The 54818-nt window shown below is 69.2% G+C and carries 58 protein-coding genes (2 of these 58 cut by a window edge); 35 read left to right on the top strand and 23 right to left on the bottom strand.

The features are described 5' to 3' along the window. Nucleotides 1-237, top strand: partial view of an aminoglycoside phosphotransferase family protein gene (locus tag AADV74_RS09965; protein ID WP_342113606.1) — the final stretch only. 696 nt of this gene lie to the left of the window's left edge; the window shows 237 of its 933 coding nt (coding positions 697-933); its start codon lies off the left edge, out of view; the stop codon is at nt 235-237. A gap of 9 nt (nt 238-246) precedes the next feature. On the opposite strand, the gene AADV74_RS09960 is transcribed toward AADV74_RS09965, so the two are convergent. Further along, nucleotides 247-765 carry a low molecular weight protein-tyrosine-phosphatase gene (locus AADV74_RS09960; protein WP_342113604.1) on the bottom strand — a complete coding sequence of 173 codons (519 nt, stop codon included), beginning with the start codon at nt 763-765 and terminating at the stop codon, nt 247-249. A gap of 155 nt (nt 766-920) precedes the next feature. Between AADV74_RS09960 and AADV74_RS09955 the strand changes: the two genes are divergently transcribed. After that, entirely contained in the window at nt 921-1208 is a 288-nt protein-coding gene (locus AADV74_RS09955) for a hypothetical protein (protein ID WP_342113602.1), read from the top strand. Then, complete coding sequence (locus AADV74_RS09950) at nt 1205-2737, top strand: alpha/beta hydrolase family protein (protein WP_342113601.1); 1533 nt, start codon at nt 1205-1207, stop codon at nt 2735-2737. The genes AADV74_RS09955 and AADV74_RS09950 overlap by 4 nt, the downstream gene beginning before the upstream one ends. Before the next feature lie 28 nt (nt 2738-2765). Here AADV74_RS09950 and AADV74_RS09945 read toward each other — a convergent pair whose 3' ends face one another. Then, complete coding sequence (locus tag AADV74_RS09945; RefSeq protein WP_342113600.1) at nt 2766-3155, bottom strand: phage holin family protein; 390 nt, start codon at nt 3153-3155, stop codon at nt 2766-2768. 56 nt (nt 3156-3211) lie between these two features. On the opposite strand from AADV74_RS09945, the gene AADV74_RS09940 reads away from it, so the two are divergent. From AADV74_RS09940 to AADV74_RS09925, 4 genes are read left to right on the top strand one after another with little or no spacing between them, the layout of a single operon-like run. Continuing rightward, complete coding sequence (locus tag AADV74_RS09940) at nt 3212-4378, top strand: histidinol-phosphate transaminase (protein WP_425287284.1); 1167 nt, start codon at nt 3212-3214, stop codon at nt 4376-4378. Nucleotides 4379-4382: 4 nt separating this feature from the next. Continuing rightward, the gene (locus AADV74_RS09935) at nt 4383-5516 is read left to right on the top strand and encodes a thiamine pyrophosphate-dependent enzyme (protein ID WP_342113599.1); all 1134 of its coding nucleotides are present in this window, start codon (nt 4383-4385) and stop codon (nt 5514-5516) included. Continuing rightward, nucleotides 5513-6550: an alpha-ketoacid dehydrogenase subunit beta gene (locus AADV74_RS09930; protein ID WP_342113598.1), complete on the top strand. Its 1038-nt coding sequence runs from the start codon at nt 5513-5515 to the stop codon at nt 6548-6550. Before AADV74_RS09935 ends, AADV74_RS09930 begins: the two co-directional genes overlap by 4 nt. A 13-nt stretch (nt 6551-6563) precedes the next feature. Then, the gene (locus AADV74_RS09925; protein ID WP_342113597.1) at nt 6564-7952 is read left to right on the top strand and encodes a dihydrolipoamide acetyltransferase family protein; all 1389 of its coding nucleotides are present in this window, start codon (nt 6564-6566) and stop codon (nt 7950-7952) included. 107 nt (nt 7953-8059) lie between these two features. Here the strand turns inward: AADV74_RS09925 and AADV74_RS09920 are convergent, their stop codons facing one another. Together AADV74_RS09920 and AADV74_RS09915 are read right to left on the bottom strand one after the other, a co-directional pair. Further along, nucleotides 8060-8629 (bottom strand): GNAT family N-acetyltransferase, encoded by a 570-nt coding sequence (locus AADV74_RS09920; RefSeq protein ID WP_342113596.1) that lies wholly within the window; start codon nt 8627-8629, stop codon nt 8060-8062. A 280-nt stretch (nt 8630-8909) separates the two neighbouring features. Continuing rightward, nucleotides 8910-9896 (bottom strand): FKBP-type peptidyl-prolyl cis-trans isomerase, encoded by a 987-nt coding sequence (locus AADV74_RS09915; protein ID WP_342113595.1) that lies wholly within the window; start codon nt 9894-9896, stop codon nt 8910-8912. A 144-nt stretch (nt 9897-10040) separates the two neighbouring features. Between AADV74_RS09915 and AADV74_RS09910 the strand changes: the two genes are divergently transcribed. Genes AADV74_RS09910 through AADV74_RS09890 form a run of 5 tightly spaced genes read left to right on the top strand, consistent with a single transcriptional unit; the run spans nt 10041 to nt 14092 of the window. Further along, entirely contained in the window at nt 10041-11093 is a 1053-nt protein-coding gene (locus tag AADV74_RS09910; protein ID WP_342113594.1) for a metal ABC transporter substrate-binding protein, read from the top strand. Beyond that, nucleotides 11090-11944, top strand: coding sequence for a metal ABC transporter ATP-binding protein (locus tag AADV74_RS09905; RefSeq protein ID WP_342113593.1), 855 nt, complete (start codon nt 11090-11092; stop codon nt 11942-11944). Before AADV74_RS09910 ends, AADV74_RS09905 begins: the two co-directional genes overlap by 4 nt. Beyond that, nucleotides 11944-12885 carry a metal ABC transporter permease gene (locus tag AADV74_RS09900; protein ID WP_342113592.1) on the top strand — a complete coding sequence of 314 codons (942 nt, stop codon included), beginning with the start codon at nt 11944-11946 and terminating at the stop codon, nt 12883-12885. Before AADV74_RS09905 ends, AADV74_RS09900 begins: the two co-directional genes overlap by 1 nt. Continuing rightward, entirely contained in the window at nt 12885-13700 is an 816-nt protein-coding gene (locus tag AADV74_RS09895) for a metal ABC transporter permease (RefSeq protein WP_342113591.1), read from the top strand. The genes AADV74_RS09900 and AADV74_RS09895 overlap by 1 nt, the downstream gene beginning before the upstream one ends. After that, a complete protein-coding gene (locus AADV74_RS09890) occupies nt 13697-14092 on the top strand; it encodes a Fur family transcriptional regulator (RefSeq protein WP_342113590.1) in 396 nt (131 codons plus the stop codon). Before AADV74_RS09895 ends, AADV74_RS09890 begins: the two co-directional genes overlap by 4 nt. A 7-nt stretch (nt 14093-14099) precedes the next feature. On the opposite strand, the gene gad is transcribed toward AADV74_RS09890, so the two are convergent. Beyond that, entirely contained in the window at nt 14100-15440 is a 1341-nt protein-coding gene (gad, locus tag AADV74_RS09885; RefSeq protein WP_342115135.1) for a glutamate decarboxylase, read from the bottom strand. Nucleotides 15441-15795: 355 nt separating this feature from the next. Between gad and AADV74_RS09880 the strand changes: the two genes are divergently transcribed. Beyond that, entirely contained in the window at nt 15796-16425 is a 630-nt protein-coding gene (locus tag AADV74_RS09880) for a hypothetical protein (RefSeq protein WP_342113589.1), read from the top strand. Between the two features lie 16 nt (nt 16426-16441). On the opposite strand, the gene AADV74_RS09875 is transcribed toward AADV74_RS09880, so the two are convergent. Then, a complete protein-coding gene (locus tag AADV74_RS09875; RefSeq protein ID WP_342113588.1) occupies nt 16442-17395 on the bottom strand; it encodes an alpha/beta fold hydrolase in 954 nt (317 codons plus the stop codon). Nucleotides 17396-17624: 229 nt separating this feature from the next. Here AADV74_RS09875 and rpmB point away from each other — a divergent pair, with 229 nt between their 5' ends. The 5 genes from rpmB to AADV74_RS09850 all read left to right on the top strand — a co-directional run bounded on the left by rpmB (nt 17625) and on the right by AADV74_RS09850 (nt 21153). Continuing rightward, entirely contained in the window at nt 17625-17861 is a 237-nt protein-coding gene (rpmB, locus tag AADV74_RS09870; RefSeq protein ID WP_055823794.1) for a 50S ribosomal protein L28, read from the top strand. Beyond that, nucleotides 17861-18028 (top strand): 50S ribosomal protein L33, encoded by a 168-nt coding sequence (rpmG, locus tag AADV74_RS09865; RefSeq protein ID WP_021760158.1) that lies wholly within the window; start codon nt 17861-17863, stop codon nt 18026-18028. Before rpmB ends, rpmG begins: the two co-directional genes overlap by 1 nt. A 4-nt stretch (nt 18029-18032) precedes the next feature. After that, nucleotides 18033-18338: a 30S ribosomal protein S14 gene (rpsN, locus tag AADV74_RS09860; protein ID WP_342113566.1), complete on the top strand. Its 306-nt coding sequence runs from the start codon at nt 18033-18035 to the stop codon at nt 18336-18338. A 359-nt stretch (nt 18339-18697) separates the two neighbouring features. Continuing rightward, nucleotides 18698-18985 carry an HU family DNA-binding protein gene (locus tag AADV74_RS09855; protein ID WP_055823789.1) on the top strand — a complete coding sequence of 96 codons (288 nt, stop codon included), beginning with the start codon at nt 18698-18700 and terminating at the stop codon, nt 18983-18985. A gap of 185 nt (nt 18986-19170) precedes the next feature. After that, nucleotides 19171-21153, top strand: coding sequence for a bifunctional copper resistance protein CopD/cytochrome c oxidase assembly protein (locus AADV74_RS09850; RefSeq protein ID WP_342113561.1), 1983 nt, complete (start codon nt 19171-19173; stop codon nt 21151-21153). A gap of 148 nt (nt 21154-21301) precedes the next feature. Here the strand turns inward: AADV74_RS09850 and AADV74_RS09845 are convergent, their stop codons facing one another. Then, nucleotides 21302-22684, bottom strand: coding sequence for a hypothetical protein (locus AADV74_RS09845; protein WP_342113560.1), 1383 nt, complete (start codon nt 22682-22684; stop codon nt 21302-21304). Between the two features lie 89 nt (nt 22685-22773). On the opposite strand from AADV74_RS09845, the gene AADV74_RS09840 reads away from it, so the two are divergent. Beyond that, nucleotides 22774-24087, top strand: coding sequence for an ATP-dependent DNA helicase (locus tag AADV74_RS09840; protein ID WP_342113558.1), 1314 nt, complete (start codon nt 22774-22776; stop codon nt 24085-24087). 51 nt (nt 24088-24138) lie between these two features. On the opposite strand, the gene AADV74_RS09835 is transcribed toward AADV74_RS09840, so the two are convergent. Then, complete coding sequence (locus AADV74_RS09835; protein WP_342113557.1) at nt 24139-24828, bottom strand: hypothetical protein; 690 nt, start codon at nt 24826-24828, stop codon at nt 24139-24141. Nucleotides 24829-24845: 17 nt separating this feature from the next. Continuing rightward, nucleotides 24846-25259 (bottom strand): DUF4383 domain-containing protein, encoded by a 414-nt coding sequence (locus AADV74_RS09830; protein WP_342113555.1) that lies wholly within the window; start codon nt 25257-25259, stop codon nt 24846-24848. 204 nt (nt 25260-25463) lie between these two features. Here AADV74_RS09830 and AADV74_RS09825 point away from each other — a divergent pair, with 204 nt between their 5' ends. The 3 genes from AADV74_RS09825 (at nt 25464) to AADV74_RS09815 (ending at nt 30043) form a co-directional block, all read left to right on the top strand. Further along, the gene (locus AADV74_RS09825; RefSeq protein ID WP_342113553.1) at nt 25464-26729 is read left to right on the top strand and encodes a serine hydrolase domain-containing protein; all 1266 of its coding nucleotides are present in this window, start codon (nt 25464-25466) and stop codon (nt 26727-26729) included. Nucleotides 26730-26798: 69 nt separating this feature from the next. Next, the gene (locus tag AADV74_RS09820) at nt 26799-28916 is read left to right on the top strand and encodes a RecQ family ATP-dependent DNA helicase (protein WP_342113551.1); all 2118 of its coding nucleotides are present in this window, start codon (nt 26799-26801) and stop codon (nt 28914-28916) included. A gap of 359 nt (nt 28917-29275) precedes the next feature. Next, nucleotides 29276-30043, top strand: coding sequence for an HNH endonuclease family protein (locus tag AADV74_RS09815; RefSeq protein WP_342113549.1), 768 nt, complete (start codon nt 29276-29278; stop codon nt 30041-30043). A gap of 143 nt (nt 30044-30186) precedes the next feature. On the opposite strand, the gene AADV74_RS09810 is transcribed toward AADV74_RS09815, so the two are convergent. From AADV74_RS09810 to AADV74_RS09790, 5 genes are all read right to left on the bottom strand, one after another. Then, nucleotides 30187-31119 (bottom strand): ferredoxin family protein, encoded by a 933-nt coding sequence (locus AADV74_RS09810; protein WP_342113547.1) that lies wholly within the window; start codon nt 31117-31119, stop codon nt 30187-30189. Nucleotides 31120-31138: 19 nt separating this feature from the next. Next, complete coding sequence (locus tag AADV74_RS09805) at nt 31139-32395, bottom strand: cupin domain-containing protein (RefSeq protein WP_342113545.1); 1257 nt, start codon at nt 32393-32395, stop codon at nt 31139-31141. Nucleotide 32396: 1 nt separating this feature from the next. Continuing rightward, entirely contained in the window at nt 32397-32648 is a 252-nt protein-coding gene (locus AADV74_RS09800; protein WP_055823758.1) for a hypothetical protein, read from the bottom strand. Nucleotides 32649-32751: 103 nt separating this feature from the next. Beyond that, complete coding sequence (locus AADV74_RS09795; protein WP_342113539.1) at nt 32752-33465, bottom strand: hypothetical protein; 714 nt, start codon at nt 33463-33465, stop codon at nt 32752-32754. Between the two features lie 149 nt (nt 33466-33614). Then, nucleotides 33615-34736: a cation diffusion facilitator family transporter gene (locus AADV74_RS09790; protein WP_342113537.1), complete on the bottom strand. Its 1122-nt coding sequence runs from the start codon at nt 34734-34736 to the stop codon at nt 33615-33617. 99 nt (nt 34737-34835) lie between these two features. Here AADV74_RS09790 and AADV74_RS09785 point away from each other — a divergent pair, with 99 nt between their 5' ends. Beyond that, entirely contained in the window at nt 34836-35756 is a 921-nt protein-coding gene (locus tag AADV74_RS09785; protein ID WP_342113535.1) for an EamA family transporter, read from the top strand. A 55-nt stretch (nt 35757-35811) separates the two neighbouring features. Here the strand turns inward: AADV74_RS09785 and AADV74_RS09780 are convergent, their stop codons facing one another. Then, the gene (locus AADV74_RS09780; protein WP_342113533.1) at nt 35812-36471 is read right to left on the bottom strand and encodes a GAP family protein; all 660 of its coding nucleotides are present in this window, start codon (nt 36469-36471) and stop codon (nt 35812-35814) included. 119 nt (nt 36472-36590) lie between these two features. Between AADV74_RS09780 and AADV74_RS09775 the strand changes: the two genes are divergently transcribed. Both AADV74_RS09775 and AADV74_RS09770 read left to right on the top strand, forming a co-directional pair. Beyond that, on the top strand, nt 36591-37760 hold the full coding sequence (locus AADV74_RS09775) for an AI-2E family transporter (RefSeq protein WP_342113531.1): 1170 nt from the start codon (nt 36591-36593) through the stop codon (nt 37758-37760). Nucleotides 37761-37784: 24 nt separating this feature from the next. Then, the gene (locus tag AADV74_RS09770; RefSeq protein ID WP_342113529.1) at nt 37785-38495 is read left to right on the top strand and encodes a hypothetical protein; all 711 of its coding nucleotides are present in this window, start codon (nt 37785-37787) and stop codon (nt 38493-38495) included. Between the two features lie 43 nt (nt 38496-38538). Here the strand turns inward: AADV74_RS09770 and AADV74_RS09765 are convergent, their stop codons facing one another. Further along, the gene (locus tag AADV74_RS09765) at nt 38539-38892 is read right to left on the bottom strand and encodes a DUF7882 family protein (protein WP_342113528.1); all 354 of its coding nucleotides are present in this window, start codon (nt 38890-38892) and stop codon (nt 38539-38541) included. A gap of 138 nt (nt 38893-39030) precedes the next feature. Here AADV74_RS09765 and AADV74_RS09760 point away from each other — a divergent pair, with 138 nt between their 5' ends. Genes AADV74_RS09760 through AADV74_RS09745 form a run of 4 tightly spaced genes read left to right on the top strand, consistent with a single transcriptional unit; the run spans nt 39031 to nt 43343 of the window. After that, nucleotides 39031-40176, top strand: a complete 1146-nt coding sequence (locus AADV74_RS09760) for an acyl-CoA dehydrogenase (RefSeq protein ID WP_342113526.1) — start codon at nt 39031-39033, stop codon at nt 40174-40176. Next, nucleotides 40173-41627, top strand: coding sequence for a PIG-L family deacetylase (locus tag AADV74_RS09755; RefSeq protein WP_342113524.1), 1455 nt, complete (start codon nt 40173-40175; stop codon nt 41625-41627). The genes AADV74_RS09760 and AADV74_RS09755 overlap by 4 nt, the downstream gene beginning before the upstream one ends. Then, nucleotides 41624-42457, top strand: coding sequence for a glycosyltransferase (locus tag AADV74_RS09750; RefSeq protein ID WP_342113522.1), 834 nt, complete (start codon nt 41624-41626; stop codon nt 42455-42457). The genes AADV74_RS09755 and AADV74_RS09750 overlap by 4 nt, the downstream gene beginning before the upstream one ends. Continuing rightward, nucleotides 42450-43343 carry an SDR family oxidoreductase gene (locus tag AADV74_RS09745; RefSeq protein WP_342113520.1) on the top strand — a complete coding sequence of 298 codons (894 nt, stop codon included), beginning with the start codon at nt 42450-42452 and terminating at the stop codon, nt 43341-43343. Before AADV74_RS09750 ends, AADV74_RS09745 begins: the two co-directional genes overlap by 8 nt. Before the next feature lie 112 nt (nt 43344-43455). On the opposite strand, the gene AADV74_RS09740 is transcribed toward AADV74_RS09745, so the two are convergent. After that, entirely contained in the window at nt 43456-44007 is a 552-nt protein-coding gene (locus tag AADV74_RS09740; RefSeq protein ID WP_342113518.1) for a Dps family protein, read from the bottom strand. Between the two features lie 43 nt (nt 44008-44050). After that, a complete protein-coding gene (locus AADV74_RS09735) occupies nt 44051-44392 on the bottom strand; it encodes a DUF7882 family protein (protein ID WP_342113516.1) in 342 nt (113 codons plus the stop codon). A gap of 343 nt (nt 44393-44735) precedes the next feature. Here AADV74_RS09735 and AADV74_RS09730 point away from each other — a divergent pair, with 343 nt between their 5' ends. Continuing rightward, nucleotides 44736-45791 (top strand): serine/threonine-protein kinase, encoded by a 1056-nt coding sequence (locus tag AADV74_RS09730; protein WP_342113514.1) that lies wholly within the window; start codon nt 44736-44738, stop codon nt 45789-45791. A gap of 9 nt (nt 45792-45800) precedes the next feature. Here the strand turns inward: AADV74_RS09730 and AADV74_RS09725 are convergent, their stop codons facing one another. Together AADV74_RS09725 and glgX are read right to left on the bottom strand one after the other, a co-directional pair. Further along, nucleotides 45801-46025, bottom strand: a complete 225-nt coding sequence (locus AADV74_RS09725; RefSeq protein WP_342113512.1) for a hypothetical protein — start codon at nt 46023-46025, stop codon at nt 45801-45803. A 33-nt stretch (nt 46026-46058) separates the two neighbouring features. Next, nucleotides 46059-48098 (bottom strand): glycogen debranching protein GlgX, encoded by a 2040-nt coding sequence (gene glgX, locus AADV74_RS09720; RefSeq protein ID WP_342113511.1) that lies wholly within the window; start codon nt 48096-48098, stop codon nt 46059-46061. Between the two features lie 133 nt (nt 48099-48231). Between glgX and AADV74_RS09715 the strand changes: the two genes are divergently transcribed. From AADV74_RS09715 to AADV74_RS09700, 4 genes are read left to right on the top strand one after another with little or no spacing between them, the layout of a single operon-like run. After that, nucleotides 48232-48432 (top strand): hypothetical protein, encoded by a 201-nt coding sequence (locus AADV74_RS09715; protein ID WP_342113509.1) that lies wholly within the window; start codon nt 48232-48234, stop codon nt 48430-48432. A gap of 3 nt (nt 48433-48435) precedes the next feature. After that, entirely contained in the window at nt 48436-48588 is a 153-nt protein-coding gene (locus AADV74_RS09710) for a hypothetical protein (protein WP_342113507.1), read from the top strand. Between the two features lie 43 nt (nt 48589-48631). After that, nucleotides 48632-49468: a potassium channel family protein gene (locus tag AADV74_RS09705; RefSeq protein WP_342113504.1), complete on the top strand. Its 837-nt coding sequence runs from the start codon at nt 48632-48634 to the stop codon at nt 49466-49468. Then, a complete protein-coding gene (locus tag AADV74_RS09700; protein ID WP_342113501.1) occupies nt 49465-49947 on the top strand; it encodes a MarR family winged helix-turn-helix transcriptional regulator in 483 nt (160 codons plus the stop codon). The genes AADV74_RS09705 and AADV74_RS09700 overlap by 4 nt, the downstream gene beginning before the upstream one ends. Before the next feature lie 122 nt (nt 49948-50069). Here the strand turns inward: AADV74_RS09700 and AADV74_RS09695 are convergent, their stop codons facing one another. Beyond that, entirely contained in the window at nt 50070-52352 is a 2283-nt protein-coding gene (locus AADV74_RS09695; RefSeq protein WP_342113499.1) for an LLM class flavin-dependent oxidoreductase, read from the bottom strand. 235 nt (nt 52353-52587) lie between these two features. On the opposite strand from AADV74_RS09695, the gene AADV74_RS09690 reads away from it, so the two are divergent. Continuing rightward, entirely contained in the window at nt 52588-53541 is a 954-nt protein-coding gene (locus AADV74_RS09690; protein WP_342113497.1) for an aldo/keto reductase, read from the top strand. A gap of 131 nt (nt 53542-53672) precedes the next feature. On the opposite strand, the gene AADV74_RS09685 is transcribed toward AADV74_RS09690, so the two are convergent. Both AADV74_RS09685 and AADV74_RS09680 read right to left on the bottom strand, forming a co-directional pair. Beyond that, the gene (locus tag AADV74_RS09685) at nt 53673-54524 is read right to left on the bottom strand and encodes a transposase (RefSeq protein ID WP_342113495.1); all 852 of its coding nucleotides are present in this window, start codon (nt 54522-54524) and stop codon (nt 53673-53675) included. A gap of 57 nt (nt 54525-54581) precedes the next feature. Next, a protein-coding gene (locus AADV74_RS09680) for a DUF1801 domain-containing protein (RefSeq protein WP_342113493.1) crosses the window boundary here: on the bottom strand, nt 54582-54818 show its 3' portion. It continues 153 nt past the right edge of the window; only the last 237 of its 390 coding nucleotides appear in the window; its start codon lies off the right edge, out of view; it ends in the stop codon at nt 54582-54584.

Below are 54818 nucleotides of genomic sequence, written 5' to 3'. Positions count from 1 at the left end.
ACTGCGGGCGATCCGGCGACGGACCTCGCCGTGGCCTGGCTGGCCTTCGACGCCGTCGGGCGGGCGGCGTTCCGGGCGCGGATCGACGAGCTCGGGCCACGAGATGAGGCGACGTGGCAGCGGGCCCGGGCCTGGGCGCTGGTGTGGGCGACGGCCGTGGCCGAATCCACCGATGGCGACGGACCGATCGCGGCGATCGGCAGGCACGCCGTGACCGAGGTGCTGCTGGAGGAGTGAGGTGCTGGGTCAGCCGCGCTGCCGCAGTGCCGGCGCGAGCTGCCGGAACAGGGCGGCGGTGGCGCGCTCGATCATGACGAGCACGGCGTCGAACATGGCCCGGTCCGAGTAGTACGGGTCGGGCACGTCGCGCAGGGCGGCCTGCTCGGGGTCGAAGCTCAACAGCATGCGCACCTTGTCGCGCTGGTCGTCGTTCTGCGCCCAGTTGCGCAGGATCCTCTCCTGCGATCCGTCGAACACGACGATGAGGTCGTAGTCGTCGAAAGCGAGCGGATCGAACTGCCTGGCGCGATGCTGGGAGCCGTCGAGGCCGTGCTCGCTCAGCGCGGCGATGGTGCGCTCGTCAGCCTGCTCCCCCACATGCCAGTCGCCGGTGCCGGCCGACGACACCTGGATCTGGGCCGTGAGCCCCGCGCGCGCCACCTGTTCGCGCATGGCGACCTCGGCCATGGGCGAACGGCAGATGTTGCCGGTGCACACGAACGAGATGCGGAACGGCGTCGAGTCGTCCGTGGAACCAGCGGGCATGGCACCATTCTGGCCGACTGCGGCACTTCTGCACAGGGTCGGAGTACGGCCGGTCGCCCCCCGATCGGGATGATCGGCCCTGGGGAAGCCGCCGTCGAGGCACGATCGAAGCGGTGCGCGGTGCGCGGTGCGCTCACGAGCCGGGATGGTGACCAATGCTGATGGGTGGCACGGATGCTCTCCTCACGCCGGCCGAGCGCGCCGATCTCGAGACGCAGGCCACCGTGCTGGCGAGGCTGCGGGCCGAGGTCGACGAGGCGATCGTGCGCGCGGTCCTCGAACCCGGCGTCTGGAACTCCCCCGCACGGGAGGCGTGCGCGGTCAGGGTCGACGAGCTCCGCGCCGGTCTCCGCATCCTGCTGGCAACGCTCGATGACGCGGGTGAGCAAGTGCGTGCTCGGCTGGCCGGCATCGATGCCCTTGATAGGTACGGAGCGGGATGAGCTCGCAGCCTGACGGACCGGCCCCTCTGTCGGGCGGACCACTGGTCATCTCCGGTGCCGGGTCGACGGCGGTGGCGACCGACGAGCTGTTCGCCCTGTCTGCGCGGTTGCGTTCCGTCGCGGCATCAGGAGAGCAGTGGGTCGATGCGCTCGGTACCCTCGGCTGGCTGAGCGGATCCGACCGACTCACGGGGGTGTTGGAGGAGGCCAGGGAGGCCGCCGGCCTCGTGGCCGCCGACGCGAGCGACATCGCGGACGCCCTGGACCGCTCGGCCGAGGGCTACGGCGAGATGGAGCGCCGCGGCGCAGCCATGCAGCAGACGCTCGGCGGACTGCTCGGCTGGGTGGGCGGCTTCCTCGCCGTCGGCATGCTGCCTGCGCTGGCCTGGGGCGCGGGCCTGCTCGCCGTAGACATCGTGCTGGCGTGGTTCTTCGTGCAGGGCGTGAACCGCCTGCTGGGTCGGCCGATCGACGACCCGTCGGAGTGGCTGGAGCGCAACAGCGGGGTGCTCAACTCCCCCCAGAGCGTCGCGCTGGTGCGCATGCTGGTCTCCTCCGTCGACGATGCGGCCGGTGGTGTCGCCCGGCTGCCCTATCCGCTCGCTCGGGCGCTCGGGGATGCCGGCCTCGACGTGCTCGGGGTCGGCTCGTCGGCGTTCGGCATCACCGTGCTCGGCGGACTGTTCGGTGTCGTGCGCGAGACGCCGGTGCGGGTCGGCCAGGTCGGAGCCGACGGCTCACGGCTCCCGACCCGCACTCGTCGAGGAGCGATGATCGGCCCGACGGCCGGGGCTGTCGTCGCCGCTCCCGCCAGCGTCACCGAGCTGCTCGAGCGGGTTCCACGCGCGGAGCCCGATGTTCCCCAGGTGCGCGTCGAGCGCTACGGCACCGATGACGCCCCGCAGTGGGTGGCGTACATCGGCGGCACGGTCTCCTGGGCGGTGGCGGGATCCACCGAGCCCTGGGACCTCACCTCCAACGTGCACGCCGTGGCCGGCACCGATTCCGGCTCCTACCGCGCCGTGCTCGACGCGCTAGAGCAGGCCGGCGTTCGCGAGGGAGATCGCATCGTGGCCGTCGGGCATTCGCAGGGCGGCCTGCTAGCGGCGCAACTGGTCTCGGATGACAGGTACACGGCCTCCGGGCTGGTGACGGCCGGCGCTCCGATCGCGCAGCTCGCCGTGCCTGCTGACGTGCCGACGCTGCAGCTCGAGCACAGCGACGACATCGTGCCGGCGCTCGGCGGCTACGGCGACGCCGACCGGTCGCCCGAGCACCTCGTGGCCCGCCGCGAGTACCTCGCGCACCGAGTCGATCCCGTCGATGGCATGGTGCCCGCTCACGCCCTCGACTCCTATCGGGAGACTGCAGCCGTGGTCGACTCCTCCGACGAGCCGCGCCTCGTCGCCCTGCGCGAGCATCTGGCCGGCGTCATCACGGGAGTGGGCGGGGGCGCTGCCGGATCGAACACAGGGCCCGACTCTGCGGCATCCGGAACCGCCACGTGGTGGCGGGGCGAACGGCGCTGAGGCGGGCCCTGGGATCAGAGGATCGAGGTCATTCGGCGTGACGCGGGCGGATGAAGATGCCCAGGATGCTGGCGATGATCGAGAGCACGAGTGCTCCCAGCACGGCCCACCAGAAGTTGTCGACGGTGAGGCCGAAGCCCATGAGGCTGCTGATCCAGGAGACGAGCAGCAGGAGCAGGGCGTTGACGACGAGCGAGATCAGGCCGAGCGTGAGGATGTAGAGGGGGAACGCGACGATGCGGATGGCCGTGCCGATGATTCCGTTCACCAGGCCGAAGATCAGCCCGATGATCAGGTAGGTGAGCACGGTTCCCACCGCGGTGTCCTCGTAGGGCGTCATGTGCACGCCGCCGTAGACGATCAGCGTGGTCAGCCAGAGGGCCAGAGCGTTGACGATGAGACGCAGGAGGAATGCCATGGCACAACTATGGCATCGAACATCCGCGGGCCACGGGCATTTCCTGCGCGAATCGCATGCCCACCGCGGAATCGGCCGTGTCTAGACTCGACTGCGTGACCGCTGCAACGCCCCCCTCGAACGCCGCGCCGTCCGCCGGCATCCGCCTGCGTCCGGAGATCGCCGCGCTTCCCGCCTACAGGCAGGGCCGCGCGGCCGCGCCCGACGGGTTCAAGCTGTCGAGCAATGAGAATCCCTACGACCCGCTGCCTGGCGTCGCCGACGCCGTCGCCGCGGCGTCGGACTTCAACCGCTACCCCGATGCCAGCGCTCTCGCCCTGCGCGAGAAGCTCGCCGAGCGTTTCGGTCGCACGGCAGACGAGGTGCACATCGGTGCCGGGTCGGTGGCGCTGCTCTCCCAGCTCATCCTGGCGACATCAGGTCCGGGTGACGAGGTCGTCTACTCCTGGCGTTCCTTCGAGGCCTACCCCGGCCTCGTCACCGTCGCCGGAGCCACGAGCGTGCAGGTCCCCAACCGTGCCGATCACTCCCACGACCTGGTCGCGATGGCTGCTGCGGTGACGGATGCCACCCGCCTCGTCATCGTCTGCTCACCCAACAACCCCACCGGAACCATCGTCTCGGCCGAGGAGTTCTCGGCCTTCATCTCCGACATCCCCGAAGACGTGCTCGTCGTGCTGGACGAGGCCTACGCCGAGTTCGTCACCGAACCGCGTGCAGTCGACGGTGTCCCCCTGCTGGCACGGCATCAGAACCTCGTGGTGCTGAGAACGTTCTCGAAGGCCTACGGCCTGGCCGGCCTGCGCATCGGCTACGCCCTCGGTCCGGTGGCCGTGCTCGACGCGGCCCGCGCTACGGCGATCCCGCTCTCGGTGACCGGGCAGGCCTCGGCCGCGGCGATCGCGTCGCTCGACGCCGAAGACGAGCTGCTGGAGCGCGTGCGCCACATCGTCGCCCGCCGCGACGCCGTCTACGGAGGTCTTCTCGAACAGGGCTGGGACGCCCCGAAGCCGTCGGGCAACTTCATCTGGTTGCCGACTGGCGAGCACACGACCGCGGCGGCCGAGCGCCTGTTCGAGGCGGGGCTCGTGGTGCGCGCCTTCGCCCCTGAAGGCATCCGCGTGTCTATCGGAGAGGAAGAATCGGTGGAGAAACTCCTACAGATCTCCGAAGAGATTGTGCGCTCTCTACCAGAAGGGCACTCCGCGCGGCGGATAGCGTAGAGAAATGGCAGCCAACTCGAACGACTTCAGCGTGCCGACTGTGCAGCTGCTCGCGCCGGATGGAACCTTCGCCCCGAACGAGGCGGCCGAGGAGTTCGTGCCCTACTTCGAACGTCTCACAGACGCCGACCATGAGCGCCTGTACCGCGAGATGGTGGTCATCCGGCGCTTCGACCGCGAGGCGGCGAACCTGCAGCGCCAGGGACAGCTCGCCCTCTGGGTTCCGAGTCACGGACAGGAGGCCGCCCAGGTGGGGTCGGCCCTCGCCACCCGCCCGCAGGACCACATCTTCCCGTCCTACCGCGAGCACGTCGTGGGCAAGATGCGTGGGCTCGACGTCGTCGACATCCTGCGGATGCTGAAGGGTCTCACCCTCGGAGGCTGGGTTCCCGAGGAGAACGGCAACTTCCATCTCTACACGCTCGTGCTCGCATCCCAGACGCTGCACGCGACCGGCTACGCCATGGGCATGCAGTTCGACGGCGCCACGGCGACGGGCGACCCCGAGCGCGACGAGGCGGTGATCGTCTACTTCGGTGATGGCGCGTCATCGCAGGGCGACGCCAATGAGGCGCTGGTCTTCGCCGCGAGCTACCAGACCCCGCAGGTGTTCTTCCTGCAGAACAACGGCTGGGCCATCTCGGTGCCGGCGAGCCGCCAGTCGCGCACGCCGTTCGCGCTGCGCGGCCACGGCTTCGGCATGCGTTCGAACCGCATCGACGGCAACGACGTGTTCGCCAGCTACGCCGTCACGGCGAAGCACCTCGATGACGCGAGGGCCGGACACGGCCCCGCACTGATCGAGGCGATGACGTACCGCGTCGGCGCGCACACGACGGCCGACGACCCCACCAAGTACAGGCTCGACGCCGAGCTCGCCGACTGGGTCGCGAAGGACCCGATCGTTCGTCTCAAGGCCTACCTCGAGAATCGCGGCGTCGCGCAGTCCTTCCTCGACGATGTCGAGCAGGAGGCGGCCGACTTCGCCTCCGACGCGCGTAAGCGGGCGCTCGAGGTCGTGGCCCCTGACCAGGACGTCATCTTCGACAACGTCTACGCCGAGGCGAACGCGACTCTCGTCGAGGAGCGAGCGTGGTTCGAGGCGTACGAAGCATCCTTCGAGGAGGCGCAGTCATGACAGACACCGACACCAGGCCCGCGGCATCCGTGACCGAGTCCGGCGCCCGCCGCACCGGATCCGACAACCTGCCCCTCGGCAAGGCCATCACCGCCGGCCTCCGCCAGGCGATGCTCGACGACCCCAAGGTCCTCATGATGGGCGAGGACATCGGCCCACTCGGCGGCGTCTTCAGGGTGACGGAGGGGCTGATCCAGGAGTTCGGCGACAAGCGCGTGCTCGACACCCCTCTCGCGGAGTCCGGCATCGTCGGAACCGCAATCGGGCTCGCCATGCGCGGCTACAGGCCGGTCATCGAGATCCAGTTCGACGGCTTCATCTTCCCGGCGTTCGACCAGATCACCACGCAGCTGGCGCGCATGCGCAACAGGCACGAGGGCGGCGTGACCATGCCGGTCGTCATCAGGGTGCCCTACGGCGGGCACATCGGCTCGATCGAGCACCACCAGGAGAGCCCGGAGGCGTACTTCGCGCACACTCCCGGCCTGCGCGTGGTCAGCCCGTCGACGCCGAACGATGCCTACTGGATGATCCAGCAGGCCATCCGAAGCGACGACCCCGTGTTGTTCTTCGAGCCGAAGAGTCGCTACTGGCCCAAGGGCGCAGTCGACTTCGACAGCGAGCCCACTCCCCTGCACGCCACCCGCGTCGTGCGCCAGGGATCCGACGTCACCGTCGTCGGTCATGGGGCGATGGTCACCACGCTGCTCGAAGCCGCGGACATCGCCGCCGAGGAGGGCACGAGCCTCGAGGTCATCGACATCCGTTCGATCTCCCCGCTCGACTACGGCCCCATCCTCTCCTCGGTAGAGAAGACCGGGCGTCTCGTCGTCGCGCAGGAGGCCTCGGGCTTCGTGAGCGTCGGATCCGAGATCGCCGCCACTGTCGCCGAGCGTGCCTTCTACCTGCTGCAGGCCCCGGTTCTGCGGGTGTCCAGCTACGACACCCCATTCCCGCCTGCTGCGGTCGAGACGCAGTTCCTGCCGAGCCCCGACCGGGTGCTCGAGGCCGTCGACCGCGCCCTGGCGTACTGAGAGGCTGCACCTGATGAGCGACCTGACCTTCCGCCTGCCGGATGTCGGCGAAGGACTGACCGAGGCCGAGATCGTGCAGTGGCGCGTCTCCCCCGGCGACACCGTGGCCGTCAACGACGTGCTCGTCGAGATCGAGACGGCGAAGTCGCTGGTCGAGCTGCCGTCGCCGTATGCCGGCGTCGTCGGGGCGCTGCTCGTGGCCGAGGGCCAGACAGTCGACGTCGGCACTGCGATCATCACGGTGGGGACGGATGCCGCAGGCGGGGGCGCGTCGCCCGCTGGCGCGCCTGCTCCCGCCGCCGCTGCGCCCGCTGCGACACCGGTCGATGCGGTTACCGGCTACACGCTCCCCTTCTCGGCCTCCGCATCCGAGGCCGAGAAGCCCGAACCGATGCTCGTCGGTCACGGCAGCTCAGCGGGCGGCGGCACGCGTCGCCGGCGCACCCGCACGGCCCCGACCCCGCACGAGCACCTGGCGCCCGCGCCCGTCCACCAGACGACCGCGACCCCGCTGGAGCGTCCCCTGCATGCGGCATCCGTCGGCCCGGTGCTGGCGAAGCCGCCGATCCGCAAGCTCGCGAAGGACCTCGGCGTGGATCTCTCGATCGTCACGCCCACTGGGCCCGTCGGCGATGTGACCCGCGACGACGTCATCCGCGAGGCCAGCCAGGTGAGTGTCTTCCGCAACATCCAGACACCCGAGTGGCCCGACATCCGCGAGGAGCGCATCCCGGTCAAGGGCGTGCGCAAGATGATCGCCCAGACCATGGTCAAGAGTGCGTACAGCGCGCCGCACGTGAGTCTGTTCGTCGACGTCGACGCCACCCGCACCATGGAGTACGTGAAGCGGCTGAAGGCGGGCACCGACTACGCCGGCATCCGCATCTCCCCGTTGCTCGTCATGGCGAAGGCCATCATCTGGGCCGTGCGTCGCAATCCCACGGTGAACGCGCAGTGGACCGACGAGGAGATCATCGTCAAGCACTACGTCAACCTGGGCATCGCAGCGGCTACCCCGCGCGGACTCATCGTGCCCAACGTCAAGGACGCCCAGTCCATGAGCATGGTGCAGCTGGCCTCAGCGCTCGAGCAGCTCACCATCACGGCACGCGAGGGCAAGACCAGCCCGGCGCAGATGGCCGGCGGCACGATCACGATCACGAACATCGGCGTCTTCGGCATGGACACGGGCACGCCCATCCTGAACTCCGACGAGGTCGGCATCGTGGCCCTCGGCACCATCAAGCCCAAGCCGTGGGTCGTCGACGGCGAGGTGCGCGTGCGCCAGGTCACCACGATCGGTGCGTCGTTCGATCACCGAGTGGTCGACGGTGATGTCGCCAGCCGCTTCCTCGCCGACGTCGCGTCGATCATCGAGGAGCCGGCGCTCCTGCTCGAGTAGCATGTGCGTGTTCCGTCCGCGCGGCGTTGCTGCGCTGCTGGAACTCTCGCGCGCTGCGCTTTTTTCAGGCGCGCCGCTCAGAAACGACAGCGCGAGGAGCCTGCGGGCTACTCCTCGTGCGCCTGCAGACGCCTCTCGTAGACGACGGATGCCGCCGACCGGGCGACCTCCGTCATGCCGGCCTTCACCATCACACGCTGCGATGCGATGTTGTCGGGGGTGGTGTCGGCGCGGGCTACGAGCGCTCCCAGTGCGGCTGCCATGTGCAGCGCTGCGATGACGGCCTCGGTCGCCAGCCCGGCGCCGCGGGCGCCCGGGATCAGGCCGTAACCGAACTCGACGGTGCCGCCGAGAGTACCGCCGGGAGTGTCGCCGCCGTCTGCGTCGAGGGTGGCGTCCTCGCCCGTGCCATCGGCGGCGGCATCCGGTGGCCCGAAGAAGCCCAGTCCGCCGATGGCCTCACCCGTCGCGCGCAGCCGTACGACGTAGGGCCCGAAGGGTGCGGGGTCGCCGTGCTCGGCGCTGATGCGCAGGTACAGGCGGGCGACGTCGAGCTCGTCGGCGAACGGGTAGCCGTCGGCCCAGAGGTCGGAAGCGGCGGGTACGCCGGCCAGCAGTCGCTCGGCGATGTCGACGGTGTACGGCTCGAGGATGAGGCGCGCGGTGAGGATGGGCATCGCCTTCCAGCGTACGCACGCGACCGGCCGGTGGCGCTGCTGCGCTGTTGGAACTCGGGCGCGCCGTCGATATTCGAGGCGCGCCGCTCAGAAACAGCAGCGCGGCGAGCCTGGGGTGGGATGCGGCGAGCCCGGGGAGGCTCGCGGCGAGCCCGGGGACTCGCGGCGAGCCCGGGGAAGAGTGCGGCGGAGGCGGGCCGGCGGCCGGGACGACGAAGCCCCCGCCGTTCTTGGGAACGACGGGGGCTGACGTCTGGCCGCGACGTGGCCGACTGGCCGACTAGCTCGTCGCGAGGATGTCGATCACGAAGACGAGGGTCTCACCGGCGAGCTCGGCCGTGTTGCCGTCGCTCTTCTCGCCGTAGCCGAGTGCCGGTGGGATGACGACGACGACCTGCGAGCCGACGGTCTGGCCGGCGATGGCCTGGGCGAAGCCGGGAACGACGCCGGAGAGGGCGAACGAGCTCGCGCCGCGGCCCCAGCTCTGGTCGAAGATGGAGCCGTCCGACCACTTGGTGCCCTGGTACTGCACGGTGACCGTGGCGTCGTCGGCGACGACGGCGCCGTCGCCCTTCTTGAGCACGCCGATCTTCAGCTCGGTGGGGGCGTCACCCTCGGGCAACGTCACGGCGGGGGTGCCGTCGTCGGCGAGCTTCACCGTCGGGAGACCCTCGGGTGCGGGCTGGTCGGCGCCCCACGCCTTGCTCGGCACGACGTCCTTGACGTCGACGACAACGACGAGCGAGTCGTCGGCCGTGATCTCGAGGTCGGCGTTGCCCGTGGTGCCGAAGGCGTCGGCCGGCGGGATGACCGAGACGACGCGCGAGCCCTCCGTGACGCATCCGATCGACTTGGCGAGACCGGCCATGAGCGAGTCGACGCTCGCGGTGAAGGTGGGAACCACTCCCCCGTCGTACCCGGCGGCGTCGATGCGCTCGCCGGTGGTGCCGTTGAACACCACGTACGAGACTGAGGCGCTGCCGCCGGCCTCGAGCTCGTCACCATCGCCCTTGACGACGACTGTGCGCTCCGTCTGCGAGGAGGTGAGGCCCTTGTCGAAGGTGGCGGTGGGCTCGGCCTTCAAGTCGGTCGAGACCTTCACGGCGTCGGATGCCTTGCCGGAAGGAGTCGCGCAGACGTCGACGTCTGCGGCAGCGGCTGCTGTGGATGACGACGGGGTCGGCGAGTCGTTCGAGCAGGCCGCAAGGGTGGCGACGAGCGCAACGGCGGCGAATGAGGCGAGAACGGGCGCAGTGCGACGACGCATGAGTCACTTTCGATAGAGGGCGTGAGCAGCGACAGGCTATCGGGCGCAGCGGTGAGGCGGCTGGCAGGTGGCTGGCAGACCGCTATGGCAGCTCCGCCCTGATGGTTTTGACAATCATTATCAATAGCGGCTACGGTCGATGATGTGAAGAGACGCAGCAGAGTGACAGTGGCCATCGCGACCGCGATCGGCGCGACCCTGATGCTCTCCGGATGCATCGGGGACGACAACGGACTCGGCGGAGTGGGAGCGCAACTCGGCACGCTCAAGGTCGTAGCCACGACCACCCAGGTGGCCGACTTCACCCGGGAGGTCGCGGGGGATGGGGCATCCGTCACCCAGCTCATCCAACCGAACCAGAGCGCTCACAGCTACGACCCGTCGGCGGCAGACCTGATGGCGCTGTCGAAGGCCGACATCCTGGTGCAGAACGGTGCCGGCCTCGAGGAGTGGCTCGACGACGCCGTCGAGGCGTCGGGCTTCAGCGGTGTCACCGTCGACTCGAGCACCGGCATCGAGCTCGACGAGACGGATGCAGACCACGACGAACACGCAGGCGAGACCGAGGCCGAGCACGCCGAGCACACCGACGAGGCCGACGACCACGGTCACGACCACGCCGCAGGCAACCCGCACATCTGGACCGACCCGAAGAACGCCGAGCAGATGGTGGAGACCATCATGACGGCCCTCAGCACCTCGTACCCGGCCAAGGCCGCCGACTTCCGCGCCAACGCCGACGCCTACATCGCCAAGTTGACGGCCCTCGACGACTGGTCGCGCACCAACATCGACACGGTGCCAGAGGCCGAGCGCCTGTTCGTGAGCAACCACGACGCCTTCAGCTACTTCGTCGACGCCTACGACATCGAGTACGTCGGCAGCGTCATCCCGAGCTTCGACGACAGCGCCGAACCCAGTGCGGCCGAGATCGACGAGCTCGTCGCCGACATCAAGGCCACGGGAACGAAGGCCGTGTTCTCCGAGACCTCGCTCTCGCCCAAGACCGCGAACACCATCGCCAGGGAAGCCGGCGTCGAGGTCTACTCCGGCGACGATGCCCTCTACGGAGATTCGCTGGGCCCGGCCGGCAGCGACGGCGCCACCTACATCGCCGCGCAGTTGCACAACGTGCGCATGCTCCTGCGGTCGTGGGGCGTGGAACCCACCGCGCTTCCGGCATCATTGCAGGAATGACCGACGTGACGGGTGGCGAGCAGGCGGCGATGGCCGGGGGAGCGACGGATGCGTCGGCTCCGGTGCTGTCGTTGCACGACGCCGCGTTCTCCTACGGCGGCACGCCAGCCATCCACGGCGTCAGCGTCGACGTGCACGCGGGCGAGGCCGTCGCCCTCATCGGCCCGAACGGCTCGGGCAAGTCGACCCTGCTGAAGGGCCTGCTCGGCCTGATCCCCGTGACCGCTGGTCGCTTCGAGGCCTTCGGTGCCGTGCGCAGCGGACTGACCAGTGGTCAGGCGGAGGCCGCAGCCCGCCGCTCGCGGCGCGATATCGGCTACCTGCCGCAGAGCGACGAACTCGACCCCGAGTTCCCCATCTCGCTCGAGCAGGTCGTGATGATGGGCCGCTACCGCGCTCTCGGCTACTTCCGCTGGCCAGGACGCGCCGATCGTGCCGCCGTGACCGACGCCCTCGTCACCGTCGGGCTGTCGCATCGCGCGAAGGCCCGCTTCGGCGAGCTGTCCGGCGGACAGCAGCAGCGTGGTCTGCTCGCTCGCGCGCTCGCATCTGGACCCCGTCTCCTCCTCCTCGACGAGCCGTTCAACGGACTCGACCAGGCCAACCGCGATGCCCTCGTCGAGACGCTGCGACTGCTGAAGACGCGAGGCGTCGCCGTGATCGTCTCGACGCACGACCTCGAGCTCGCCCGCGACGTCTGCGACATCGTGCTGCTGCTGAACGCCGAGCAGGTGGCGTGCGGACGAACCGCCGACGTGCTCACCCTGCCCAACGTGCAGGCCGCCTTCGGCGAAGTGGGCGTGGAGGTCGACGAGCACACCCTCGTCGTTCCCGGCCACGAAGGTCACTGATGGGCGACATCCTCGTCTCCTGGTTCGTGGAACCGTTCTCGCTCCCGTTCATGGCGCGCGCCCTCGGCATGTTGCTGGCGCTCGCCGTCGTGGCGGGCGTCGTCGGCGTGATCGTGAACCTGCGCGGCCTCGAGTTCATCAGCGACGGCCTCACCCACGCGGTGTTCCCGGGCATCGCGATCGGCTTCGTCGCCGGCGGCCGTGACGGTCTGTTCCTCGGAGCCATCGTCACGGCTGTGGTCGCCGCCGTCGTGCTGACCCTGCTCACTCGCAGTGGCGTCGCCTCCGACGCCGCCATCGCGATCGTGCTCACGGGCTTCTTCTCCGTGGGCGTGCTGGTGGTCTCGCGCCAGACCGACTACGCCGGCCAGCTCGATGCCCTGCTGTTCGGCCGTCTCCTGACGGTGACGGATGCCGACCTCTGGCGAACCGTGGCGCTCTGCGTCGTCGCGCTCCTTGCCGTGCTGGCAACGCTGCCTGGCCAGCTGTACCGCGCCTTCGATGGGCGGGGGAGTGAGGCGTCGGGATTCCGCCCGCTGCTGAACGACCTCATCCTCACCTGTTCGATCGCGCTCGTGGTGGTCGCGGCGTCGAGCGCCGTCGGCAACCTCCTGGTGCTCGCCGTGCTCGTGGTGCCCGGCGCCGTCGGCCGACTGCTCACCCGTCGGCTCTGGCGGCTGTTCCCCCTCGGTGCGGCGGTGACGGCGCTCGCCGCCTGGATCGGACTCGGCATCGGCTTCGGCGTCTCGGTCGACGGTGGCATCAGCCTTCCGGCCGGAGCCACCGTCGTCGTGACGCTCGTGTGCCTCTACGCCATCGTGCTGCTCGGCCGGCTGGGCGTGGACAGGATCCGGGGCGTGACGGTAGTGCGAGATGGGCGTGACGGCGTACGCGACGAGGACCGGGGCGGCATCCGCGGATCCGCAGAGGTGAACGCCTGATGGGTTACTTCGAGCAGGCCCTGATCGCCGCGGTGGTCATCGGCGCCTCCAGCGGACTCGTCGGCACCATCGTGGTGCTGCGCAAGAGAGTCTTCTTCGCGCAGGCGCTCACGCACGCCACCTTCCCCGGTGCCGTGGCCGCCGCGCTCATCGGCATCAGCATTCCCCTCGGCGCCGCCCTCGCGAGCATCGTGATCGTCGGCATCATGGCGCTCATCAGTCGGGTGCGCAGGCAGGGCACGCAGGTGGCTGCAGGCATCGTGCTCACCGCGGGCTTCGCTCTCGGTGCCGTGCTGCAGGCGCTCAACCCCGGGGTACCGATCGAGATCGAGTCGTTCCTCGTCGGCTCCATCCTCTCGGTGAGCAGCTCCGACGTGATGCTGGCGACGACCGTGCTGCTCGTCACCGTGCTGGCGCTGCTCGTCTTCGGCAAGGAGTTGGTGTTCCAGACTTTCGACCGGCGGGGCTTCGCCGCAGCCGGCTACCGCGAGTGGCCGATGGAGCTGCTCGCCCTCGTGCTGATCACAGCCACCGTCGTCACCGCCATGCCGGCGGTCGGTGCGATCCTCGCGATCGCCCTGATCGCTGCGCCGGCGGCCGCCGCGCGCATCGTCGCACCGTCGCCGCGCTGGATGTTCGTGATGGCGCCTCTCATCGGGGCGGCATCCGGAATCATCGGCGTCGTGCTCTCACGGGTCGCTGACGTGGCCGCCGGCCCCACCATCGCGCTCGTGGCGGCCGGGTTCTTCCTGCTGGCCCTGCTGGTGAAGCGGATGCCGCGGCTAGGCTGGAGAACCGGAGTGGAGACAGTATGAAGCGCAACACCTGGCAGCGCGAGGCCGTGCGCGAGGCTCTGGACACCTCCGGCGGATTCATCAGCGCCCAAGGCCTGCATTCGGCCCTCCACGCCGGCGGATCGCCGATCGGACTGGCGACCGTGTACCGCGCCCTCTCGGATCTCGCCGATCAGGGCGAGGCCGACTCGCTGCAGTCGCCGGACGGCGAGAGCCTGTACCGCGCGTGCTCGACGACTGGCCACCATCACCACCTCATCTGCCGCAACTGCGGGCTCACGGTGGAGATCGGCGCCGACGAGGTCGAAGCGTGGGCCAAGCGGGTGGCGGGTGAGCACGGCTTCACCGAGGCCGCCCACGTCGTCGACGTGTTCGGGCTGTGCGCGAGCTGCTCCGCCCGCGACATCCCCTGACGGGCGGCTAGTGAGTGAACGAGGAGACCAGACCCTCGGTCGGCATGGGGGATTCGAGGCGGTCGAGGTAGCTGACGGCCTCCCTGATGTCGAGCATCAGCGACTCCGCGAGGTTGCGGCTCAACCCGTTGCGCACGACGATGCGCTGCACGACGAGATCCGAGATGTCATCGGGCATCGGATAGGCGGGGATGAGCCAGCCCTTCAGCCGCAGGCGCTCCGACAGGTGATAGAGATTCCAGTTCTCGGTGTAGCCCTTCTTCAACTGCCAGGCGAACACCGGGATGTCCGTCCCGTCGTTCCAGAGCTCGAACGCGTCGATCGTGGCGATCTCTCCGGAGAGGTAGACAGCCACGTCCTGTGATGCCTGCTGCACCTTGCGGTACCCGTCCCATCCGAGGCGGAGGAAGAGGTAGTACTGCAGAAGCACCTGAGCGCCGGGACGCGAGAAGTTGAGCGCGAACGACGGCATGTGGCCGCCGAGGTAGGTGACGTCGAAGACGAGGTCGCTCGGCAGGTCGTCGATGGTGCGCCACACGACCCAACCGAGACCGGGGAAGACGAGACCGTACTTGTGGGCCGACGTGCTGATGGAGACGACGCGTTCGACCCTGAAGTCCCACTCGAGGTCGGGCTGCAGGAACGGCGCGATCATGCCGCCCGATGCGCCGTCGACGTGGATCTTCACGTCGAGGCCCGTCTTCTCCTGAATGGCATCGAGCGCCTTCGCGATCTCGGCGACAGGCTCGTACATGCCGGTGTAGGTCACGCCCATGATGGCGACGACACCGATGGTGTTCTCGTCGACGTATTTGTCGAGGTCGTGGCCGTCGAGCACCTTGTGGTCGTCGGAGATGGGCACGTACCGCGCCTCGACGTCCCAGTAGTTGCAGAACTTCTCCCAGCACACCTGCACGGCGCTCGAGAGAACGAGGTTCGGCTTCTCGGTCGACTTGCCCTGCGCTTTCCTGCCCTGTTGCCAGCGACGCTTCATCGCCAGGCCGCCCAGCATGCACGCCTCGGATGAACCGATCGTCGACGTGCCGATCGCCCCCTCGGAACTCGGCGCATTCCAGAGGCTGGCGATCATCTTCCAGCAGCGCGTCTCTATGGCGGCCGTCTGCGGGTACTCGTCCTTGTCGACCATGTTCTTGTCGGCGGACTCGGAGTACAGCTTGGCGGCGTAGGGATCCATCCAGGTGCCGACGAACGTCGCCAGGTTCAGGCGGGCGTTTCCGTCGAGCATGGCCTCGTCGTGAACGATCTGGTAGGCGGTCTCGGGGAAGGATTCCGAGGCGGGGAGCCGGTTGAGCGGGAAATCGGTCGCCTCACCCTCTCTGGCGAACATCGGGTTCAGCTGGTTGCGCCCGCTGATCCCTGTGAAGGCGTGCGTCGAGTCGTCCGGATGCACCTTGGCGTCGCCGGGTACACGTGCCGCGCTCTTCGAGTCGAGATCGTCCATTGCCGGTTCCCCCTAGGGATCGTCCGCGCGTAGTTGCGACGGCCAGCCATCGGCAGCCAGGCGAGGTGAGTGGGTGGAGCATGCTGGGTGGTGCACTTCTGAGTGAATCTCAGCCGTACCGTCTCGTTCTACTCTCCTCGGAGGAGATGAGTCAACACTCGCGCGATGAACGTCGAATCATCAGGCCGAAGCGGATTTTCCCGTTGGCCGCAGGTTTCAGTGAGGGCTATGGTCGGGAGCCATGACGGGTCCACCAGTTCGCAGCCGACGTCTGCGCCGTGAGGCGTGGGGCTTCGCGATCGGCTCGCTCGGCTTCCTCGTCGGCTCATTGCCGTCCTACGCCGAGGCCGTGGGAACAGTGACCACGAATGCCACGTTCTTCGTGGGCTCGATCTTCTTCACCCTGGCTGCTTTCGTGCAGCTCAGCCTCAGCGGGCGCAAGGTGTTGCCGCGGAACATGAGTCGAGTGGACCGCTACGATTGGTGGGCGGCCGCCTCGCAGTTCCTCGGAACGCTGTTCTTCAACCTGAGCACGGCGGAGGCCCTGCGCAGCGCACTGGCCGACCCGGACCAGGTCGGCGCCGGCTGGCGGCCCGACGCGTTCGGTTCGATCCTGTTCCTGATCTCGAGCGCGCTCGCCATCGTCGCCACACGCGGGCGCGGTCGCCTCTGGGACCCCGACGCCCGGCCATGGCACGGCCTGTGGCTGAATGCGGTCGGCTCCGTCGCGTTCGCCATCTCGGCGGTGGGCGCGTGGGTGATTCCTGAGACCGGCTCCTACCTCAGCCTGTTCTGGGCGAACCTCGGAACCCTGATCGGTGCCGTGTGCTTCCTGGTGGCCGCGTTGCTGTCTCGCCGTGGGGCGGACTGACTGCGGCGTGCAGTCGTCAGCGGGATGAGGCAGCCGGGGCCAACACGTCCAGCACTGCGAACGGGCGCTCGACGTGAGCGAAGTGCCCGGTGTCATCGATGGTGCGGGCCTTCAGCTGCGGCACGACAGCCGCGAGCCGCGCGAGGTCGTCGCGCGCGAGGAACACGTCGTGCCGGCCCTTGATCGCCGTGACGGGGCAGGTCACGCGCGGCCAGAGGCTCTGCGCCGGGTACATGCCTGCGGCATCCGAGGCCAGTGTGAAGGCGTGCGGACGCACCTCCTCGGCGATGGCGTCGTAGACGGAGCCGTCAATGAATCCCGGATGCCGGAACAGAGGCGAGGCGAGCCCCCGCATGAACCCCACCCGGCCGAGCCCGCGCACGACGGCGCGGCCGGCGCGCTCGTGCCAGTCGAGCATCTGCATCGCCTGACGCATGCCCACGAAGGCGGGGAGAGTGGTCAAGGCCGCCGATGGATGGCGCACGGCATCGAACACGCCGAACGTCGTCGGTGACACCAGGGTGAGGCCCACGGTCGCCCGGGGCTCGATGGCTGCGAGGTGCAGGGCGAGGGTGGCTCCGAAGGAGTGCCCGACCACACGCCAGCGTTCGTAGCCGAGCCCGCGCAGCGCCGCGGCGATGGCGCGCGTCACGTGATCGACCGTGAAGTGTGCGGCATCCGTCGGGAACGGGCTGGCGCCCCACCCCGGGATGTCGGGGATCACGAGGTTGTCGAGGGTGGAGTCGCCGCGGAGCTCGACTGCCTGAAGCAGCGGCGTGAAGGTCGTCCACGATCCGGCCGCGCCGTGCAGCATGAGCGTGGCCGTCTCGTCGGTGCGATCGCGTCGCCCGGTCTGCACCCTCAGCTCTCCGATGGCCGTGTGCACCGTGTGCGTCTCGAGATCGAGCTCGGCGGCTCGCGTGACGAGGCCGAACGGGGCGTACGCCGTCGAGGTCTGCTCTGCGATCATGGGAGGAGTTCGGAGCTGAAGGCGGAACGGATGCCGCGCCCCTCTACTCGTATGTCGACGTCGTTTTGCGCGACACGCCGTCGGTAGCGTAGACTCTCCCTTTGGCTAGGCGTGATCTCAGCGCCTGGATTCGCATGCCGCCTCCCCGACTCGCAAGAACCCGGGGTGAACGCATGCCGACAAGAGATCTTGGGAGGGGCATCTGCCCCTCGGTATTGGAGGAATCACAATGGCAGCAGTGTGCCAGGTGACAGGAGCCGTTCCCGGCTTCGGTCACAACATCTCGCACTCGCACCGACGCACCAAGCGTCGTTTCGACCCGAACGTGCAGCGTAAGACGTACTACGTCCCGTCGCTTCGCCGTAGCGTCACCCTGAACGTCAGCGCCAAGGGAATCAAGGTCATCGACGCCCGTGGCATCGAGTCCGTCGTCAAGGACATTCTCGCTCGTGGGGTGAAGATCTAATGGCCAAGCAGCAGGACATCCGTCCCATCATCAAGCTCCGTTCGACGGCTGGCACCGGGTACACCTACGTGACCCGCAAGAACCGTCGCAACAACCCCGATCGTCTCGTGCTGAAGAAGTACGACCCCGTAGTGCGCAAGCACGTCGACTTCCGCGAGGAGCGCTAAACATATGGCTAAGAAGAGCAAGATCGCCCGCAACGAGCAGCGCAAGGTCATCGTGGCGCGCTATGCCACGAAGCGCCTCGAGCTGAAGAAGGCTCTCGTCGACCCCAACGGAACCGACGAGTCCCGCGAGGAGGCCCGCAAGGGTCTGCAGAAGCTCCCCCGCAACGCATCCCCGATCCGCGTCCGCAGCCGCGACGCGATCGACGGCCGCCCCCGTGGTGTCCTCACGAAGTTCGGCGTCTCGCGCGTCCGCTTCCGTGACATGGCGCACCGCGGCGAGCTGCCCGGCATCACCAAGTCGAGCTGGTAGCAATCATCTCGGCCTGATGGCCTGAAACATCCTGAACGGGATGCCGACTTCGCGTCGGCATCCCGTTCAGTGCGTTAACCGGGGGAACGGAGGCCGGCGCCCGCACGCGCGCTGAAATGTACCCCGATGTGCCGCATCCGGGGGCGACTGACGTGACGAATGTGGCGAATGCGACCGATTCCGCGTGTCGCGAACGCTCATAAGGGCCTGAAATCCGCGGAATCTCGCGGATCTCTGTTACATTCGAGGCGGTCATCCGACCAAGAGGGGCAGGCGGAAACGCCCACCCCGCCATCTCGAAAAGCTGTACGGCTCGAAATCGAGTCGGCACGCAGATGTACGTCCGAGGAGGACACTCAATGGCTGACAAGTCGCTTAATAAGACCGAGCTCGTCGCAAAGATCGCAGCGTCCACGGGTCAGAGCCAGGCCACGGTCGACGGCGTTCTCGGCGGTTTCTTCGACGCTCTCGCCGAGTCCGTGGGCAACGACGTCAAGGTCTCGATCCCGGGATGGCTCGCTGTCGAGCGCACCCACCGCGCTGCACGCACCGGCCGCAACCCGCAGACCGGCGCCACCATCGAGATCGCTGCCGGCTACTCGGTCAAGGTCTCGGCTGGTTCGAAGCTCAAGGCTGCTGCCAAGTAGTCTTCGCTCCACCGCCCGCGAGGGGCTCGGCTTCGGCCGGGCCCCTCGCGTCGTTTACCTCCTCGCTCGCTGAGGCCCGGGCGAAGCCCGCGGTCGAAGCGCGTCGACTGCGCTTCGACCGCCGGCTGCGCGGGGGCCTCAGCGACCGGGAGGATAGGTGCGGAGCTGGAACGTAGACTTGACTGGTGAAGCGATCCGCCCGTGTGCTCGGCCCCGCCGTGCTCGTGGCGGCGGCGCTGGTCGCACTCATCGCAGCCCTCTCCTACGGCGGGGGAGCGGCACCGCAGGCCCTCGAGGACCCGGGCGCCCTCGTGCGCTGGGGTCTCCCCACGGCCAAACTGCTCGTGAACCTCGGGGCCGCCGGCATGATCGGCGCCCTCGTACTGGTGTGCTGGGCGCTCAGCCCCGACGAGGACGAGTTCGACGGAGCGCTCGACGTGGCAGCGGCATCCGCCGGCGTCTTCACGGTCGCGGCCGGAGCCACTGGATTCCTCACCTTCCTCTCGGTCACCAACACGCCGGTGACCCTCGACGATCGCTTCGGAGCCACCCTCAGCCAGTTCCTCACGGCGATCCCGCTCGGCCAGGCCTGGCTCGCGACCACCCTCATCGGTGCCCTCGTGACCGTGCTGTGCTTTGCCGTGCGCAACCATACGGCGCTGGTCTTCGTCACGGTGGTGGCGGTCGCCGCGCTCGTGCCGATGGCGCAGCAGGGTCACGCCGCCGGCACCGCCGGCCACAACGCCGCCATCATCGCGCTCGGCCTGCACCTGGTGTTCGCGGCGGTCTGGCTCGGCGGGCTGCTCACCATCGTGCTGCTGCGCTCGAAGCTCCAGCCCGGCCGTCTCGTCGCCGTGCTCGGTCGGTACTCGACCGTCGCCCTCATCTGCTTCATCGTCGTGGCGGCATCCGGCTATGTGAGTGCGGCACTGCGCATCGGCACCCTCGACAACCTGCTGACTCCGTACGGAGTGCTGGTGTTCGGCAAGATCGCCGCACTGCTGGCTCTCGGATGCTTCGGGGCCGTGCAGCGTCGCTACGCGATCGGACGCATCGCCCGCTCGGCCGAGCAGGGCCGGGGCAGTGCCCGCGGCTGGTTCTGGGGCATCGTGGTCGTGGAACTGGCATTCATGGGCGTGGCCGCGGGCCTTGCCGCGGCCCTCGCGCGAACGGCCACACCCATCGCCGAGACAGCGCCGGGCGCCGGCTCCCCGGCCGAGCTGCTCACCGGGGAACCGCTACCGCCAGTGTTGACCGCCGCACGCTACCTCTCGGAGTGGAACTGGGACCTGCTCTGGGTGCTGGCCTGCGCCTTCGGTGCGTTCTTCTACCTCGCCGGTGTCCGGCGCCTGCACCGCCGGGGCGACAGGTGGCCCGTCTTCCGCACCGTCTCGTGGCTGGCCGGCCTCGTCGTGCTGTTCTACGTCACCAACGGAGCCGTGAACCTGTACGGCCAGTACCTCTTCTCGACACACATGCTCGCGCACATGGTGCTCACCATGGGCGTGCCGGTGCTGCTGGTTCCCGGAGCCCCCGTCACCCTGGCCCTCCGCAGCATCCGCCCGCGCAAGGACGGCAGCCGAGGCGGGCGCGAGTGGATCATGCTCGCCGTGCACTCGCGCTTCGCCGGCACCATCGCCAACCCGATCGTCGCGGCCGTCCTGTTCGCCTCGAGCCTCTGGATCTTCTACTACACGACGTTGTTCAGCTGGGCGACCACCGACCATCTCGGCCACGAGTGGATGACGGTGCATTTCCTGCTCACCGGCTACCTGTTCGTGCAGTCCATCATCGGCATCGATCCGGTGCCCTACAGGCTGCCGTACCCCTTCCGCCTGCTGCTGCTGCTTCTCACCATGGCGTTCCACGCCTTCTTCGGCCTGGCGATCATGACCGGAACCGGCCTGCTGCTCGCCGACTGGTACGGCGCGATGGGTTGGGGAACGGATGCGCTGGCCGACCAGCAACTCGGCGGCGGCATCGCGTGGAGTGTCGGCGAGATCCCGACCGTGGCGCTGGCCATCGCCGTGGCCATCCAGTGGAGTCGAGCCGACGAGCGCGAGACCAAGCGTCGCGACCGCAACGCCGACCGCACCAACGAGGCCGAGCTCGAGGCCTACAACGCCCGCCTCGAGGCGATGGCGCAGCGGGACACCTCGGTTCGCTGAGGGCTGCTCGCCCCGACGCACCTTCCGCTCGCAGAGGGCCGAGCGAAGCGACCGCCCGACGCGCCATGAAGGGCGCGGAACGCCGGGACGCTTCGGGCGCGGAGTCCGTCCGGCCCTCAGCGAGCGGAGAGTGCCGGCACGGAACGGATCAGTGCAGCTGGATGTTCAGGTTGCCGTCTGGCCCGATCACGACCGTCGCGCCCATCGAGTAACCCTCGTCACGCTCGACCGTCGACTCCTCGCCGTCGTAGAGCGACTGCACCCCGACCGACACGTGAGCCACCCCCGGAGTCGATGGCATCTGGAAGGCCGTGTCATCCGGAACCAGCGTCACCTCGGGGTAGCTCACGATGCTCCACACGGGATCACTGATGACGCGATCGTCGATGACGGTACCGAAGGGGCAGCCCGTGGGCTGCAACACCTTCTGGGTGGCGCACTGGTCGAGGAACCCGTTGATCTCGGTCTGCACCTCATCGACGAACGCCTTCGTCGGCTGCACGTCGATGGAGACATCCCGCGTCCCGACCTTCGTGACGGGAACGGCCTGCGGCGGAGCCTCGAGCTGCAGCGATGACCGGCTGAACTCGTAGAGCGCCGGGGCGAGCACGAGGTAGTCGGCGGAGTTGTTGAAACTCGGGGCCGCGTCCGGTGCGGCGTGGGCGCGGGCGTCGAGGGTCAGTCCGTTGACGGTGAAGGTGTCGTCGTGCAGCACGGTGACAGCCAGTGCGGCGATGGGGCTCGTGGCGAAGCGCCAGGAGTGGAAGACCCCGCCCCAGGTTCCGTCGCGCTCGACGTCGAAGGTCATCGTCTCGGTCGTGCCGCCGAGCTTCACCCGATAGGTCACAGTGTGGTGGCCCTCGTCGTCGTTGGTGTCGCTCATCAACTCGACCGAGCTCGGTCCGCGCAGAACCGAGCTGCGCAACAGGGTGTCGACGGACTTGGGTGGAAGGCCGGCCGAGGCGAGGTCTTCGGGGGCGATGCGCACCCCGGGCATGTCCAGCGCGGCGCCGGCGTCGCCGTCCTCGACGGCCGAGAGGTACTGCTCCACGAAGCCGGCAGCGCTGTAGATGCCGCGGTTGAGGGATCCAACGGTCGCGAGGAGGGCGGCGACAAGCAAGAGGGCGATGGTGAGCCAGAGAAGCACAGCGGCCGCCGGATTCGTGACCCGGCTCGGAGCCGTCGTGGGTGCCGGAGAGGGCAGTGCGGCGGTTCCCGCGACGTAGGCGCCGAGTCGCGGGGTGGGGTCGCCGGCGGCGTGAGCGCCGTGGTGCCCGATGCCGAGCTCTCGATCCGAGACGATGGGCACGGGAACGGTGATGCCGAACGGGCTCGTCGCCGGAACCGACGTCGGCTCGATGTCGGGATCGTCGGCCGGATGCACGAGGGCCGGCTCCTGCTCGGGATCATCTCCGAGGGTCGGCAGCGACTCGGGGTCGGAGGCGGGGGTGGGCTCTGGTGCGATCTCGGGTTCGGGAGGCGGCGCGGATGCAGGCACGCCGTCGCGCTCCTCGTCCCTCCCCGGTTCCACGTGGTCATTCTATGGTGGGGCTCCGCACCGAACCCCGACGCGGCCCGGACAGTACAGTGGGATGACCGTCTCCGTCGTGAAAGGCCGCTGTGTCAGTCCCCGCTCTGTCGGCCGAGCAGGCCGCGGTCTTCGAGGCCATCGAGGCCACCCGCGATCACGTCTTCGTGACGGGTCGCGCAGGCACGGGCAAGTCGACGCTGCTCAATCATCTGAACTGGCACACCGAGAAGCAGATCGTCATCGCTGCACCCACGGGGGTGGCTGCCCTCAACGTGGGCGGCCAGACGATCCACTCGCTGTTCAGGCTGCCGATCGGGCTCATCGCCGACCATGACATCGACCAGAACGACGCCACCCGCAAGCTGCTGAACACCATCGACACCCTCGTGATCGACGAGGTGAGCATGGTGAGCGCCGACCTGATCGACGCCATGGACCGCAGCCTCCGCCAGGCTCGCAAGAAGCCGTTCACGGCGTTCGGCGGCGTGCAGGTGGTGCTGTTCGGCGACCCCTACCAGTTGGCTCCGGTGCCGGGGGATGCCGACGAGCGGGCGTACTTCACCGACCACTACCGCTCCATGTGGTTCTTCGACGCGAAGGTGTGGCAGGAGGCCGACCTGCGCATCTTCGAGCTCGGGCACATCCATCGTCAGAACGACGCCGAGTTCAGGCACATGCTGAACGCCGTGCGGCATGGCCAGGTCACCGCCGAGGTGGGCGGGCGTCTCAACTACATGGGAGCGCGCAGGCCGCTGCCCGAGGAGGGTGCCATCACCCTCGCGACGCGCAACGATGCCGTCAACCGCATCAACGCGTCAGCCCTGGCTCGCTTGACGGGGAGGTCTCAGGCCAACGAGGCCGACATCTCGGGGGACTTCGCCGGGCGCGCTTATCCGGCCGATCTCAAGCTCGAGCTCAAGGTGGGCGCCCAGGTCATGTTCCTGCGCAACGACTCGGCGATCGACGGCGGGCCGCGTTGGGTGAACGGCACCATCGGCGTGGTGACCGGCATCACCGACACTGTGCAGGTCGAGGTCGATGGCGAGGTGCACCACGTGGAGCCGGCGACGTGGGAGAAGTTCAAGTACACCTACAACGCCGCAACGAAGAAGCTGTCGAAGGACATCGTCGCCGAGTTCACGCAGTTCCCGCTTCGGCTGGCGTGGGCGGTCACCATCCACAAGTCGCAGGGGGCGAGCTACGACACCGCCATCGTCGATCTCGGTCCGCGGGCGTTCAGCCCCGGCCAGACCTACGTGGCGCTCAGCCGGCTGACGCGCCTCGAGGGGCTCTACCTCACGCGTCCGCTGCGGCCCAGCGACATCATCGTCGACGACGACGTGCGGCGCTTCATGGACTCGGCGGCGCAGATCCCGGCGATCGAGGCCGACGCAGCTCTCTGAGTGCCCGTTCGGCGACTGCGGCTCTGTCCTCTGCGAGCGGGAGGGCGGGGCCTAGTGCTCGTGCCCCGGCACGACGAGCTCGACGCCGTGCTCACCGTGCGGGTGGGCGTACTGCCCGGCCTCGGTGGCTGCGAGGGCGGGGGTCGCGATGGCCGACACCAGGGCGGCACTCGCCGCGAACGCGCCGACGAAGCGCCAGCCGCCGCCGGCCGCCGAAGGGGCGTGGGGCGAGGCGTGGACTGCGGACGAACCGGTTGATGCGGTTACGGCGGCGGAGGCATCCGCCCGCCGCAGCGATCGCGCGCAGACGGCCGCGACGGACAGGGTGAACATCGTCGCAGCGAGGAGAGGAAGAAGGGGGACGGATGCCGCGGGTTCGGCGGCTCCGACGGCCACGAGCGAGAACGCCACGGCCGCCCAGAGCGCCGACGACGCCGAGGACACGACGAGTGCGATTCGCACGAGAACAGGCCGCCCGGCACGCAGGACGGCGATGCCCCAGGTGACCTCGGCGATGCCGAGCACGGCGAGCAGCACCGCGAGGACGGCGGGGGCGCTCGCCGCGACGGCGAGGTGGATGAGACCCGCGCCCAGGGCCGCGAGCGGTGGCCAGGCCCGCCCCACCGACGACGCCGACGGGAACGGCGACGTCGTCGGTGGAACTGCGGCCCGGGTCGTCGCGGCCGGCTCGGTCGGCGCGGCCGGGGGGACCTGGCCGATCGAGGGGCGCGGGCGGCTCATCCGAGCGCTCATGGCAGTTACGCCACAGCCGCGTTCGAGCGAACGCTGCGCTCGGCTCCCAGACCGACGCCGAGCAGCAGGATCGCGCTGGCGAGGTGCAGGAAGTGGTCAGGCGTATTCAGCGCCAGGATGTTGGCCGAGGTGCCGGCCAGGAAGAATCCGACGATGCCGAGCAGCAGGTAGGCGGCACCGATGACGGTGTTGACGCCCTTCGCGGCCTTCACGCTCGACAGGCCGCCGATCAGCAGCACAGCGCCGATGAGCAGGTGGGCGATGTTGTGGAACGGGTTCACCTCGAAGATGCCGAGGAGGAGTCCGCCGCGAGTGGCCACGAAGTCGACTCCGCTGGTCACGAAGAAGCCGAGCACGCCCACGAGGAGGTAGACGGCGCCGAAGATGACGCCGACGATGCGGTTGGGTGAGGAATTCATGGCTTTCGCCTCCAGATTCTTGTCGGCGAGGCATCAGCCACGCAGATCGTGCGTGACTTCTGTCGCGCTCAGAGGGTTCGCCGCGGAAGGTGATATCGGATTGGGAGACGTTCGTTACCGGCGGCGGATGGGGCGCGCTCATGCGCGCCGTTAGGATCTAGTGAGCGGAACTCGAGGGGGATCGAAGTGACCGGCAGGACCAGAATGCGCAGCCTTGCCAGTGCGGCGATCCTTGCTGTCGTCGCACTGGCCGTGTCCGCGTGTTCGAGCACCGGAGCCGCCCGCGCAGCTCTCCCCGAGCAGGTCGACACGCCGTTCGGCAAGAGCGTCGAGGAATCTCTCAGCGACGCACTGAAGACGGCGATCGCGCTCTCCGATTCCACCGGTGGTGTCGCCGGTGTGTGGGCTCCGTGGGGCGGACAGTGGCTCGCCGCCAGTGGCAAGCTCGGCCTCACGGACAAGAGGCCGGTCACCACGGACACCCACTTCCGCATCGGCGAGTTGACGCAGGGCATGACCTGCACCGTGCTGATGCGGCTCGTCGACGAGAAGGTCGTCACCCTCGACGACTTCGTCTCGCACGTCCTCCCGTCCATCCCGGGCACGGCGGGTATCACCCTCGGACAGCTCTGCCAGGGCACCTCGGGGATCGCCGACACGAGGGGAACGCTCGGCGCGCAGTTCGCGAAGAACCCCGAACGCCCGTGGCCGCCCATCGAGATCGTCTCCAACGCGCTCGCCCTGCCGCGCACGGGTGCTCCGGGCGAGAAGTGGGCGCCATCCGACGGAGGCTACATGCTGCTCGGCCTCGCCCTCGAGGCGGCCACCGGCCGCAGCTGGAGCGATCTCGAGCAGGAGTACGTGCTCGACCCCCTCGGCCTCGACGAGACGACGATTCCCGGGGAATCGACCGTAGAGGTTCCCGGTGAGCACCCGGCAGGCTACGTCACCCCCACCGCCGACGGCGTGCCCCAGTGCGACGCCATCCGCGCCGTCTCGACGCTCTCGCCGTCGATGGCCGGCACCTCGGGCGGCGCCGTCTCGACAGTGCCGGAGCTCAAGGTCCTCGTGCAGTCGCTCGCATCGGGCACGACTCTCACCGAGAAGACCCACAAGCTCCAATGGGAGACCGTTCCGCTCGGAGGCGATGCGCCGCAGTGGGAGCAACAGGGCTACGGCGGCACCCAGATCGGCCCGCTGCGCGGTGGGTCGGGCAGCTTCGGCGGGTACATCAGCGCCGCGTACTCCGATCCGGCCAGCGGGCTCACCGTCGTGGTCATGCTCAACAACGCCACGGCAGGCAAGACGTTCGCCCAGAACTTCGCCCTGCAGCTCGCTTCCCTCGGAGCCAGAACCGATGCCGCGGCCGAGTCGAGCCTCGACAAGCCGGTGATCGAGCTCCCGTGGTCGGCCGAGCAGATGGCCGACAAGTTGACGGGCTCCGCGATCTGCCCGCCGAAGGGCGAGTGACCGGCAGGATCGCCCGCAGAGGCCCGGTCTCCGTCCGGCCTCGGCCACCATATCTGCGAGCATGGGCGGGTGACCGATTCGACGAAGGATGCCGCACTCTCCGTTCTCCGCCGACTGGTCGGCAACGACGAGGCTGAGTTCCACGACGGCCAGTTCGAGGCCATCGAGACCCTCGTCGACTCCCGCCGGCGGGCCCTCGTGGTGCAGCGCACGGGGTGGGGCAAGTCCGCCGTCTACTTCGTCGCCACCCTTCTGCTGCGCCAGCGCGGCGCCGGTCCCACGATCCTGGTCTCGCCTTTGCTCGCCCTCATGCGCGACCAGATCTCGGCGGCCGCCCGGGCCGGAGTGCGCGCCGTCGCCATCAACTCGACGAACGCGCACGAATGGGACGAGGTGCTGGCCCGACTGGCCGCCGACGAGGTCGACGTGCTCCTGGTCTCGCCTGAGCGGTTGAACAACCCGTCCTTCCGTGAGCAGCAGCTGCCTGCCCTCGTGCAGCGCGTCGGACTGCTGGTGGTCGACGAGGCGCACTGCATCAGCGACTGGGGCCACGACTTCCGCCCCGACTACAGGCGTCTGCGCGACCTGATCGCCCGGATGCCGGCATCGGTTCCCGTGCTCGCCACGACGGCCACGGCAAACAGCCGCGTCGTCGCCGACGTGGCCGAGCAGCTCGGCGCCGGTGCCGACGGCACGGCCGTCGACGTCGTGACGATCCGCGGACCGCTGGCCAGGGCATCGCTGCGCCTCGGCGTGCTGCGCCTGCCCGACGCCCAGGCACGCCTGGCCTGGCTGCTCAGTCATCTGGGTGAGCTTCCGGCATCCGGCATCATCTACACGCTCACCGTCGCCGCCGCCGAAGACACCGCCAGACTGCTGCGGCAGGCCGGCCACGACGTGCGCGCCTACACCGGTCAGACCGATCCGGGCGAACGCGAGGAGTCCGAGGGCATGCTCAAGCGCAACGAGGTGAAGGCCCTCATCGCCACGAGCGCGCTCGGCATGGGGTTCGACAAGCCCGACCTCGGCTTCGTGCTGCACCTGGGGGCACCGTCATCGCCGGTCGCCTACTACCAGCAGGTCGGCCGCGCCGGCCGCGCCACGGACAACGCCGACGTGCTGCTGCTCCCGGGCCGCGAGGATCCCGACATCTGGCACTACTTCGCCACGGCGTCGATGCCCAACCAGATCAGGGCCGAGCGTGTGATCGCGGAGCTGGCCGCCTCGTCGACGCCGACGTCGACCCCGGCACTCGAGGCTCTGGTCGACATCCGGCGCACCCCGCTCGAACTGCTGCTCAAAGTGCTCGACGTCGACGGGGCGGTCAAGCGTGTGCAGGGCGGCTGGATCGCCACGGGGCAGCCGTGGACCTACGACGCCGAGCGCTACACCCGCATCGCCGCGGAACGCACGGCCGAGCAACAGCACATGCTCGAGTACGAGACGACAGACGGATGCCGCATGGAGTTCCTGCAGCGCGCCCTCGACGACGAGACAGCGGCCCCCTGCGGCCGCTGCGACAACTGCGCAGGCGTCTGGTATCCGAAGGACCTCGCCGAGGGTGCCGCAGCGACGGCGTCATCGGCCCTCGGCCGCGTCGGTGTCCCCATCGATCCGCGGGCGCAGTGGCCGACCGGCGCCGACAAGCTCGGCGTCCCGGTGAAGGGACGCATCGCCGTCGACGAACGGATGCTGGAGGGACGCGCTCTGGCCCGGCTCACCGACCTCGGCTGGGGCGGGACCCTGCGCACTGTCTTCGCGGCCGGGGAACCGGATGCCGCGGTCTCGCGGTCAGTGCTCGACGCCTGCGTCCGGGTGCTCGCGGAGTGGGGCTGGGAGACGCGACCCGTCGGCGTGGTGGCGGTGCCGTCGAGGCGGCATCCGCTGCTGGTCGACTCGCTCGCCCACGGGCTCGCTGCCGTCGGGCGCCTGCCGTACCTCGGCGAGCTCGGCACCCGCAATGGCGGGCCGACCGGAGAACCCGGCGGCAACAGCGTCTACAGGCTCGGTGGCCTCTGGGACCGCTTCGACACGTCGACCCTCGACCTGGCGACAGCGGCATCGGGACCGGTGCTGCTGGTCGACGACCTCGTCGACAGCCGTTGGACCATCACCGTGGCGGCCCGGGAGCTGCGGCGGGCGGGCGTGCCTGCCGTGCTGCCGTTCGCGCTGGCTCTGCGCGGGTGACGCAGAGCTCCGTCCCGGACCGACGTGCGAGTCAGCGGAGTCTGGAAGCGGATACGCCCAGAACAGGCCGATTCGGCCTGTTCTGGTGCTCGACTCCGCTGACTCGTCCGGCGGCCGCGCCGACGGCACCCCCACAACGAGCCTGATCGCCGTGCCGACGGGCGTTTACCCAGCCGACGCTTGATAGCGTCTCGGGGGCGATCCGCCCGCACGACGACCGACAGCTTGCCGAGGCTCCGTAGATGAATCCCCCGCCAGCGCGGCCGCATTCGGCACGAGCCCGCGTCGCCGCGGTCGCCTCGGTGATCGCCGCCTGCGTGATTGCTCTCGTCTGTGTCGGCGTCAGCGGCGGCCCTGGAGTGGGGAATTCGACCGGAGCCGGATCGAGCGCGACGGATGTCACCCCGTCGGCGACCGCGAGCTCGTCCAGATCGGCGACCTCGGCCCCGACACCGACCGCCACGTCCATACCGACCGCCACACCGACACCGACCGCCACACCGACCGCCACGCCCGAATCGTCGTCGCCACCGGCTCCTGTCGGCACTGCGCTGGCCGCCCTCGCGACCCTGCAGATCAAGGGGCGAGCCCCCAAGACCGGCTACGACAGGGAGGGTGGATTCGGCAACGCCTGGAAGGACGTCGATCGCAACGGCTGCGACACTCGCAACGACGTTCTCGCCCGAGACCTCACCGAGATCGCGAAGTCGGGACCCTGCAAGGTCATGACGGGAATGCTGGTCTCGCCGTACACGGGCGCGACCATCGACTTCGTGCGCGGGCAGGACACGAGCGCGCTCGTGCAGATCGACCACCTCGTCGCGCTGTCGAATGCGTGGCAGACCGGAGCCCAGCAATTGACGCAGGCGCAGCGCGAGGCCCTGGCGAATGATCCGCTCAACCTGATGGCCGTCGACGGCCGCTCGAACATGCAGAAGGGCGACGGCGACGCCGCCACCTGGCTGCCGGCGCAGAAGTCCATCCGCTGCAGCTACGTCGCCCGTCAGGTGTCGGTCAAGTCGGTCTACGGCCTGTGGGTCACGCAGGCCGAGCACGACGCGATCGAGCGCATCCTCGACACCTGCCCGACGCAGAAGGCGTATCCGGCGACTATCTCCGCTCGTTGAGGCGCGGGCGAAGCCCGCGGTCGGAGCGGGCCGCCGACCGGATGCGCTTCGGGCGGTCGCTGCGCTCGGCCCTCAGCGAGCGACAGAACCGGCCGCTGCGCCGGATCTCAGCGAGCGACAGAACCGGCCGCTGCGCTCGGCCCTCAGCGAGCGGGAATCGCCGTGGGCCCAGTCAGCCCGGCCAGCTCGTACTGGCGCACGCGCAGCTGACGAGTGGCCGAGCAGGTCGAGAGCAGGGGCTCGGATGCCGATTCCGCGAGCTCGACGGTGACGGGACCGGCAGCGGATCCCAGCGACACAGTCCAACCCGAGCCTCCGTCTGACGTCGTCGTCGCACGCTCGCCCAGTGGCGGGTAGGCCTCGATGCCCTCGTCACCCAGTGCCAGTCGTGCGTAGTGCTGCGCGGCCTGCACGGGATGCGACAGGGAACTGCGGCCGCGGTAGTGCTCCTCGACGACGCGGCCGTCGAGGTAGGCCTCGGCGATGCGCACGGCATCTCCATCGTCGGCGTTGCCGTAGTAGAGCCCGTGCGGCAGCATCACGAGGGTGCCGGCGAAGCGGTCCCCGCCCAGGTGAGAGCACTCCCAGGTCTCCTCCGGGAAGGCTCGAGCGAGTGTCGTCACGACCTGGCGACCGCGCACGGCGCAGCACTGGTCGTGGCGCGCGTGGGCGCAGACGGCGAAGATCGGTCGATCGGATGGCTCACCCGTCGAGCCGTCGAGCGGAACGTCGAGCAGCTCCTCCGGCTTGTCGACCGAACCCCAGCGCACGGACTCGTGTCCCGGCCTGGAGTCGACGCTCGCCCACGACCACGAGGTCTGCTCGCGCCGACGGCCGGTGCGACGGATGGCGAGAGGGCGCATGCCTGCGCCTTCGATGCGATGGATCATTGCCCGACCGAGTGTCGTGTCGAAGGGCGGATCCAGGAAGGCACGCGATCCCCACGGCCCCGAGATCTCGATGAGGAACCACTGCATGCCGCGCGAGCCCGTGCCGGTGAGGGGGTCGCCGCGTTGCCTGGAGCGGTCACTGCACGGTTGCCAGCCGCCGTCGCCGAACGGGCCGTCCACGCTCACGCCGCTGCCGGCCGTGTAGTCACTCGAGCGCCACGAGGAAGCCCTCGCGCAGCAGGCGGCGCACCACGACGACGGCATCCGATTCGTCCAACCCCGGAACCTCGGCCACGACGGTCTCGACGCCGGTGATCAGGTGGCGAAGGGCCTCCGTCGCCTCACCGGGCAGCGTCAGTGTCGTGAGCCGGGAGACCAGACGCGCCTTGTCGCCCGACTGCTCCACGCGTGCGCCCAGTGAGCCGCGCCAGCGCACCCGGGTCGTTCCGTCGAGGCGGGCGATGGCGTCGACAGTGGCGAGCGGGGCGATCGGCTCGGGGCGGGTCGCGTCGGTGAGTCGTGCCGATAGCCGGCGGGCGACGCGGTCGGTCGACGCGGCGGCCTCATCGGCGCTCGCCGCCGTCAGCACGGCGATGAGCTGCTCCGCCGTCTGCTCGACGATGGCACGCACGGCTGCGTCATCCGTCAGGTCGATGCCCAGCGGCAGCGACGCGCGCAGTGCCGGAGAGTCGCCAGCCACGGCGACGAGGGTCTGCACGACATCGGCGCGCGTGTAGGCGGCCATGCCGATCGTCAGGTGAACGGAGGTGTCGCCGAGGGCCTCGGCCGAGTGGATCCAGCCGCGCGGCAGGTACAGGGCGTCGCCGGGGCGCAGGACGGCGTCGATGACGGGGGCGTGGGTCGCCGCCTCTGCGACGGCGGCGCCGTGGTCGCTCCACGGTTGGTCACGCAGGGGGTCGACGTGAACGGGCGCGTGGATGCGCCAGTGCTTCTCGCCGCTGATCTGCAGCACGAACACGTCGTGCACGTCGTAGTGCGGATCGAAGCCGCGTGACGACGCCGGGGTCACGTAGGCGTTCACCTGGGCGGGATGACCGATGTCATCGATGAGGCGCCTGGTGAAATCGATGAGCGGCGGCCAGAGCCTGTGCAGGCCCTGCAGCACGATCGTGGCGCCACCGGCGAACTCCGCCAGCACCTTGTCGGAGCTGACCTGGTCGCCGACCTCGGCGCCGAATCCGCCCGGTGCGGTGTAGGACGCAGGCTTCAGGACCGTGCCCTCGTGCGCCATGCGGATGAATGGGGTCCGGAGGCCGCGCTCGGTCACCAACTCGTCGACCGCTTCGGTGGAGAACAGGTCGTCGAAGGCTCCGGCCAGGGTCGCGGCCTCGGAGAGCAGTGGTCGCCTGCCCCAGTACTCCCGGGCGAACTCGTCGGCCGGAATGCGGATGCAGCGCGAAAGCGCGGGCCGGTCGCCCGGCCCGCGTTCCGTGTCGTTCATCTCAGGCAGAGCCGTCGGCGCCGCCGTCGTGGCCGTCGGGGTTCGCTCCTCCGTCGGCAGTTCCCTCGCCGGCAGAGCCGTCGGCTCCACCGTCGTGGCCACCGGGGTTCGCTCCTCCGTCGGCAGGACCCTCGCCGCCCGATGCCGAGCCGTCGGCTCCGCCATCGTGACCGCCCGGGTTCGCTCCGCCGTCTGCGACGCCTTCGCCGCCGCCTGCGGCCTCGTTCGTGATGTCCTCGTCGTTGATCGCCATAGTCATCCTTCCCACCAATGCGGCGTGGTCGCCGCGCTCTTCACAGTACGCCCGCCTCACACAGGATTCACCCCCTTGCGTCACCGCGCGAGAACCAGAGTCATCAGTTGGAGGCCTCCATCGACGAGGTGCCGTCCGGATGCCACGTGAACTCGAAGTCACTCACGTTCGGCTGCCCGGGGAGGTCGCGATAGGGCGTCATGCTCTGCCAGCGCAGCTGCAGTCCGCTGGCGTCGAGGTCGCGCTCCGGGGTGCAGGTGGCCGCGAAGTCCTGGGTCTGGATGACGACGATCAGGCAGATGTCGTCGTCGACATCGCGCGCGAGGTACAGGGTGTCGAGTCCGGCCTCCAGCAGCTGGCGGAAGGAGGAGGCGACGAACCTGTCGCCGAGCGGTATGTCGGGGATGTCGACGGGCGCCTGCGGTCTGGCGAAGGCGATCGCAGCCGCCGACGGCTCCGGGGCGGGCGCCCCGCCGAGGACGCCTGAGACGACGCCGGTGATAGTGCCGGACGACGTGACGCCGATGACCACGCCGATGACGAGGGCTGCAGCGGCGCCGACTGCGGCCAGCACGATGCCACGCCGGCCGCTGTCGCGTGCGGGATGACCAGCGACGACGGTGTCGGATGCGGCGGTTTCGGGCGCGGGCCCGCGAGCAGCGTCGGTCGTCGGCGCCGTGTCGACGGCGGCCTGCTCGGCCTCGAGGCCTCGCAGCTCGTCGAGCGCGTCGTCGCGGGCGGCATCCGTCACCGCATCGGCCGAGTACAGCGAACGCTGCAGGTGACGGATGCGCTCCTCGCGCTCAGCCGGTTGCATCGCTCACCCGCTGTGGGCGGCTGCGCAGGTCTGCGTCGTGGCCGCGATCCCCACGGTCTTCAGGACTGTCAGCCCGGCGTGCGAGCGAAGCAGTCGACCGTGGCGCGGCGACTGGCGTGAAGCGCGTGGTTCGGGTCCATCCGAGACTGTCATCGGCCGTTCCCCTCCTCACTCGTCGCTGAGTTCATGCTGCCATGGGTATGTTTCGGCAACGTCGACTCCGACACCCCCAGAGATGGTTCGTCAGCGGCCGACACGGTGAGCACGACACGGGCCAGGTGTGGGTCGCGCTCGAGGTCCTTCTCGATGCCCCTGAGCTCGAGCGCGAGGGCGTCCTCCCGCACGTTGCCCGCCAGGTCGATGGCGGCGATGAGGAAGAGCTGTCCGGGGCCGATGAACTCGACGTGCAGGCTGGTCACCCGGTCGATGTCCGGTCGCTGCAGCAGCCTGCCGAGCACCTCCTGCTCGTCCTCGGCTCCGATGGCCTCCCCGAGCAGGAACGCGCGATTGCGGCTGATGAGCACGATGGCCACGACGCCGAGCAGCAGGCCGACGCCCATGGATCCGATCGCGTCGAACACCGGCGACCCCGTGAGCTGGTGCAGGAGGATGCCGAGGAAGGCGATGACGAGTCCGATCAGGGCGGCGGCATCTTCGGCGAACACTGCCCGCAGGGTCGGGTTGGAACTCGCGATGACGTGGTTGAGCGTGCCGCGGTTGGCCTCGTGCGCACTCTCGCGGGCCTCGCGCAGCGCACGGACGAACGAGATGCCCTCGAGCACGAACGAGACCGCGAGCACGATGTACGCGATGGTGTAGTCGGTGGCGGGCTCCGGATCGAGGAGTGCCTGGATGCCGTGCTGGATCGACACCACGGCGCCGGCGGTGAACAGGCCGAACGCCGCGAACATCGACCAGATGTAGGCGTCCTTTCCATAGCCCAGCGGATGCCGCGAGTCGGCCGGGCGCTGCGAGCGCCTCTCGGCGATCAGCAGCAGCACCTCGTTGCCGGCATCCGCCCACGAGTGTGCGGCCTCTGCCACCATCGACGCCGACCCCGTGATGACGGCGGCGACGCTCTTGGCGACGGCGATGAGGACGTTCGCCGCGAAGGCGACGAGCACCGTGACGAGCGTGTCGCCCGTCCGGGGCGGGGCGTCGGCGACATCGCCGGCGGCGACGGTGGCCCCGGTTCGCGCCGGAACGTCGATCCTGATGTCGGGATGCGGCTGCTGATCGCGCGGAGCGACGCCGGACTGCTCGGCACCCATGGCGACCCCCTGCAGAGAATGTTGCGTCGACCTGTCGAGTCTGGCACTGCCGCATCCGTCGGTCGAGGCCAGACGCTCGGCCCAGCCTAGGATCGAGAGGTGACGGACGAGGCGACTGCGGCGGATCCCGGAGCCGCACCCGATTCACGCCGCGCGACGGTGGGGGCACTCACCCAGGTGGGCACCGAGGTGAGCATCAACCTCGGGTCGTCATTGGCCGGCGTCGTCATTCCTGTCGTCGGATCCTTCGTGGTGGTGGCCGTGCGGCAGCTGGTCATGGCGATCGTGGTGCTTCCGCTCTACCGTCCGAAGCGTGCCGAGCTCACCTGGGCGCGGCTGTGGCCGGCCCTGGCGCTCGGCGTGGTCCTGGCCGTCATGAACCTCGCCTTCTACGAGTCCGTGCACCTCCTCGGGCTCGGGGTCGCCGCCACGATCGAGTTCCTCGGTCCACTCCTGTTGGCCCTGACCACGTCGCGCAGACTTCTCGACGTGATCTGCGTCATCGCGGCCGGCGTCGGCGTGGTGATGCTCACGGGGCTCGATGGCACCATCAACGCGTGGGGCGTGGTGCTGGCCCTCACGGCCGCGGCCAGCTGGGCCGCGTACATCCTGTTGACCCGCCGCGTGGCGCTGAGGCTCCCCGGCCTCGAGGGCCTCACAGTGGCGAGCATAGTGAGCCTGGTGCTGCTGGTACCTGCCGCGCTGTTCACGCTCGACGTCTCGGTGATCGACTGGCGGGTGCTCGGCCTGCTGCTCGCCATCGGCGTGCTGTCGTCGGCCCTGCCCTACAGTCTCGACACCTTCATCCTGCGGCGCATCACGGCCAGGGTGTACGCCATCATCACGTCGTTCGGACCCGTGATCGCCGCGATCTTCGGATGGCTCATCCTGGCTGAGCAGTTCACGCTCGTGCAGGTTCTCGCCATCGCCCTGGTCTGCGGTGCTGCCGGTACGGCTCTCGCGACGCAGCGCGACGCTCCGGCCTCCGACCTCGAGATGACCGCAGAGGGGCAGCATTAGCCCTGCCGGCTGGCGCTTCGGGCGGTCGCTGCGCTCGGCCCTCGGCGAGCGGCGTTCAGAGGTTGGTCAGCCCGGCGCCGAGGATGACGACGCCCACCATGAGGAGCACGATGAAGGTGATCACGCCGCTCTTGGCGAGGATGTAGTCGCGCATGCGCACCAGTCGGTCCGCCATCTTCTCCTGGCGGGCGAGGGTCATGATCACCGGCACGCTCACGGTCACCGAGCTCAACAGCGTGTAGAGCAAAAGACAAGCGAGTCCCTCGCTCGGGCTGAGATGGGCCGTGCCGATGGCGATTCCCGCGGCCGTGGCGAGCAGCAGAGCCTTCGGACGCACATTGAGCAGCAGTGCGAAGCCCACGGCCGGCCAGACTCCGAACGTCGCCACCCTGTCGAGCATGGCGTTGGACGACGCGGGCTCGCGACCACGCGTTCGGATCAACTCCACGACAGCGAGGGCGATGAGAAGCAGTCCGAGCACGATCTCGATCACGCCGAGGCTCGTTCCCACACGGACGCGACGGGGAAGCGAGGCGAGCCCGAAGCTGAGGACGGCGGCCACTGCGAACATACCGACGACATAGACGAGGAGGTAGGGAAGAGCCGTGCTGTTGCGTTTCGGCGAGAGCAGCAGGATGACGGTGGTGAGGAAGGGCACGGAGCTCAGGGCCATGGCGAGGGAGATGGGGAGGAGAGCACCGACGACCTGAAGCATCCGTGAACCTCATCTCATGCCCAGACACGTTCGTGAGTCGTGCTCAGGAGAGCACAGTGGTCACGCTATCGTGGCCCCGTACGGCGCGCGCGCCTGTTCGCGCCGGGTTGGAGGCGGGCATGTTCTGGTTCGGCAAGCAGAAGGCGCCCGTCGAAGCGCCGGTCGACCTCGATACGGCCGTCGACGGTCATCCTGCCGCCAACCGCAACGCGATGATCCTCATGGGCCTCGGCGGGGCCACCATCACGGCGTTCGGCCTCGCGGCGACGCAGGGCGTCGTGGCGCCCATCTTCCTCGCCCTGGTGCTGACCATCTGCGTCCACCCCCTGCGCATCGCCCTCGAGCGACGCGGCGTCCCGCGCGGGCTCGCCACAGTCTCGGTCGTACTGGCGGTGTTCATCCTCTTGGCGGCATTCGTGACGGCGCTCGTCGTCGCCTTCGCGCAGTTCGCCGCTCTGCTGCCGCAGTTCGCCCCCCAGATCCAGGACATCGGCGCGGCGATCGGAACCTGGCTGACCAAGATCGGGTTCGGGCCGGACCAGGTGCAGACCATCGTGCAGGGCTTCGACCCCAGCAACCTCGTGGGCTTCGTCTCCGGCCTGCTCGGCAGCCTCACCAGCATCACCGCCGGCCTGGTCATCATCCTGACGCTTCTGCTGCTGATGGCCATGGACGCCGGTTACCTCGAGACGCTCTTCCGCCAACTCCGCCCGCGCCGACCCTACATGGTGTCTTCGCTCGAGCGTTTCGCTCACGGCGTGCGCAAGTACATGGTCGTCACCACGGGACTGGGCGTCGCACAGGGAGTGCTGAACTGGGTGGCCCTGCTCATCCTGCAGGTGCCGGGCGCCCTCCTCTGGGGACTGCTGTCGTTCATCTGCAGCTTCATCCCGAACATCGGCTACTTCATCGCCATCATCCCGCCGGTCGTCTTCGGCTTCCTGGTGGGGGGATGGCAGACGGCCGTCATCATCATCCTCATCTACGGCGTGATCAACGCCGTCGTGCAGTCCGTCGTCCAGCCGCGCATCGTCGGCAACGCCGTGGCTCTCAGTCAGACCATCACCTTCGCCTCCGTGCTGATCTGGCTGGTCATCCTCGGTCCGATCGGAGCGATCCTCGCCGTGCCCCTCACACTCATGGTGCGCATGATCCTCATCGACTCGAACCCCAACGCGCAGTGGTGGCGGCCCGTGCTCGGCGACCTCGACGAGACGAAGGGGATCATGAAGGCGGAGGACGCCCAGGCCAAACAGCTGAAGGACGCGCGCAAGGCCGCGAAGAAGTAGGGCGCTCGGCCTAGTCTGGGGTCGATGCCCCACGACTACGCCCTGCACACCGAGCTCGAGGCACGCTGCCTCTGCTGCGGCTCGCTGCAGCCATTCACGTTCACGTCGCACTCGGACCAGGTGGTCTGCACGCACTGCCGCTCCCACCTCGGACCCGAGAAGGCCGAGCGCCGCGACCTGGCTCACATCGCGCTGTGGAGCGGCATCTCGGAGGCCCAGGCGCTCGCCGGCTCGGCTGCAGCCTCGCAGTCGGAGGCCGACGCCGCGGAGGCGGCCACGCGCATCGCCGAACTCGAGGCGAAGGTGGCCGAGCTCTCGGCGACCGTCATCGGCCAGTTCGACTCTGCTCCGGCATCCGGAGTGCGGGAAGAACTGCAGAGCGATCTCGTGCGGCGGGCCGAGCGGGCCACGGAGTTGGCCAACCGGCGCACCGACCGCATGATGGCCGTGCTCTGGAGGCTGGGGGTGCTGCATCACGCGGCGGGCGGTGCCACCGTCTGCAGGTGCGGGAAGCCGGTGACAGCCTGTCCTGAGCTGCGCATCCTGAACTCCGAGCAGCAGGCGCTGCGCGAGTGGGAGACGAAGAACGTGGCGCTCGCCGCATCGGGAGCACGGCACGGGCTGCCGCAGGAGCATCCCGCGGTGACGGATGCCGCCGGCTCAGCGGGCGGCGCGACAGCGCACTCCGCCCGGCCGGGGCGCCAGGAACGCTCGGGTCGCTTCGACCGACGCTGACCCGTGCGACCCGTGGGACCGGCGCTGACCGGTGCGAATCCCGCTACGGCGAACCGGGGCCGGCCGCAGCGCGTTCGGCCTCGAGCTGCAGGTAGGACGCTGCGTCGCTCTCGCGCATCACGAGCATGCCGCCCTCGCTGAAGGCGCTGGCGTCGAGCGCCTGGAGCCACTGGCGGTTGAGCTCGGGCGGACGAGAACCCGAGAAATGGAACTGCAGCGGGATCGAGGGCGATGCCCAGATGCTGATGCGGCCCGAGCCCTGGTTCGAGGGGATGGCCCACGAGACGTAGAACGACTCCTGACGGCGCAGCCGCAGTCCCGTCGCCACCTTGATGTGCGCCAGCGTGCGGTCATCCATCTCGTATGACGTGCCGGCTCCGTAGATCAGTTCTCCCACCGCGCAAGCATCTCACTTTCCGGGTTCGCGATTCCGCCGTTCGGTGCACATTTCCAGCGGATTGACGACAGTGAAGATGACGGATGCCGCCGCGTCAACCCCTGCGCATCGAAAGAGCCTCCGGCGTAGTCTCCTCGGATGCTGCCCCAGACTCTGTCCATCGCCGATCCGGCCCCGAGTGCGGTCGACACCGCCGGGCGGACGGCGCCGACGCCGCAGTCGCCGCGGCCGGTCTCGCTGGGCGCCTTGGACTGGCAGGAGAACTCGTCCGTCCTCGAGAGCGCCCTCGCTTCGATGCCCGAGCACTCGGCCGGTGTGAGTGCATCGTTGGCCTGGTGCGCGGGGATCGGCGCCGGGACACCCCGGCCGGGCTTCGGCGATACCGCCCTGGTGTGGGAGCTGCTCGCCTCGGTGGCCGCCGTCGACCTGAGCCTCGCGCGCATGCTCGAGCCCCACCTCGACGCCCTCGCCATCCTCGATCAGGCCGGCTTCGGCGACGTCGCAGCGTCACTGGGTGCCCTCGGTGCGAGCGCCGACAGCACGTGGGGTGTCTTCGCCGCCGAGGGTTCGGGTCAGAAGGTCACCGCCCAGCAGTCCGCGGCCGGATGGCGACTCAGCGGCGCGAAGCCGTGGTGCTCGCTGGCAGGGACGCTCTCTCACGCTCTCGTCACGGCCCACACCGAGGGCGGCAGACGGCTGTTCGCCGTCGACCTGCGTGATCGGGGAGTGATGGCATCCGCCGGACCCTGGGTCTCGCGCGGACTCTCTGACATCGTGAGCGCTCCGGTGACCTTCACGGCCGTGCCGGCGATCCCGATCGGCGACGACGGCTGGTACCTGCAGCGCCCGGGGTTCGCCTGGGGCGGCGTGGGAGTGGCCGCCTGCTGGTGGGGCGGCACCGTCGGACTCGCTCGCACCCTGTATGCGGCATCCGAGGCGCGGGAGCCCGATCAGATCGGTCTCGTCCATCTCGGTGCCGTCGACATCGCCGTCGAGAGCGCCCGCCTCGCCCTGGCCGCGACGGCCATGATCGTGGACGGCGCCGCGCTGCCGGCGGATCGTCCGAGCGTGACCGCCAAGCGGGTGCGGTCCATCGTGGTCGCCGCCGCCGAGACCACTCTCGAGCACGTGAACCACGGCATGGGTCCTCTTCCGCTCGTTGCCGACGATGCCCACGCGAGACGGGTGGCCGACCTGCAGATCTATCTGAGACAACACCATGCAGAACGCGACGAGGCGGCCCTCGGCCGCACGTTGCTCGAGGCTGGAGGTGCACCGTGGTGACGTTCGACAGTTCCGACACCGGCACGCTGGAATCCGAGTGGGCGGACGCCGATCGGTGGCAGCGTCTGCCGCGTTTCGCCGGGCCCATCGAGCACCTCGTGGTGCTGGCCGCCCATCCCGACGACGAGACCCTGGGTGCCGGCGGACTGATCGAGAACGTCGCCCGCGACGGTGCCCGCATCACCATCGTGGTGGCGACCGACGGAGAGGGCTCGCACCCGGCGTCGCCGACGCACACGCCCTGGCAGCTCAGCCGTATCCGTCGTCGCGAGATGCGCAAGGCGATCGATCATCTGGCCCCGGATGCCGTCATCCACCACTGCGAGATCGCCGACGGGCAGCTCCTCGACCATGTCGACGAGGCTGCGGCCTGCGTGGTGAAGCTCATCACCGAAGCCGGGCTGCCGGCGACGATCGTGTCGCCGTGGAGTGGCGACGGCCATAAGGACCACCGCGCCGCAGCAGCCGCGGCGCGGAGCGCTGCGGAGACGACGGGCAGCGAGCTGCTCGAGTACCCCATCTGGATGTGGCACTGGGGGCGGCCGGACGACGACAGCCTGCCGTGGGGCGACATGGTGGCCGTCGACCTGGACTCCGAGACCCGCATGGCCAAGAGTTCAGCACTGATCGAGCACCTCAGCCAGACCGCGCCGCTCTCGGAACAGGCCGGTGACGAGGCCGTGATCGGCGTCGAGATGCGCCGGCATTTCGAGAGGCCGTTCGAGGTGTTCTTCGTCGACGGATCGGGGCAGGCGTCGGCCGAAGCCCGGACCGCCGTGCCGGAGGATGCCGCCGCGACGGGGGCGGATGCCGCTGGGACTGCCGAGGCGCCGACGGATGCCGCATCCGGGACACTCGACCGCGACTTCTTCGATGACTTCTACGCCGGGCGCGACGATCCGTGGGGCTTCGAGACCCGCTGGTACGAGAAGCGAAAGCGCGCCGTGGTGCTCGCGTCGCTTCCGCGGGAGCAGTACGGACGCACCCTCGAGGTCGGATGCTCGACGGGGAAGCTCACCGAGGCTCTGGCCGCGCGCAGCGGGTCCCTGCTCGGCGTCGACATCTCGGCGGCGCCCCTGCGTGTGGCCGGTGAGCGTCTGGCAGACAGCAGGCACGTCGAGCTGCGCCAGCTGCGCGTTCCCGAGGAGTGGCCGGAGGGGGAGTTCGACCTCATCGTGCTCTCCGAGGTGGGCTACTACTGGAGCCGCGCCGACCTCGACACGGCCATCGACCGCGCGATCGGCGCGCTGAGCGACGACGGAACCCTGGTGGCGTGCCATTGGCGGCATCCGGTGGCGGAGTATCCGCTGTCGGGTGACGACGTGCACGCGGCCATCTCCGGCCGGTCCGAGCTCGTCGGCACCGTGCTGCACCGCGAGGAGGACTTCGTGCTCGAGGTCTTCCGCCGCCCGCCGGGGGACTCCGTCGCCCGCGAGACGGGCCTGCTGTGATCGGGCTCTGGCGGGACGTCGTCGACGCGATCGGCGTGGTGATCCCCGTCAACGACGAGGAGGCACTGCTGCCGCGCTGCCTGGCAGCCCTGCGGGAAGCCCTCGACGAACTGGCCGTGCAGCACCGGCATCCGCCTGCCGTCTACGTCGTGCTGGTTCTCGACGCCTGCACCGATGACTCGGCGGCGATCGCTGCTGCCTCGGGCTTCGAGGTGCTCACCACGTCGACGCGCAACGTGGGCATGGCGCGAGCCGCGGGGGTGGCTGCAGTCTTCCGGCGCATCGCCGACGCTGGAACCCGCAACCGTGCGCTGACGGATCCTGCGCACGTCTGGATCGCGAACACCGACGCCGACTCCGCCGTGCCACGCACGTGGCTCACGACCCAGCTCGCCCTGGCCGAGAACGGCGCTGACCTGATGGTCGGAACCGTGCGCCCGGACTTCACCGACCTCACCGCCGAGCAGACCGCCGTGTGGATGTCGACTCACGTTCTCGGTCACGCCGGCGGCCACGTGCACGGCGCCAACCTCGGCGTGCGCGGTGCAAGCTACCTGGCAGCCGGCGGCTTCGCCTCGCTCGCCGAGCATGAGGACGTGCTGCTGGTCGAGAGCCTGCGCGCGAACCCCGAGACGCGCGAGGTCGACACCGACGAGTGCTGGGTGCTCACCTCCGGCCGGCTGGTCGGCCGGTCGCCCGGCGGCTACGCGCACCACCTGATGTCCACCCTTCCGCCTGTCGCCGACCACGCCGTCGCCGATCTCGTCGCCGATTCCGGTGCCGACCCCGAAGCCGAATCCACGATCGAGGAGAGCATCACCCGTGTCTGAAAACCCCTACGCCCCGCGCAATCCGCTCGACGCCTACCCGCAGCCTCCGTTCCCGGAGCAGAAGCAGCCGGAGCCCGGCCTCACCTTCGAGATGGACCCCGTTCCCGATCACGGTGAGGCGTCGTACATCGGTCACGGTCGGTTGCAGGGTCGGCGGGCACTCATCACGGGTGCAGACTCCGGCATCGGCCGGGCCGTCGCCATAGCCTTCGCCCGAGAGGGCGCCGACATCGCCCTCGTCTACCTGTCCGAGGAGCAGACCGACGCCGAGAGCACCGCAGCACTCGTGACCGAGGCCGGTCGCACTGCCGTGCTGCTTCCCGGGGACATCAGCGACGAGTCGTTCTGCGGAACCGCGGTGACGGATGCCGCATCACAGCTCGGCGGCCTCGACCTGCTCATCATGGTCGCCGGCGACATGCAGACGGTCGATGGCATCGGGGACTTCACCACAGAAGTGCTCGACAAGACCCTGCGCACCAACGTGCACTCGCTGTTCTGGCTGACGAAAGCGGCGCTCGAGCACTTCGAGCCCGGAGCCGCGATCATCACCACGTCGTCGATCCAGGGGTTCCAGCCATCGCCGGAGCTCGTGGAGTATGCGGTCTCGAAGGCGGGAATCGTGAACTTCACGCGTGCGATGGCCGAGCAGTTGGCCGAGCGCGGTATCCGGGTCAACGGTGTGGCACCGGGACCGTTCTGGACGCCGTTGCAGCCGTCATCGGTTCCGCTCGACAAGCTGACGTCATTCGGCGAGCAGACCCCGTTCAAGCGCCCGGGCCAGCCGGCCGAGCTCGCGTCGACCTACGTCTACCTCGCCTCGCAGGAGGCGAGCTACACGAGTGGCGAGACGATCATCGTGAATGGCGGGCAGGCGGGGCACTAGGGCCAGCCAGCTGTTCGCTGAGGGCCGGACGAAGTCCGCGACCGAAGCGCGCCGGAAAAGCGGGTGCGCTTCGGGCGGTCGCTTCGCTCGGCCCTCAGCGAGCAGGATTCAGCTAGCGCTTCTTCGCCGGGGTGCGGTTCTCGGCACTGACCATCCAGGCGTACTGCTCCAGCTTCTCGATGATCGCGTGGAGCACGTCGGCGCTGGTCGGGTCCTCCTCGTCGACGTCGTCGTGCACGCGGCGGATGGTGCCGACCGCCGCCTCGAGGCGCTGGGTGATCAGGTCGACCGTGTCGCTGGTGAGCACCTCGCCGTGCGGGTACTCGGGCAGCGTGGTCGTGGCGGCCACGGTGTCGCTGCGTCCGTCGGGCAGTCCGTGAAGAGCCCGCATCCGCTCGGCGACGACATCGCTGAATTCGCGGGCATCGTCGATGATCTCATCGAGCTGGAGGTGCAGGTCGCGGAAGTTCTTGCCCACGACGTTCCAGTGAGCCTGCTTGCCCTGGAGGTGCAACTCGATGAGGTCGACGAGGACCTCCTGCAGCGCGTCTGTCAGTTTCTTCGAGGCTGTGAAGCCCTTCTCGGCGTTCTGACGCCGGGTGAGCTTAGCGCCGGCTCCGGCGGGGGCCGTCGTGGTGGTGGGGCGTTCTGCTGTCGTAGTCATGTCTCGACGCTACTCCCGCACGACGACGGATCGCAGGGGGTTGCTATTCGGAGACGGCTGCTGCCTGTGCGGCCGTTGGCGGAGCCGTCGGATCCTCGCCCACGATGACCATGCCGCCAGTGGTGCTGGCCGCGCGCAGCAGCCGTTCGATCCACTCGGTATTGATCTCCGGGGTGGTACCGGTCTCGAACTCCCACCGGATGAAGCTCGCGGGGTCGATCCAGAGGGAGGTGCGGCCGCCCTCGCGTCCGGGAGGGTGCACCCAGGACAGGGTGAACGATTCGCCGCGTCGCAGCTTCTGGGTCATCGCGACCTTCAGGTGCGCGAGCAGCCTGTCGTCGAATTCGAGGGGCGATGACATCTCGCCGTAGTAGAGGAGGCCCACGAGAGTGAGAGTACGCCTAACCCGGCTGGATCGCCGAACAACCGCTCGCGACAACTGAGCGGGGAGGGAAAAGAAAAGGAAGCGCGGCCCCTCGCCTGAGGTGAGGGGCCGCGGCTGACTCGGCGATTCGCACGAGCCCGCGCGATCGGGAATCCACCCAGAACCCGATCAGGGCATCACTTTACGGAACACGCAACTCGTCTGCAGACCCTTGACAACAGGCATCAGTCCATGCAGAGCTATGAAACGACACCTGTGTTCTGCGCTCGGTCCCAGACCACGTCAGCTACGAAGTCGTCGGCCACTCGGCCGGGCCGACCGGGTGCTTTTTCAGGAGACGAAGTTGCTCGATTCGATCGACAGGCCGAGTGGCGAGCCGACGCGACAGTCCACTTCGCGTTACGAGTTCCTCGAGCACCTCGGCAGCGGCGGTATGGCCGAGGTCTACAGGGCGCGCGACAAGGAGCTCGGTCGCGAGCTGGCCATCAAGCTGTTCCGCGAAGGAGCTGACAGCCCGTTCGACGAGCTGCGCCGCGAGCGCGAGATCCAACTGCTCGCGGCGCTTCATCACCCCGGCCTGGTGGAGATCTACGACGCGGGCACCTTCGACGACCGCGGTCGTTCGCGTCGCTACATCGCCATGGAGTTCGTTGCAGGGCGCTCGCTCGCGGCCCGCATCCGTTCCGGCATCCTGACACACCGTCAGGTGGCCGACATCGGCGCCCAGGTGGCGGATGCCCTCGCCTACGTCCACAGCCGCGACATCGTGCACCGCGACGTGAAGCCCGACAACATCCTGGTCACCGATGACCCGGCCTACGGCTACACCCTCATCGCCAAGCTCGCTGACTTCGGCATCGCCCAGTTCGTCGACGGCTCGCGCTTCACGAACCACGACTCGGTGCTCGGCACCGCCTCGTACATCTCCCCGGAGCAGGCGCGCGGCGAGGACGTGGGAACGCCGAGCGACATCTACTCGCTGGGTCTCGTGCTGCTCGAGGCGATCACCGGCGAGCGGGAGTACCGCGGCGCGCCGCTCGAGGCGGCCCTGGAGCGCCTGCACCGCTCGCCCGTCGTCCCCGAGAGCCTGCCCGAGGAGTGGGTGCAGCTACTCGCTGCCATGACGCTGGACGACCCGGCGGCGCGACCGACGGCCCACGACGTCGCTGCCACCATGCGCGACTTCATCCGGGCGTCGATCATCGCTTCACGGAGTGCCGGCAGCGGACGCCGGGCACGGCGTTCACGGGGCACCGAGTCGCTGCCCCATTCCGTCGGCCTAACGGATGTCGCCGGCCAGCGCCCCGGCTCGATGCGTTTCATCGCCCTCGTGGCCGTCGGCAACGCCCTGATCGGGTTGGTGATCGGGTTGCTGCTCGGCCTGCACGTCTGGGGCTGACCCGCCGACCTACTCCGCCGTGATGTCGGCGAGCACCTTCGCGAACTCGTCATCGGAGAGCTCGATCCCGGAGTCGCCGAGGCGTCGGTTCAGGTCCTCCCGGGGGTCCGGGCTCACTCCGCTGTGGAAGTCGTGTCGGATCTGGGCCACGAGGCCGCGCAGCTTCTCGTCCTGGCCTGCCTCGTCGCTGCCGTCCTGGATGGGGCTGTCCTGGGTGCCGTTGCTGTCAGTCATGTCGCCAGACTAGGCAGCACGGCTGGGAACCCGTCAGGGGGTTGACGTCGATCGCAGCAGGGTGAAGGAGACGTCACGCACGATGATGGTCTCGCTCTCGGCCGTCATCGCCTGGTCCGGATCGCTGCTCGCGACGAGTTCCCACGCCTCGCCGGGAGGTGCGGGAATGGTGAACTCGACGCCGTTCTCGGCCGAGTTGAGTGCCAGCGCGAAGGTGTCGGCGCCGGAGTGCTGCAGCAGGAACAGGATGGAGCGGGCGTCGGGGTTGTCCCAGTCGCCGTCGGAGAAGGGTGCTGCGTCGGATCGGAGCACCACGACCGTGTCGATGCCGCCGTGCTCCGGCGCCTGGCGGAACCAGGGCGGGCGCAGCGCCGGGTTGTCGCGGCGCAGCGCGATGAGGCTCCGGGTGAACGCCAGCAGATCGGCATCCGTCGCCGACCAGTCGAACCACGAGATCTCGTCGTCCTGGCAGTAGGCGTTGTTGTTGCCGCCCTGGGTGCGGCCGAGTTCGTCGCCGCCGAGCAGCATCGGAACGCCGGCGGAGAGAAGCAGCGTCGCGAGGAAATTGCGGCGCTGGCGTGCCCGGCGCTCGTTCACGGCCTCGTTGTCGGTGGGGCCCTCAGCGCCGTTGTTCGAAGAGCGGTTGTCGTCCTCGCCGTCGTTGTTGTCCTCCCCGTTCGCCGCGTTGTGCTTCTTGGCGTATGAGGTGAGGTCGGCCAGCGTGAAGCCGTCGTGCGCCGTGATGAAGTTCACGCTCGACAGGGGCGACCGTCGGGACTCCTCATAGACGTCGGGGCTGCCGAGCACGCGCTGTGCGAGGGTGCCGAGCACGCCATCGGCTCCGTGCCAGAAGTCTCGAACGTCGTCACGGTACTTGCCGTTCCACTCCGACCAGGTCGCCGGGAAGCCGCCGACCTGGTAGCCCGCGGTGTCCCACGGCTCGGCGATCATCTTCACGCCTGCGAGGGTCGGGTCCTGCTCGATGAGGGTGAGGAAGGCGCTGTGCAGATCGGCGTCGCCGTCCTGGCGGGTGAGGGTGGTCGCGAGGTCGAAGCGGAAGCCGTCGACGTGCATCTCGGTGACCCAGTAGCGCAGCGAGTCCATGATGAGGCCGAGGGCTGCCGGATGGCCCACGTTCAGGCTGTTGCCGGTTCCCGTGGTGTCGAAGTAGTTCCCCCGGTCGCCTTCGACGAGGCGGTAGTAGGCCGCGTTGTCGATGCCCTTGAAGCTCAGGGTGGGGCCGAGGTGGTTCCCCTCCGCCGTGTGGTTGTAGACGACGTCGAGGATGACCTCGAGCCCGGCGGCGTGCAGTGACTTCACCATGTACTTGAACTCGCTCACCTGGCTGCCGTCGTCGCCGGCCGCGGAGTACTCGCCGTGCGGGGCGAAGAACCCGATGGAGTTGTAGCCCCAGTAGTTGCGCAGGCCCTTCTCGATGAGGTGGCTGTCCTGCACGAACTGGTGCACGGGCATGAGCTCGACGGCCGTGACGCCGAGGGACGTGAGGTGCTCGATGGCCGCAGGGTGCGCGAGGCCGGCGTAGGTGCCTTGGATGTTCTCCGGCACGTCGGGGTGCAGCTTGGTGAAACCCTTCACGTGCGTCTCGTAGACCACGGTGTCGGCCAAGGGGATGGCAGGCGGCGCGTCGTCGCCCCAGTCGAACGACGGATCGACGATGACGCAGCGAGGGACGCAGGCGGCGTCGTCCGACTCGTCCATGAGGAGCGGGTCTGCGTGGTTGTGGCCGAACACCTCCTGGCCCCAGGTGTACTCGCCCTCGACGGCGCGTGCGTGCGGGTCGAGCAGCAGCTTGTGCACGTTGTGGCGCAGGCCGTTCGCGGGATCCCACGGGCCGTCGACCCGCAGGCCGTACCGGGCACCGACGCCGACGCCCTCCACGAGGCCGTGGAAGACGTGTCCTGTTCGCTCCGAGAGTTCGGTGCGCTGCTCGCCGTCGTCGCCGAAGACGCAGAAGTAGACGGCATCCGCTGTCTCGGAGTAGACGGCAACGCCCACCCCGCCCTCGACGAGGGTCACACCGAGCGGGTAGGGAAGCGATCGTGCGGGATTCATGGCCCCAGTATGCAGCGGTCGGATGACGCGTGTGTGACGAAGGGGGACCGCCGATCGGCACGAGATTGTCAAGCCCCCTGCCGGCGTCTCGGCGGCGGCCTTACGCTCGCTGGAACCAACAGGAAGTGATCTCATGACGGATGCAGACAACGACCGCGACGACGTTCAGCAGGGTCAGGCCTCCAACGCCGCCGACGCCGCTGACAACGCGCGGAACCAGGCTGAGAAGTCTGGGGGCCACGCGCCTGACACCGATGGGACGAAGACCGGAGCCGAGACCGGCGGCGGCGAGGACGTCGATGTGCACGGCGAGCCCGAGAACCCCGCGGGCTAGATCGTGAGCGGCACCGACAGCACGCGCCCGCCCCTGCCCGACGACCCCGAGGTGGCCAACGGCGCCAACCCCGGCTCCGATGCCGAGCCCGAGGCCGACATCGCGGTCGAGGAGGACACCATCGCGGCGACCGAGCCGGGCGGCGAGTCGGGCTAGATCCTCCTTTCCGGTTGGCGGTCGACCGTCTACCGTGATGGGCATGACGGAATCCGTTGCACCCTCGGATGACCTCGCCCGTGGCATTGAACGCCGCAAGCGCTGGGAAGCCTTCACCACCGTGCCGCTCGTGGTGCTCGGCGTCGGGTTCATCCTGTTCTACTCGATCTACGTTCTGGTGCCGGATGCAGCCCCGTGGCTGCGGACGGTCATCGGCGTCGAGCTGATCGCCACCTGGGCTGTCTTCGTCATCGACTACCTCGTTCGCCTGATGCTCACCCCTCGCACTCGGCGGTGGGCGTTCGTGCGGCGGAACCCGATCGACCTGCTCTCGACGGTCCTGCCGCTGTTCCGGGCGCTGCGCGTGCTCGCGCTGCTCCGTGAAGTGCCGTACTTCCGGAGGCACACCGGGGCGTCGATCCGGGCGGAGGTGATCACCTATGCGAGTGCCTTCACGGTCACGTTCGTCTATTTCATCGCTCTCGCCACCCTGCATGTCGAGCGGGATGCGCCGGGGGCGACGATTACCTCCTTCGGGGAGTCCGTGTGGTGGGCTTGCGTGACGCTGGCGACGGTTGGCTACGGCGATGCCTATCCGATCACTTTCATCGGGCGCTGTTACGCGGTGCTGCTCATGGTCGGCGGTGTCGCCATCGTGGGTACCGCATCCGCGATCGTCATCTCCTACCTGAGCGAGCGGATGGCGAAGTTGCACCCGCACCCGCAGCCGCACGCGCCGCTGCCCGACGCCGCGTCTCCCATGACCGGCGCGGATCCTGAAGCCAAGGCCGAGCCGTCGGAGGGTTCGGAGTTTCCCGGGCGCCAGGCTGCCGCCCAACGACTGGATGATGGCGTCAACCAGTTTAGAATCAAGGAGTGAGTACCAAGGAGACCGCGGCAGCCGGCGTCGACGAGGCGTGGACATCGTTCCAGCGTCTGCGCACGCAGCTCACTGGGCGCATCAACCGCGAGCTCACGCAGTCGACCGGACTCTCCGAGGCCGACTTCGACATCCTCTTCGCCCTCGACGAATCGGAGGACAAGTCGCTGCGTGCCCTCGCACTGCGGTGCGGTCTCGACTGGGAGAAGAGCCGGCTGTCGCACCAGCTGCGCCGCATGGAGTCGCGGGGTCTCGTGGCCAAGGAAGCCTGCATCGAGGACGCCCGCGGTACGACCATCGTGCTGACGGATGCCGGTCGCGCGGCCATCGATGCTGCACGCAGCTGCCACGCGGCGGCCGTGACCCGCTACTTCGGCGATGTGCTTTCAGGCGAGCAGCTGGCCGCGCTCAGCTCGATCTCCAGCGCAGTGCTGGAGCGGCTGGCGGAGGATGCGCCTGCTGTGGAGCACACCCGGTAGATCGGCTTCGCCCGCGCGCTGGTCTGGCTGCTCGCTGAGGCCCGGACGAAGTCCGCGGCCGAAGCGCAACAGGGACCGCGCCCCGTCATGGAGGCGCTTCGGGCGGTCGCTGCGCTCGGCCCTCAGCGAGCGGGATGGCGCTCGACCACATTGAAGTTGTCGCGGAACACGTTCTGGGGGTCGATCTCGGCCTTGAGCGATCGCAGTCGGGCGAGCGTCGCCGGTGGGAAGGCATCCGTCACCCTCTCCGGCCGCAGGTCGGTGTCGAAGCTCAGGTAGAGCCCGGTGAAGTGGTCGAGCAGCTGATCCCAGGCGGCGTCGACGCGCTCGCGGCTCGACCCGATGGCGACGACGGAGAAGTTCGCCGAGCGATGGGCGTAGGCGGTGGCATCCGGAGCGACATCACCCACGGCGCCTCCGGCCGCACGGATCTGGAAGAAGTGCACCGCCCCGCCGGAGATGAGCTCGGCCGCGGCCCCCGCGAAGTCCGCGTCGACGTGCTCGAGCAGTCCCGACCTCGAGGTGGGCTCTCCCTGGCCGTCGTGGGCGGCATCGCTCGCGTTGGCCATGACGCCCGCATAACTCGTGAGCACCACAGACTGGTCGATCAGCGGACCGAGGTCGACGAAGGGGTTCAGTCGGTCCATGATCACCTCGGGGTCTGGCGAGTCGACCATGGCGAAGACGATGGCCGTCGCGCCGCGCCCGCCGCGAGGCGGAGCGACGAGCACGAAGCTCGTGAGATCGCGCGGAGCATCCTCCACCAGCGCACCCCACCGCTCGAGGAAGCCGGCGGTGTCCGAGGCGTCGAAGGTGAGCTGGGCCCACCCCACGTCACCGACCTCGTCGACCTCGAACTCGAACGACGTGACGATGCCGAAGTTCGCACCAGCACCTCGCACCGCCCAGAACAGTTCGGCGTTCTCCTCGTCGCTGGCGCGCACGACCGAGCCGTCGGCGAGCACCATCTCGACGGCACGCAGGTGGTCGATCGTGAGGCCGTGCTCGCGCACCAGGAAGCCGATGCCACCGGCAGTGGCCAGCCCGCCGACGCCGACTCCGCCGTAGTCGCCGGAGCTCAGCGCCCAGCCGTGCTCGCCGAGGGCTGCGGCGACGTCCATCCAGCGGGCGCCGGGCTCGAGGCGCACGCGCCGGCTGGCGGCATCCGTCACCTCGATCGCATTCATCGCCGAGAGATCGATGACGATGCCGCCGTCGTTCGTCGACCGCCCGCTGATGCCGTGTCCGCCGCTGCGAACGGCGAGCGGAACCGATGGGTGGGCGCGGGCGAAGGCCACGGCGTCGACGACCTCTGCCGTCGAGCGCACGGGCAGCACGATCCCCGGCGATCCGCCGCGCATGTAGGTGGACCGCACGCGCGAGAACCTCGCGTCGCCCGGCTCGATGACGGATGCCGCGAGCGAGGCCGGAACGGAGCCGTAGTCGATGCCCTCCCGACGCTTCGAGAGCGCCGTGGTGCTGCGGACACGTGCGCCCGACGTCGAAGCACCGCCGCGCGACGACAGTTCTGCGTCTACGGCCTCGCGGAGCGCGGGCGCCACCTCTTCGGCGAAACGCTGCATCGTGCCGGAGTCGTCGCTGGCGAGGATGAAGGTGCCCACGCCGTCATCGAGAACGTAGGGCAGGAGCTCGTCGACCCACTGGGCGCTCGGTCCGTTGAGGAATCCGCCGTTCGAGGGCGTGAAGCGGCCCATGATGTTCACGAGGCGCCGGATCTCGCGTGGATCACGCCCGGCTCCGAGGGCCGCCTCGTCGATCGTCGCGTTGCCGCGGGCGAGGTCCCCGGGCTTGAGGTAGGCGAGCGATGGCAGCCAGCCGTCGCCCTTGCGGCCGATGAGGCGCAGCATCCGGGGCTTCAGTGCTCCGATCCAGAGCGGGATGTCGTGGGCGGGTGCCGGCCCCCGCTTGGCGCCGTCGAGGCTGTAGTAGTCGCCATCGAGGCGCAGCACGCCGCGGTCGTTCACGTCCCAGATGCCGCGGATCACGTCGATCGCCTCGCTGAGGGCGTCGACGGCCTGGCCGGGCGTGAGGCGTCGGCCGCCCATCGCCTCGATCGCGTCCCAGAAGCCCCCGGCTCCGAGAGCGAGTTCGAAGCGTCCACCCGAGAGGAGGTCGAGGCTCGCGGCAGCGCGGGCGGTGACGGCGGCCGGACGCAGCGGAACGTTGAGCACGTTCGGGGCGATGCGGATGCGCTCGGTCTGCGCCGCTACCCACGTCATCAGCGTCCACGTGTCGTGGAAGGCCGGCTGGTAGGGGTGGTCCTGGAAGGAGACGAGGTCGAAGCCGAACCGCTCGCTCAACTGCGCCCGGGTGACCGGACCGAGGGCGGGGTCGTGCGACGGGGTGATGAAGGTACCGAACTCGAGGGCGTGGCCGTAGTGCATGAGAAAGATGATACATCAACCAATTCGCACTCCGCTCGTTGAGGACCGGGCGCAGCCCGCGTCCGAAACGTCGCCAGGCGCCTCGTGCGCTTCGTGCGGTCGCTTCGCTCGGCCCTCGGCGAGCGGATGGGGGTGGCAGGTGGGAATGCTCGGAGAGCGTCGGGCCGCAGGGAATGCCTCGCCGGCCGCCCCGGTTGCCACGAGGAGTGCCCCATCCCTGACGAAAGGCCGCTGCATGCCCACCATCGGATCGTCCGACCTCGACATCTTCCCGCTCGCCCTCGGAGGCAACACCTTCGGCTGGACCTCGGACGCCGCGACGTCCTCCGCCGTGCTCGACGCGTTCACGGCCGGCGGCGGCAACTTCATCGACACGGCCGATGGCTACTCCTCCTGGGTTCCCGGCAACTCGGGTGGCGAGTCCGAGACGATCATCGGCGAGTGGATGCGCACCCGCGGCAACCGTGACGACGTCGTCATCGGCACGAAGGTGAGCCAGCACCCCGACTTCACCGGCCTGTCGTCGTTCAACGTGACAGCAGCATCCGAAGCCTCGCTCGCCCGTCTCGGCACCGACCACATCGACCTCTACTACGCGCACTTCGATGACGCCGACACCCCGCTCGAGGAGACCGTCGCCGCCTTCGATGCGCTCGTGACCGCAGGCAAGATCCGCTACGTGGGCGTGTCGAACTACTCGGCCGCGCGCGTGCAGGAGTGGATCGACATCGCCACCCGCGAGGGCTTCGCGCTGCCGGTCGCCCTGCAGCCGCACTACAACCTGGTGCACCGCGAGCCGTTCGAGAGCGAGCTGGCTCCCGTCGCAGCCGCACACGACCTGGGTGTTGTTCCGTACTTCTCGCTCGCCAGCGGTTTCCTCACCGGCAAGTACCGCACGGCGGCCGACCTCGAGGGCGCAGCGCGTGCCGGGGGAGCGGGCGGCTACCTCAACGAGAACGGGCTCGCCGTCATCAGCGCGCTCGACGAGGTCGCGGCAGCGCACGACGCCGGGCTCGCCACGACGGCCCTGGCCTGGCTGCTCGCCAAGCCCACGGTCGTGGCGCCTCTCGCCAGCGCCCGCACGGTGGAGCAGCTGCCCGAGCTGCTCGCCGTCGCCGAGCTCACGCTGACCGACGACGAGATCGCCGCGCTCGACGCCGCATCCGCCTCGCTCGCCGAGGCCGCGTAGGCGGTCGACTCAGTCCCCGCGGGCGGAACAGGCCAGATGCGCCGGAACAGGCCCGTCCGGCCTGTTTCGGCGCGATCACGCCGATCGGACTGTTCTCGCGCTCAGAGGCAGTCGCAACGGAGGCGTCAGCGTCAGTGCTCGTCGAGCTCGGCGCGAGCGGCCTCTGCCACAGAATCCGCGCGCTTCAGGGCAGCAACCGCCTTGTCGCGCTCGCCCTCCCGCGCCGTCAGGTCCTTCTCGGCTGCCGTGAGCTTCTTCGTCGCCAGACGCAGCCGCTCCTCGAGGTCATCGCGGTCGTGCTCGGCCTCGTCGCGGCGGCGCTCGGCCGTCGCGATCCTCCCCTCGGCGTCGTCGAGCGCACGGCGAGCGGATGCCGCAGCCTTGTCGGCCTCATTGGCCGCCTGTTCGCGCCGCTTCTTCTCGCGACGCACCGCGATGTCCTCGACGGGCCGCATCGGCTGCACCACCGGCGCAGGCCCGCCGGCCACAGCTCCGTCGAGGTCGACGGGGTCGAAGCCCACCGTCACCAACGCGCGCAGCAGGCGACCGGAGAGAACGGCATCCGTCGCTGCGGCATCCGCGATGCCGGCCGTCACCGTCTGCTCCACCTCGTCGAGCGTGGGCCGCCCGACGGAGGCACCGAGCTCCTCGGCCAGCGCGGCAGCCTCGCGTGCGAGCCCGGCCACGGCGGTGCGTCGAGTGCGGGTGAGGCGGGAGAGCTCAGGGCCGTCGCGGCGCTCCTGGGCATCGCGCAGCTCGTTGCCGAGGTCGAGCACCTCTCGCAGATCAGCTGCGCGATGGCGCACCAACTGGTTCACGAGCCAGGCCGCAGGTGTCGGTTTCTTGAGCGCACGGATGCTCTCCGACAGTGCGCGATCATCGCCCCGCACCGCCTGGGCCCGGCTGTTGCGCGCCGCCGTGAAGTCGCTCGGCGCGAGGGCGTAGAGCTCGTCGGCCGCGGCGACCAGCGCATCATCAGGCATGCGCCCATCTTCCCGCGTTCGGCGGTGGAGCGCTCGGTGAACCGGCGTCCAGCGGGGCTAGACGAGCTGGTCGACCCACGACCGCACCAGGGCGACGAAGGCGGGCTCGGCATCCGTCGCGTGCTGGTCGCTCGTGATCGTGACGACGAAGCGGTTGCGGTCGAGGCGCTTCGCGAGTCCGGTCGGGTCGTCGATGACGATCTCCGGATGCTCGGGCTTCGGCTTGGCGCCCGTGTGCAGGATCACCTGCACGGCGTTCGGGCGGCGCATGCTGAAGGTGGCGAAATCGTCGGC

The organism is Leifsonia stereocauli, from assembly GCF_038432415.1.
Taxonomy (GTDB): Bacteria; Actinomycetota; Actinomycetes; order Actinomycetales; family Microbacteriaceae; genus Orlajensenia; species Orlajensenia stereocauli.
The sequence above is the reverse complement of the archived record's forward strand: the minus strand, read 5'-3'. Positions and strand labels throughout refer to the sequence as shown.

What these genes read in the sequence shown, in the direction of transcription:
- AADV74_RS09695 (WP_342113499.1), bottom strand. Translation starts at nt 52,352, where the DNA reads ATGCACTACGGCCACGCCCTCGAGTTCGGTACCTTCATCACCCCGTCG.
- AADV74_RS09775 (WP_342113531.1), top strand. Translation starts at nt 36,591, where the DNA reads ATGTTCTGGTTCGGCAAGCAGAAGGCGCCCGTCGAAGCGCCGGTCGAC.
- AADV74_RS09880 (WP_342113589.1), top strand. Translation starts at nt 15,796, where the DNA reads ATGACGGGTCCACCAGTTCGCAGCCGACGTCTGCGCCGTGAGGCGTGG.
- AADV74_RS09830 (WP_342113555.1), bottom strand. Translation starts at nt 25,259, where the DNA reads ATGAATTCCTCACCCAACCGCATCGTCGGCGTCATCTTCGGCGCCGTC.
- AADV74_RS09905 (WP_342113593.1), top strand. Translation starts at nt 11,090, where the DNA reads ATGACCGACGTGACGGGTGGCGAGCAGGCGGCGATGGCCGGGGGAGCG.
- AADV74_RS09875 (WP_342113588.1), bottom strand. Translation starts at nt 17,395, where the DNA reads ATGATCGCAGAGCAGACCTCGACGGCGTACGCCCCGTTCGGCCTCGTC.
- rpmB (WP_055823794.1), top strand. Translation starts at nt 17,625, where the DNA reads ATGGCAGCAGTGTGCCAGGTGACAGGAGCCGTTCCCGGCTTCGGTCAC.
- AADV74_RS09930 (WP_342113598.1), top strand. Translation starts at nt 5,513, where the DNA reads ATGACAGACACCGACACCAGGCCCGCGGCATCCGTGACCGAGTCCGGC.
- AADV74_RS09900 (WP_342113592.1), top strand. Translation starts at nt 11,944, where the DNA reads ATGGGCGACATCCTCGTCTCCTGGTTCGTGGAACCGTTCTCGCTCCCG.
- rpsN (WP_342113566.1), top strand. Translation starts at nt 18,033, where the DNA reads ATGGCTAAGAAGAGCAAGATCGCCCGCAACGAGCAGCGCAAGGTCATC.
- AADV74_RS09690 (WP_342113497.1), top strand. Translation starts at nt 52,588, where the DNA reads ATGCCCACCATCGGATCGTCCGACCTCGACATCTTCCCGCTCGCCCTC.
- AADV74_RS09925 (WP_342113597.1), top strand. Translation starts at nt 6,564, where the DNA reads ATGAGCGACCTGACCTTCCGCCTGCCGGATGTCGGCGAAGGACTGACC.
- AADV74_RS09855 (WP_055823789.1), top strand. Translation starts at nt 18,698, where the DNA reads ATGGCTGACAAGTCGCTTAATAAGACCGAGCTCGTCGCAAAGATCGCA.
- AADV74_RS09705 (WP_342113504.1), top strand. Translation starts at nt 48,632, where the DNA reads ATGACGGAATCCGTTGCACCCTCGGATGACCTCGCCCGTGGCATTGAA.
- glgX (WP_342113511.1), bottom strand. Translation starts at nt 48,098, where the DNA reads ATGAATCCCGCACGATCGCTTCCCTACCCGCTCGGTGTGACCCTCGTC.
- AADV74_RS09770 (WP_342113529.1), top strand. Translation starts at nt 37,785, where the DNA reads ATGCCCCACGACTACGCCCTGCACACCGAGCTCGAGGCACGCTGCCTC.
- AADV74_RS09890 (WP_342113590.1), top strand. Translation starts at nt 13,697, where the DNA reads ATGAAGCGCAACACCTGGCAGCGCGAGGCCGTGCGCGAGGCTCTGGAC.
- AADV74_RS09825 (WP_342113553.1), top strand. Translation starts at nt 25,464, where the DNA reads ATGCGCAGCCTTGCCAGTGCGGCGATCCTTGCTGTCGTCGCACTGGCC.
- AADV74_RS09780 (WP_342113533.1), bottom strand. Translation starts at nt 36,471, where the DNA reads ATGCTTCAGGTCGTCGGTGCTCTCCTCCCCATCTCCCTCGCCATGGCC.
- AADV74_RS09800 (WP_055823758.1), bottom strand. Translation starts at nt 32,648, where the DNA reads ATGGCGATCAACGACGAGGACATCACGAACGAGGCCGCAGGCGGCGGC.
- AADV74_RS09940 (WP_425287284.1), top strand. Translation starts at nt 3,212, where the DNA reads ATGCCCACCGCGGAATCGGCCGTGTCTAGACTCGACTGCGTGACCGCT.
- AADV74_RS09945 (WP_342113600.1), bottom strand. Translation starts at nt 3,155, where the DNA reads ATGGCATTCCTCCTGCGTCTCATCGTCAACGCTCTGGCCCTCTGGCTG.
- AADV74_RS09915 (WP_342113595.1), bottom strand. Translation starts at nt 9,896, where the DNA reads ATGCGTCGTCGCACTGCGCCCGTTCTCGCCTCATTCGCCGCCGTTGCG.
- AADV74_RS09935 (WP_342113599.1), top strand. Translation starts at nt 4,383, where the DNA reads ATGGCAGCCAACTCGAACGACTTCAGCGTGCCGACTGTGCAGCTGCTC.
- AADV74_RS09760 (WP_342113526.1), top strand. Translation starts at nt 39,031, where the DNA reads ATGCTGCCCCAGACTCTGTCCATCGCCGATCCGGCCCCGAGTGCGGTC.
- AADV74_RS09960 (WP_342113604.1), bottom strand. Translation starts at nt 765, where the DNA reads ATGCCCGCTGGTTCCACGGACGACTCGACGCCGTTCCGCATCTCGTTC.
- AADV74_RS09725 (WP_342113512.1), bottom strand. Translation starts at nt 46,025, where the DNA reads ATGACTGACAGCAACGGCACCCAGGACAGCCCCATCCAGGACGGCAGC.
- rpmG (WP_021760158.1), top strand. Translation starts at nt 17,861, where the DNA reads ATGGCCAAGCAGCAGGACATCCGTCCCATCATCAAGCTCCGTTCGACG.
- AADV74_RS09715 (WP_342113509.1), top strand. Translation starts at nt 48,232, where the DNA reads ATGACGGATGCAGACAACGACCGCGACGACGTTCAGCAGGGTCAGGCC.
- AADV74_RS09790 (WP_342113537.1), bottom strand. Translation starts at nt 34,736, where the DNA reads ATGGGTGCCGAGCAGTCCGGCGTCGCTCCGCGCGATCAGCAGCCGCAT.
- gad (WP_342115135.1), bottom strand. Translation starts at nt 15,440, where the DNA reads ATGTTCGCCAGAGAGGGTGAGGCGACCGATTTCCCGCTCAACCGGCTC.
- AADV74_RS09955 (WP_342113602.1), top strand. Translation starts at nt 921, where the DNA reads ATGCTGATGGGTGGCACGGATGCTCTCCTCACGCCGGCCGAGCGCGCC.
- AADV74_RS09795 (WP_342113539.1), bottom strand. Translation starts at nt 33,465, where the DNA reads ATGCAACCGGCTGAGCGCGAGGAGCGCATCCGTCACCTGCAGCGTTCG.
- AADV74_RS09835 (WP_342113557.1), bottom strand. Translation starts at nt 24,828, where the DNA reads ATGAGCCGCCCGCGCCCCTCGATCGGCCAGGTCCCCCCGGCCGCGCCG.
- AADV74_RS09685 (WP_342113495.1), bottom strand. Translation starts at nt 54,524, where the DNA reads ATGCCTGATGATGCGCTGGTCGCCGCGGCCGACGAGCTCTACGCCCTC.
- AADV74_RS09740 (WP_342113518.1), bottom strand. Translation starts at nt 44,007, where the DNA reads ATGACTACGACAGCAGAACGCCCCACCACCACGACGGCCCCCGCCGGA.
- AADV74_RS09920 (WP_342113596.1), bottom strand. Translation starts at nt 8,629, where the DNA reads ATGCCCATCCTCACCGCGCGCCTCATCCTCGAGCCGTACACCGTCGAC.
- AADV74_RS09950 (WP_342113601.1), top strand. Translation starts at nt 1,205, where the DNA reads ATGAGCTCGCAGCCTGACGGACCGGCCCCTCTGTCGGGCGGACCACTG.
- AADV74_RS09805 (WP_342113545.1), bottom strand. Translation starts at nt 32,395, where the DNA reads ATGAACGACACGGAACGCGGGCCGGGCGACCGGCCCGCGCTTTCGCGC.
- AADV74_RS09895 (WP_342113591.1), top strand. Translation starts at nt 12,885, where the DNA reads ATGGGTTACTTCGAGCAGGCCCTGATCGCCGCGGTGGTCATCGGCGCC.